This window comes from Exiguobacterium artemiae (genome assembly GCF_033342815.1).
Classification (GTDB): domain Bacteria; phylum Bacillota; class Bacilli; order Exiguobacteriales; family Exiguobacteriaceae; genus Exiguobacterium_A; species Exiguobacterium_A artemiae_A.
This window is the reverse complement of the sequence record NZ_JAWPEN010000021.1, coordinates 1-43145: the sequence shown is the minus strand read 5'-3', so window position 1 is coordinate 43145 and position 43145 is coordinate 1. Positions and strand designations below refer to the sequence as shown.

Genomic DNA, 43145 nt, shown 5'->3' with positions numbered 1-43145 from the left:
ATTTCACTTCGCTTGAATATACGTTTTTGCCCATGCAAAAACACCTCCGATGCTAGTACTTTTTAAAAGTGTACCACTCCGAAGGTGTTTTATATTGTCTCAAAATTTTAGGTTAGCCCACTGCCTTTAAGACAGAACGGACTTTTTGGTTATTTGGCTTGTGCCGATTTTTCCTGTTCTTCCGGTGCCTCATACTCATCCGGCTTAAAGAGCATGATCCGGTCACGGTAGGCAAAGACGACTGCCGTTAAAACCGCCATCAAATCGGCGATCGGGAACGCGAACCAAACTCCTTGTACGCCGAAGAACATCGGTAAGATCAGAACGAGCGGAATCGTATATAAGGTCTGACGGGAAAGTGACAGGAACAAGGCGATCCGTGCCTTAGCGAGCGATTGATACATACCGTTGACGATCATCTGAATGCCGTACACGAATGAAATGGCGAATAAAATCCGCATCGCAGTCGAACCTTCGTTAAGTAACGTCGCGTCCTCGGTAAACATCCCGACCCAAAAACGTGGAAACAGCTGAATCAACAGCCATAGGGTGATGGATAACGTCAAGCCGTAACGAATGGCCAGTTTGATGGCTTGTGACATCCGGTCAAACTGTTTCGATCCGAAATTATACCCGACAATCGGTTGCATGCCTTGGACGATGCCCATGATCGGCATTCCGACGAGTGCCATGAACTTATTGATGACGGCAAAGGTTGCGAGTTCTGTCGTACCACCGTAACGGACGAGCATATGATTCACGGTGATGAACAAAATCGACTGTGATACTTGCATGATAAAAGAAGAAGAGCCGATTTGTCCCATCCGGCCGACCAGTTTAGGATCAAACCGGAACGCTTCCCGGTCAAGGACTAGACTCGTCTTTTTTGATTTCGTAAAAAAGAATCGGAAAATCAGGACGGATCCGACGATTTGCGCAACAACTGTCCCGAGAGCGGCACCTTGAATGCCCCAGTCGAGTCCGAAAATAAACAGCGGAGTCAGGACGATGTTGATCGCGACCGTCGTCAGCATGACCCGCATTTGATAACTGGCCCGTCCTTCTGCCCGAAGCATGGCACTGGAAGCCATCGTCAACATGAAGAACGGGGAACCGAGTAACAGGACCCGGAGGAAATCAATGCTGTACGGCATGATTTCCGGCGTCGCACCGAACACTCGTAACAACGGTTCGACGAAGATGAAGGCCGTGATAATCGCAAGCATACTGACGACGAAGACGGTCATCAGGACATTCGCATAGGCTCTGCTAGCACCGGCCAGATTTTTTTGACCGAGCCGCTGAGAAGCAATGGCTGCACCGCCGATACCAACCGAATTCGAAATCGCCATCAAGACAAGCTGGACGGGAAAAGCGATACCGACAGCAGCGACGGCAACCGTTCCGATTCCCTGGGCGACAAAAATCGTATCGACGATATTGTACAGGGCGGTCACGAGCATCCCGATCATCGCCGGGAGCGACAGGCCGATCAGGAGTTTATTGATGGGTGCTTCTCCCAAACGTGCCGTATTTTTATTCATCATCAGGAGAGCCTCCTTTTTTTCAAAACAGGGACATAGATTTTCATTCAGATTAGTCGCTTCCCCGGACGGATGCAAGTAATCGAATCAAGCAATGTGCAAAACGATTAAAAGACACTCCGGATATGAACGACGGAGTGTCTGTTTAAATGTCGCGACCGCTTAGGATGGCGTCGGAAGATATCCTTTTGAGTATTCAAATGCAATGAAGAGAATCGCACCGAGAGCCAGGTAAGCAAACAGCGTAATCGTCTGTTGTTTCTTTGACATCTGATGGTATTCAACTGATTTTTCAGCCTCGAGTAACGGTTCAATCCGTTGGTCAAGTCGACGGATCAAAGCATCATAATCATTGGCCGAGTCATATTGATAGCGGAGCAACTCATCGGCGGCACTTTTTGCGTCTTCCGGACTGGCGCTCCGTAAATCCTGGAGGTCGTGCCGGAGTGACCAGGCAATCGGATCATAAGTGGAAACCGTTGTGTCGTCCGTTTCATCAATCATTTCGTCCGAACCGGTTTCTGTTGCGGTCGCGTGTTCCTGCTCGACTTTCGCCTGCAGAACACGGCTGCGGGCTGCCCGGTATAACATCAGAACCGATTTGTTGTTCTCGTATTGTTTAGCGAACTGATATCGTTTCCAGACTGCACTTCCGCCAAGGAAAGCAATCAACAACAGAATAATGCTGAAATGGGTGATACCGTAGGCAATCAAGGCCGCGAGACCGGCGATCCAGATGACAATCGGCAGACCGGCTAAAATCCGTCCGCCGTCAAGCGGGCTGACCGGCAGCAGATTAAACAGGTTCAGCAAGGCACCCAAGTGGAAGATGACAAGCCAAAACTCGTTCCCGGTCACTGCATATCCGATTAAAAGCGGAATGAGGGAAAGTAATCCGGCAAACGGTCCCCCGTAAGCCAAAATCGCTTCTTGTTTCGGTGTCCGGAATGTATCTTTGATTCCGATGACAGCTCCCATGAACGGCACAAAGATGGCCGGCCCTGTCTTGAAGCCTAGCCGTTTGGCGGCTGCGAGATGCCCCATTTCGTGAATGAACAACAGATACAATAAGCCGACGCCAAACCAGACGCCGAAAATTTGTGCGTAAAACAATAACGAAATTCCGAACGAGATTAACGTTCCGCCAAATTTAGAGAATTTTAAGAGAGCGAGCAGCACTTTACCTTTTGAGAGCAGAAATGCTCCGGCGACGGCTAAGCCTCCCCAACGTTTTTTAGCCATTGTTCATAACCTTCTTTCCTCATCTGACTCTTGTCTCTAGTGTACGCCAAAAGACGAGGGAAGGTTTCATTCCGAGTGTTCAGCGACAGGTGATGTAAAAACAGCTGCCGCCGTCCGGGCGGGCCTCACTGCCGACCGACAGCTGATGATGTTCCGCCAAAGCGGCCGCAATCGACAGACCCAGACCGCTGCCGGACCGGTCACGTGCTTCATCGAGCCGGTAAAACCGATCAAACAAACGAGCGCGCTGCGCGTCAGATAAGTGGGTGCCGCGGTCCAGGACCTCAAGCCGGTCCGGTCGGAGACGGATTTCCGGATCTTTGGCGTATTTGATCGCATTATCGATGAAAATCGTCAAAATCCGGACGAGTGCCTCGTGATTAGCCGTAACGGTACCGGTCGCATCCACGGGAATCGTGATGGCATAGGCATGGTGCATCCGGTCCGCGACCTCGGCGCCGAGCTGTTTCAAATCGATGGTTTCTGTCGTCGTTTCGCCGTAGCCGAGCCGTGATAATTCGAGCATCGGTTCAATCAGTCCACTCCGCATCGTATGCGTTTCGTTCAGAATATTGCTGATCGATTCTTCAAGGACGTCAGGATTTGTTTTACCCCAGCGTTTCAGGAGCTTTGCATACCCTTCGATGACGGTCAGTGGTGTCTTCATCTCATGTGAAACATCGGCGACGAACTGCCGTTGCTGTTCCATTGTTTGATCGACACGGCCGATCATCCGGTTAAAGACTTTTCCGAGTTGTCCGATTTCATCATTTTGCTGTTCCGGAACAGTTTCAAGTGTGCCGGAGTCGGAAATCCGTTCCATCGTCTGACCGAGTTGACGGAGTGGACGCAACGTTTGATAGGCGATGAAAAAACTGCTGAGAAAGGCAATGATGACGGCGGCGATCAGGACGATCGAAAAGGCGAAAATCAGCGTCGAGACCGTATCATCCACCGTATCGTCTTCAAACAGATACGCCTGATCTTGATGGACGACACCAAACCAGTTGCCGGATTTGAACGGTTCGTCGCGGGTCGTCGAGATACCGGGAAGATCGCGTGCCCGGACATCACCGTTGACAGTAGCGGAATCATCATCCTCTTCATCGTTCGCGATGACCCAGCGTCCGTCACTCCGCGACAGGACGACGGAATCTTCATGAAGTGTCAATAACGCCCGGGTCGTCGAATCATCCTCCATCAGTTCTTCAGCTTGTTCGAGTTGCGTGAAGCGGGATTCGATCAAATGATCACGGACGACATACGTGACGACTAAAAAAGACAACAGCAATAAAAGGGTCGTGAACAATGTGACGGATAAGGCGAGTTTCGTCCGTAACTTCATCCTTTCTCCTCCCTCAAAACATAACCGATTCCCCGAACCGTCTGGATAAGGGAAGGCTGATGGCGGTCCATTTTTTTGCGTAAATACCGGATGTAAACATCGACGATATTCGTTTCCCCGAAGTAATCATAACCCCAGACCCGATTGAGAATTTGCTCACGGGTCAAAACGTGCTCCTTGTTTTCCATCAGATAAGACAACAAATCAAATTCACGTGGCGTCAAATCGAGCGGAACATCACTTCGAAACGCTTCATGCCGGTCCAAATCGAGTAAAAGATCGGCGTAATGCAGCTGATTGGTTTCGACCGCTGTACGGATCGTCAAACGGAGTAACCCGCGGATCCGTGCCAACAGTTCTTCGATTTCAAACGGTTTCGTCACGTAATCATTGGCCCCGAGATCAAGTCCTGCAACCTTATCGTACACTTCTCCCCGTGCCGTCAACAGGATGACCGGAACCGGATTACCGTTTGCTCGGAGCCGGCGAAGCACCTCGAAGCCGCTGAGCTCCGGCATCATCACGTCGAGTAAGACGAGATCGATGTCAGTCTCAGCAGCTGCTAAGCCATCTTTACCGTTGAAGGCGACCTGCGTCGCGTATCCGGCATGGTTTAATTCCAGTTCGAGCAATCGGGCGATTTTCGAATCGTCCTCGACGATTAAGATGGTAGGTGTCATACATTGTCCTCCTTACGACTGTTCGTCGATTTCTGTCACTTGTCGTGAACCGTTCAATTCCAGTTCGACGGGTGAATCAATCTGCACATCATTATCCTGTTCCATGTTTTGTGCCCGTTCAAACGTCACATTTTTACCGTTTTGTTCAATGACGACTTGTGAGTCGGTCACACGAACCAATGAACCGCGGATATCTCGGTCATCCGTCGCATCGTCTTGACGGTCATCGCTTCGAGCGTCCTGGTCATCCGCATCTTCCCGGTCGAGTTCCCGGACGAGACCGTCCGCGTTCAATTCCAGTTTCACGCGGTCCCCGGCTTGCGCCTGTTCAAGTTCTGCCTGCTCGATGAAGCGGTACGTTTGATCGGAACCGTTTTGCGTCAAAACGATTTGTTCATTCGATAATTCTTTGACGACACCGTTCACTTCATTGCGGTCATCGGCGGAATCATCCTCTCGACCATCCCGGTCGTTACGGTCATCTTCCCGTTCGAATTCCTGGACAAGACCGTCCTGATTGAGTTCGATTTTAATCCAGTCGCCGGCTTGTGCCTGTTCGATTTCAGCGGATGAAGCGAACGAATAAGATTGATCCGATCCGTTGCGGGTAATCGTAACAGAATTGTCGGTTACTTCTTTTAACGTTCCTTCCATTTCCTGATCTTCATCCCGGAATGAGCTTGGAAGCGACTGTTTGACGTTACTTGATACTTTTGTTGAAGCGGCTTCGACTTTTTGTTCCACTTGTTCTGACGTCGTAACCGTTGAATTGACGAGCGAATGTCCTGGACCGGTGAACAGCAAGAAGGCGCCGGCCCCTGTCAAAACGGTCCCTGTGATAGCAATCGAAGCGAGTCCTCGTTTTACAATGTTCTTTTTAGGTTTGTCCGTACGTTTTTCGTTTGTCATGATAATTCCTCCTCCGTAGTGGTAGCTGCTTTTCTTATTCTTAGAATAGCGCCCGTACGTGAGAGGAGACTGAGGATTAGATTAAAATTTGATGAGAAATTAAATCGATTTGATGAAGCGGGCCGGATTTCCTCCGACCACCGTATTCGGAGCAACATCTTTGACGACGACACTTCCGGCTGCGATGACAGCATTGTCACCGATCGTTACGCCCGGTGCGATGACGGCACGTCCGCCGATCCAGACGTTGTCCCCGATGACAACCGGTTTCCCGAATTCATAACCGCTGTTGCGTTCGACCGGATCGAGCGGATGCGTCGCCGTATAAATATGGACACCCGGAGCGAGCATACAGTTGTCGCCGATCGTAATCGGACAAATGTCGAGCAGTACACAATCGTAATTGGCATAAAACCGTGCGCCGAATGTAATGTTGTAGCCGTAATCACATTTAAAAGATGGTTCGATGTAAAAATCGGTCTGCTCGATTTGGAACAGTTCCTGCAGGAGCGACTTTCGGGCAGGTAACTCGTTGATGCTGAGTTGATTAAATTGATGACAAAGCATCTGAGCCCGCTTTCGATCAGCGACCAGTTCCGCATCTCCGGCTAAATACAATTGACCTTGAATCATTTTTTCTTTTTCCGTCATGTGAATCATCTCCTGTCATATGTATACCTTCATTAGACTAAACCGGGCAGGGAGAAGCAACTCATAACCAAAAAAGCAGCTTTGATGTCGCCATCAAAGCTGCCTGGTTGAAAAAAATTGAATTAAGCGAGTTCGATTCCGCCTGTGACACCATAAATTTGAGCTGTTACATAACTGGCGTCATCCGAAGCGAGGAAGACATAGACGCTCGAGAGTTCGACCGGTTGACCGCTTCGTTTAAGCGGTGTTTCCTGTCCGAATTCTGGAATGTTTTCGCTTGGTTGTCCACCAGAAATCTGAAGCGGTGTCCAGATTGGACCCGGTGCAACCGAGTTGACGCGGATGCCTTTTGGCGCGACTTGTTTCGCAAGTCCGCGTGTAAAACCATTGATGGCAAATTTTGTTGACGCGTAGTCAAGCAGGTTCGCACTTGGGTTGTATCCCTGCACCGAAGTCGTCGTGATGATGGAAGCTCCTTCTTTTAACAGCGGAAGAGCTGCTTTGACGACCCAGAACAGTGAAAAGACGTTGATTTCATATGTTTTGCGGAGTTGTTCCGTCGACAGGTCCATGATGTCCTCGACAGCTTGTTGTTTACCGGCGACGAGTGCCAAAATATCAATTCCGCCTAGTGAATCATGTGCTTCTTTGACGAGTTGTTGACAGAACGTTTCGTCACTAAGGTCACCGGCAAGTAAGTATGCCTTTTGGCCGGCTGCTTCGACGAGTGCTTTGACTTCTTCCGCGTCTTGCTGTTCTTCCGGAAGATAATTGAGGAAAACATCGGCACCTTCACGTGCATAAGCAATGGCAGCGGCGCGACCGATTCCGGAATCGCCTCCTGTGATCAAGGCTTTTTTCCCTTTTAATTTACCGGATCCTTTGTAGCTTTCTTCACCACAATCGGGAACGGGTTCCATTTTTGCCTGGACAGCCGGCGCCTCCTGATATTGTTTCGGGAAGTCATCATTGAAATATTGTGTAAGTGGATTGTTAGACTGTGACATGAACTGATTCCTCCTGTGATAGTGGTTTCGTTTGCATAAGAAGTATGTTCCCTGTCACTTCACGTCTAAACGTCAATTGATTAACCGAGTGAAGTTTTTAACAGCTATGGAAGGAGACCAGGCAAAGCAACCGCAACAGATTAGCGGGATCAACCGGATGACAAATAAAAAAATCGGAATCCACAAATGTGAACTCCGATTTGAAGAGAGAAGGGGAAGGCGATGCATTAAACGCGTTCCGATGTCAGCTCATTCATGCCTTGTAAAGCTGCTTGGTTCAGCAGGTTCCATGGTTTGTTGTAATGCGGTTGGAAGAAGAAGTCGACAAACGCCAATTCTTCGAGCGTCATGTCGTTTTGAATGGCCACCGATAACGTGTTCATAGCTTGTGTCAAATCAACTTTTGAGATAATTTGAGCTCCGACAAGACGGTGAGTCATTGTTTCATAGACGAGTTTCAATTGGACATTTTCAGCTGTCGGCATAAACTCAGGACGATAGGCATCTTGAACCGTCGTGCTCGCTACTTCCAAACCGAAGAACGGAGCGGCATCTTCCGTCAGACCGGTTGACGCGATATTCAAGTCGTATAACCGCAGACCGGATGTTCCTTGAGTTCCTTGATACCGGATTGTCGGAGCAAGCAGGTTTTTCCCGACGAGTGTTCCCATACGGACGGCGTTCGTCGCGAGTGGAATATACGCGTGTGTCCGGGCCGGATTGTAGTAGACAGCACAGCTGTCGCCGGCGGCAAAGATGTTCGGATTACTTGTCCGCATATAGTCATCGACGATGATGGCACCGTTCGGTAACATGTCGATTTGTCCTTTTAACAGTTCCGTGCTTGGTCGGAAACCGACACAGAGAATGACGAGATCCGTTTCAAACGTTCCTTTATCCGTGACGACTTGTGTGACGTTTCCGTCAACACCGGTAAAGCTTTGAACAGTCTGGTTCAGTTCCAAACGAATGCCGCGATCCGTGAGTTCCTGTTCGATGATGTCGGTGAATGAACGATCCAGGTATTTATTTAAAATCCGGTCAGCGCTGTCGATGAACGTGACTTCTTTACCGTAGGCTTCAAACGCTTCGACCAGTTCAGCACCGATATAGCCGGCACCGACGACTGTAATCCGCTCTGCATCTGTCGCTTTTTTAATGATTGTTTGTGCATGGTGATAGTTTTTACAGAGCTCGATTTGATTGAGTTCAATTCCCGGTAACATCGGGATGATCGGCCATGAACCCGTCGTCATGATCAATTTATCGTACGTATCATAAACGGTTTCACCCGTTACGAGGTTTTTGGCAACAATCGTTTGATTCGTGCTGTCGATTTCGAGAACATCATGTTTTAAGCGCATGTTTGCACCAAGCTCAGCCAGTTCATCCGGTGAAGAATAAAACAGCGACTCCGCATGCTCGACGACGCCACCGACGTGAAGCGCGATGCCGCAAGAGAGGAAAGAGACGTTATCGTTTCGTTCGTAAACGGTGATATCCAATTGCTCGTGCTGTGAAGTTAATTCTTTAACTGCTGCTGTTCCTGCGTGTGTACAACCGATGACTGCTACTTTCATGAGTAAAGTCCCCTTTTTGTTTTGTTTGTGATAAAAATCACATTCATTTGATATCCTTAGTGTATTACTTCACAAAGTTGTTTTCAAGTAGTTTGTTCAATGATGAGCATAAATTTGTCCGAAATGTGAATGATTGAGCAATGAGAGGTTGTCTGTATCGTTTCTGTTAAAAACGTGTAAAACTGTTTCAGTTTCTGAAGTTCGGGTTATAATGAAAGGGACAACAAAACGAAAGGGTGGAAACCGATGGACACCGAGAGGACCGATCATCTATTCAGCTTACCTGATTTTTAGCACCGCCAATCTTCATTGAACAGGAAGGTAATGGCTTGAAAAAAATCAGGGAGAGCGAAAATAGATGAATACCCAAACGGGACAATTACATCCTCTCCCATGGAAGATACGGGAGAGGACAACACATGAAACGAATTATGACCATCTTAGCCGGAACGCTGCTTATGGCGTTTGGCTACTACACCTTAAATGAACAATTTGGTTTGGCAGAAGGCGGATTTATCGGGTTATCATTGCTCGGACGCTACTTTTTTGACATCAATCCATCGATTTCGATGATTGTACTCGACATACCATTTTTTATCGGAGCACTCTATTTTAAGGGCAAACGGTTTGTCGGAGAAGCGCTGATTTCAGCAAGCGCCTTGTCTCTGTTTTACGAAATGTGGTACCGACTGGATCTGTTTCATTTTCCGGAACAGGCCTGGCCGGCAACGCTGATTGCGGCCGTCGCAAGCGGTATCGTGACCGGATACGGTCTCGGACTCGTCTTGAAAAGCGGCGCGGCAACAGGAGGCGACGATTTATTGTCGATGGGCCTCAGTAAGCTGACCGGCTTATCGATCGGGACGATTTTATTTAGTCTTGATGCCGTCGTCCTTGTCATCTCACTCGTCTATCTGCCGTTGAGCTTAACGTTATATACGTTGCTTGCCGTCGCAATTGCGGGGCGCGTTGTTTCAGTGATGACGCGTGAACCGGTTGAGGTAGCAATTCCAGTAGCAGAGTTGAAATGAACCGAATCAAACCCTCCTGACATCAGGAGGGTTTTTGTTTTAGGATAATAAGAGAAGAAGAAAGGAGCAAAATCAAATGATCAGACAAGCGACTGCAGATGACGCGGATCAAATCGCGCCATTGATTGAACAGGCGATTCATGAAATTGCCGAGACGCTGACCGGAACGCAGGAGAAGGCATTAATTTTGGAGAGGCTCGCGCTGTTTGTTACACAAACCGGAAACCGATTGAGTCATGAGAATATCCTTGTCAAAGAACTCGACGGACGTGTCGTCGGCATCGTCATCACGTATGCCGGATTTGATGCAGCACGGTTGGATGAACCGATTAAGCGTCAGCTCCGCGAGTGGACAGCACAGGACGTGCAAATTGATCAGGAGACGGAAGGGGATGTCTTTTATCTCGATACGTTATCCGTTGATGCAGCATACGGTGGAAAGGGAATCGGGTCTGAACTGTTGCAGGCAGCGGCGGACGAAGGCGAACGGCGTGGATTACGGGCCTTTACGTTAAATGCGGATCAGACGAATACGGGGGCGCAACGATTGTATCGACGTCTTGGATTCGTACCGGTCAAGACGATTGAAATCAGTGGCGGACAATTTGACTATATGGAACGACCGTATTCAACTTGAATGACGAGGAAAGTACTTCGAATCCGGTTCAAGATTCGTTTATACGCAGATAAGACTTCACTTTCCGCTTTTCCCGCAGGAGACTTCGTCTTGCTTCTCAACGCTGCGTTTCGAAAGAACAACAAGTACACATCGAGCATCTGTGGAGGAAATCAAGATTCGTTGACCGTGACTCCTACGGGAAAAAGCGTGTGTTAACGCGCTGTCAGAGTCAAGCGAGACCCGGCTCCTTGATCAGTAGGTCAAGAAGCCGCGGCTTGCGACTCGCCCGAGGAAAGCACGGGAAAACGAATCTTTTATCTCAGTGCTTCTTCATTCAATTTTAACCGGTACAACCGCGCTTCCGCATCTTCCGGTTCGAACCGGGGGTCACTCGTAAAGCGGAAAACTTCCGTCACTTCGATTGGTACATCTGCCGCCCGTAAGCGTTTGAGCAATCGTCCTGTCAGATAGACCTCCTGTGATTTTGGTTCCGCCCGCCATTTGCTGACGGATCCAATCGGGACAATCATAGCGTCAGGACGTGCCATCAAAAATTGACGTTCTTCTTCATCCGTAAAGATGGTCGCGGACGCCGGTAAACCGGTAATGGCTTCCGCCAGCTGAATCGTAGCCGGTGTACTAGTCGCTTGTTGATACAAAGCGATACTTCCGATCAGCAATTGAATACATAAAAACGGAACGAGCCAACGGACCGACAGACGGCGGACGAGTAAAATCACAAGCAGTAAGACGAGTGGTAAGACATGCCGCGGCTTGTCGATATTTTGCGCAAACCAGACCCAAAGAAAATAACCGGTTCCGGTAACACTCCACCAGAGAGGGAACGAACGGAAACGTTGGCAAAACAAGAACAATCCCGATCCGAGACCAATCCAAGTGGCAAATCCAAGACCATGCCATATCATTTGTTTGATTGTTAATCCAAGTCGTTCGAGCAGCGAGGCTTGATCCGTTTGTGCCGTCCCTCCCCAGTCCGAAAAATGACCTGTCACGAAACTGAGCGACAACTGAGCAAAGGAGGCTGGTCCGCCGACAGAGAAGGCGACCGGCAACAACCAGGCGAGCTGAGCAAGCAGGAGAACGGCGGTTTCCGATACAAATTGCCATGCATCACGACGTGACTGCCACAGTAAAAACAAGAGGATGATTCCAAAGAGAGCATACGACAGCCGGGTCGCCATCAGCAGACCAAACAAGAGGTACGGTAAAAGACGGAACTGCCCCTGCCGTGCGCGTTCGACACTCCAGACGAACCAACAAAGAACACCAAGGGCGAGACCGTCCGACATCCCGGTTGCGGACAAGACGACAAGGGAAGCCGTCGACACGACCGTAAAAGCAGCCAGCAGACGAACCGTATCGAATCGTCTGCGTTTGAACAGCAGGTACAGCGGAACCAGTCCGCTCGTGAAGCCAAGCATCGAGACGATTCCAAGGGCACGGACAGGTTCAAGCCCGAGTCGTGCGAGACCGGTCGCGAGTAAGATGAAAAACGGGTACCCGGGGAAATGTGGCTGTAAATTCGCCAAGTCATACTGTCCGACTGCTAACGTGAAGTTGGCGATGTCGTAGCTTGCGACAAACGGGCTGACCAGATAAAGGCGTCCGGCGGTGCACACGAAGATCAGAGCGACACACATGAAAAAAAGCGATCGTCCACGTTGTTGTGGATGACCGCTGCGAACCGTCACGAGACCTCCTTCAGTTTCTTGACGGTTTTTGGCGCGCGATTTTGACGCATCAACATGAAGCCGGCGAAAGCGAAATATCCCCACCACGCGATGACCTGCTCGATGGATGGGTTGTGGCTGTAGCCGAACATCGCCCCCATGAATGTTCCGATTTGACCGCTGATCAAAGTCGTATTGCCGGTGTCCCGTAAATACTGGACTTGATCGATATAGTGTTCCGGCATGAAAGCAACGATATTATAAAGCGCAGCCGGTGTTCCATCTGCATTCGTCAACAGACTGCCGAGCAAGCCGAGATCCTGGAACCGCCCAATCGTTTGCACAAGCATGCCCGCTGCAATGAATAAAATCAAGACGCCGGTCACTTGGAAAAAGCGCTTGACGGGAATCTTCATCGTCCCGGAAACGAACAGGTAACCGAAAATCAAGGCGAGCAGGAGACCGGAGACGGCACCGTAGCTCGTCAGGACTTTTTCGATTTCACCGCCGGAAATCGCTGCGAAGAAGAAAACCGTTTCGATCCCTTCCCGGACGATGACGAGGAACGAATGGACGATCATCGTAATCGCACTGCCGGTCGAGACGGCAGCCGCGACTTTCGCCTGTGAGGCCTGCTGGTTCTCTTTCGCCTCCTTGCCCATCCAAAGCACCATGTGCGTCAAGAGGAAAACCGAGATGATCATGATCCCAAGACGTAAATACGTATCGCTGCCGAAGCTTGCGAAACTCGTAAAGACGACCTGGAACAGGAAGGCGACACCTAAACTCGCGAGTAAGGCAAGTCCAACACCGGCGTAGACCCATTTTTTATATTGTGGTGCATTGAGCCGATCGAGATAACCGAGAATCAAGCCGACGATCAAGACGGCTTCGAGACATTCGCGAAGGGTGATTAAAAACGCCTGAAAATCCATGTGTCTTCCTCCTTATTGAGCGCGTCGTTTCTTACGCTGACCGATGATGACGATGACGATTAAGATGATGACAAGACTGATGGCGACCGTTTTCCAAATATCATCCGTTCCGAAAGACTGACCGAAAATCGAGTCCTCTTCATCGAAGACACCCGTCTTCTCTTCACCTGGCAAAACGAACAGCGGGGTGACGGTATCTTCAATCTGTTTAATGTTTTGATCAAATGTTTTTCGATCGCTTGCTTTTTTCCCGACTCCAAACAAACCGGGGTTTCCAAGCGCCGCAAGTGAATCATCAAAAGCAGTATACAATGAATCACTTGTCTTTGCACCCTCACTTTCCTTGACGTAAGGAGCGAGCACATCGTATGTGCCGCGTGCCTTCGCGAGCAACAACTTGGCCTGTCCGAAGTCATCGAATTGTTCCTGCGCGAAGTGCAGACGACGTTCGATGTTTTGACGCAAAGCGACCCGGTAGGCTTGCTTGGCGGCATCAGCATCTTCCTTGGCTAACGACGCATCGATTTTTTCTTTTGCTTCCGGGAAGTAGAGCGTAAATTCCTTATCGTAGGCATCGATGGTTTCTTTGGCTAACGTGTAGTCCTTTTGGTCAAGCTGTTCTTCAAACTGTTTATAAGCTTCCGCAAAAGCTTCTTTTCCTGGATCGCCGTAGCTGTAGGCGAATGCCGGCAACGGTGTAGTGAGCAGGAACAAGAAGGCGATGACGGTGATGAAAAGCGGTTTTCTCATCCAAGATGCTCCTTTCGTTCAAAACGTTCTTCAGACGACAGTGGGACGATCGGGCGACGCCATTCCCGGTAAATCGCAGGGAGGACGCGCTGGATATAGTTAAAGCGAATAAAGGATTTTCCGGCTTCGCGCACACGGTAACGAATCGGGACTTCCTGTAGCCGGAACCCTTTCCGGACAAGGTTCAGTGTCAGCACTTGAGCGTAGTTGTAGTCGTGGATGATTTCCGCGTGTTTACACGCCGCCCGGGAAAAGGCACGCATCCCGCTTTGTCCGTCATAAATCCGCTGTTTCAGCAACAGACACTGTAACCAGGTAAAGACATGATTGCCGATATAGCGGTACAAGCGCATCCCGTCGATGGTTCCGAGAAAACGGGAACCAAACACGTAGTCGGCCTCATCGAGAAGAATCGGTCGGACGACGTCGGGAATCTGATCCGCCGGGTATTCATTATCGGCGTCAATCATGACGGCGACAGTCGCACCATGGGCGTAGGACCGGAGCAGTCCTTCCCGAACGGCAGCTCCGAGCCCGCGATTTTTAGGAAAACGATAAACATGGGCTCCGTGTTGCCGGGCAATCTCGGACGTCTCATCAGTAGATCCATCGTCGATGACGATCGTCTCGACAGGCAGTCCATCGATTTCAGCCGGAATCCGTTTTAAGACAAGCGGCAAGGAAACTTTTTCGTTATGGGCCGGAAGAAAGACAACGATTTTTTTCATGAGGATTCCTCCTTAAAGGCTTCCGTCAGTAAGACACCGCGGCTGTCGTGCGGGATATCAGCACCAAGCAACTTCGTAATCGTTGGTCCAAGTGACAGGATATGCCGGTGTGTATCAACCTTCAGACCGGCATGGACATGTTTACCGTACATCCAAAACGGAACAAACCGTTCGCCTTCATCGAGATGACCATGACCGCCGATCCCATCGGCTTGTCCGTGATCCGCCATGACAATCAGTGTTGCATCGTCGAGCTTACCAAGCCGGTCCAGTTCTTCACAAAATTCAGCTAGTAAGGCATCGGCTTCTTCGATTTTCTGAACGTATTCGGAATACAGGGTGCCACGGCTGTGACCGGTCTGATCGGTTCCAATCAATTGAATCGCCAGTAAATCCGGATCTTCGTCCCGGACGATCTGTTTGGCTCGGTCGATGATGTTGCGGTCCGCGACATCATTATGCATGACGGCTGTCACGGTATGAACGTCTTTAGAACCGAACGCATCGACGAGATGGGCGATACCGAGAATCTTACCGGTCTTGCCGACGTCACGCAGTCGATTGAAGACCGTGTCCGTTTTGACACCGGTCGTGTTCCAGACCATGTTCGAATGGATTCCGTGTTCTTCCGGACGGGCGCCTGTGAACATCGAGCTGAAGCAGACGACGGTCCGGGCCGGATAGACCGTCTCCATGTTCGTATACTCCGTTCCTTCCTGGCGCAATCGCTCAAGGAAAGGAGTGTCTGCTGCCATATAACGATCTTTCCGCATGCCGTCGACAATCAGGACATAGACTTTCGACGAAGCGGGAACCGGTGCATCGACGGTCGACTCCGTCGGTAATTTCGGTTTCCAATCAAACAGATAATGATGCAGGATCCAAGCGAAAACGAAAAGTCCGAGCGGGAACCAGAGATAAGACCAGTCAAGCGTCTGTTCGATTGAAGCCGTTTGCCAATAGGCAAGCAACAATCCGACTTTCGGCAGTTGTTCCTGGGCGTTTCCGCTGGTCGAGTCACTGTTTTTCAGCACGAGTTTCCAAAAACGCGTGAAGTTGAGCCAGTCCGTTCCGATCCGGAGATGGTAGTAAATCGTCCCCCAGAAAAAGACGGTAAAGAAGAAGTAGAGACCGGCGCCGTACGCGAATAACGGGAGCAGACGGGAATCCGTTCCTTCTATAAACAGCCAGACAATCAACGGCAGCCAAAGATAGTTCCGTAAAAATAACGGGAAATCAAACTTCCAATATAAAACGAGCAACGGCAGTGTCACGAGGAAACCGAAGCCGGCACCGCTGAGTGAACCTTGAACTAAAAGCGTGTAGCTCAGGAAAACACCCAGTGTAAAAATCGGTGTGAAGGGTTTCCCTTCATTCAGTAAGTTCCACATCCGTGCGGCAACTTTTTCAAAGCGGGAAGCACTTTTCATGCAGGTCATCCTTTCGTGTTGTGCTTCTTGAACTGGGTAAACAGTAAGTGAACCGTCTTAAAATGACGGATGAGTACATAAACCGGCGCTAAAAACGCAAACGCGTATTTAAAGAGATGGGTCATCAAGGCAAGCTCATACGGATTCGGAACACCCGACAGATGCAGGACGGTTCCCATGGCAAGTTCGTATGTCCCGAGCCCGCCCGGCGTGAATTGGGCGATGCCGGACAGGACCCCGGCGCCCATCGCGACGAGAATGATGGGAAATGGAACGGTCACTTCGGCGCCTTCGAAAAGACAAGCGACGGCAACGGCTTCAAAAATCCAGGAGAGCAGACCGTATCCGATCAATGCCGGCATCGCTTGGATGAATCTGCGAACGAGCAGTAAAAGGACGAGACCTCCTGAGAGTGCCAAGGCAGCGACCCAAACGGTTTGTCCTAATAATACCCCGGCCGCCACGAAAAGACCGAGTACGGATAGGTCGATCCCGCGTTGGGCGACCAAAATGGCGGTCGTCCGTTTGAGAGGACTGCCAATGGCACGGGCTGTCAACAAGCGGACCGCTTCCCCAAGCTTGACCGGCGACAGATGATTAACAGCCAGTCCGATGTAGAGACTCGTCAGATAGACGGCTGTCGGAGCCGTTTTTTCGTCAGCTGTCCGCCAGGCAATCGCCCGGACATAAAAAGCAAGTGCGTAGCTGACCGTTGCGGCCGGTGTCCAGTAAGAAGTCGTCAATGTTTGGATATAGCGCCAGGCAGTCGGCAGTTCCAAGCCGAATCGCAGAAGTAAAAAAAGAGTTGCCAACGTCAAGAAGACGCTCGCAACTCCACGGATCACCGACGTTCGAGATGCCATGTGATCATCCGTTCGATTCCATCAGCGAGCGTAAAGGAAGGAACGTAACCAAACGTCTGCCGGGCCGCCTCGGTATTACTCCAAGTCATCGAGACATCGCCTGTCCGTGCCGGTGCCGAAATGACCGGGACGTTAAACCGTTCACCGAGTAACATGGCGATATCGCGAACCGATTCCGGACGATTGGCACCGAGATTGAAGAGGCCCGTCGCTTTTGCGTCAAGCGCCTGTTCCATGCCCCGGGTGATGTCATCGATATAGGTGAAGTCACGGACCGGATCGCCGAAAACGGTAATCGCTTGACCGTCCAGTGCTTGTTCAATGAAGCGAAACAACGCCATATCCGGCCGGCCGGATGGACCATAGACCGTGAAAAATCGGAAGATCGTCATATTCAGGTCATACAGATTTTGATAGGTCCGGCAAAACGTTTCCGCACTGTACTTAGCTGCTGCGTAAGGACTCATCACATTTCCCGTCGCTTGATGTTCAAGCAAGGCGCCGGTCTGTTCACCGTAAACGGAAGAGGAGGAAGCAAAAAAGACATGCGGAATACCGTGGGTTCGAGCTGTTTCGAGGACAGTCACCGTCATCGCGATGTCATCTTCGATGTAGCGATGGGGTTCAGTTAAAGAACCCGGGACACCCGGCAATGCTGCTAAATGAAACAGGGCGGCAAACGAGTGGTTGGCACACCACGTTGCCAAATCTTCGTGGACGTTGCCGTCAAAGACGTCAATTCCGTTAGCCTGTAACTGTTTTGCCCTTGTCAGCTTCAATTCGACATCATAATAGTCGGTAAACGCATCGATGACATAGACGGTGTGACCGCTTGCTTGAAGCCGTAGTGCAAGCGCCGCCCCGATAAAGCCGGCTCCTCCTGTAATTCCGATTTGCATAGCGCATTCCTCCGATTTTAAACGATTAGTTGAGCGGCTCTAACGCGTCAGTGATCTGATCACCTGTTTTTTCTGCCTTCAGATCACCTTTTTCGACAAGAGCATACCAGGCACTCGCATCTGCCAAAACTGTTTGTGCGGTTTCTTTGCCTAAACGATTTTCGAGTGTCGGTTTCATGGCAATGACGAACATGTTAGCTTCCATCGCTTCGACGCGTGCTGTATCGATATCTTTTTTCTCGAGTGCTTCTTGTGTTTCTTCGTGGTAGCCGTCAATCTTTTCCGTTAGTGCTTTGGCGAACAAGCTCTCGATTTCTTTGAACTTAACGTCTGCCGGTTTTGTTTTTGAGAAATCATAGCGTTCTTTTAATGTAGCGACGGCTTCTTCATCGCCGCCGGCAAGTGATTCTTCGATGGCCAGCAGGAATCCGTATCCTTCAGCTTGTTCCATCTGCAATTCTTTTTCGTCTGTGCCGGCTTTGACACCGTCTTCGATTTTTTGAGCGTAACCGAGAGCAGCGAGATAGAACGACCGGTAAATCGATTTATCCGTCAATTGTTTCGCGACATTAAAATCAGCGATGTTTTTTGCCGTAATCGCTTCTTCCTGCGCTGTCAATCCGGAGTTGATGGCTTGAGCGATCGAGTCTTCGTTTTTGAAGCCGTAACTGGCATCCCGTTTTTCAGCCGTCGGAATGAAGACTGTCTCTGACATATCTTGAATGTCGCTGAGTGCAGCTGTCGCTTCGTCCGTTTTTCCGGCAGCAACGGCTTCTTCCGCTGTCGCTTGTGTTGATTTTTGAAGTTTATAGAAATAAGACTGAATGCCTTTGTCCACGAGTTGGCGGGCAACATTCTCATCGAGATCTTTAGATTCGACACCTGCTAATGCGGAACTGATGACCTCATCGATCTCAGGAGCAGCTGTCGTGACGCCGCCTTTTAATTTCGAGTCATAGCTCGTCTGAACCATTTTCCAGTCAATCGCTTGACCTTCTTTTGCTTTGTCGAGTTCCGCTTTGATGGAGCTGAAGATCGTCAGTTCATCTTTTAAGGTCGTAGCGGCGATACCGGCGTTTGTTTTCGTCTCAGATGTTTGCTCCGTTTTTTCTTTTTTAGGAGCCGTCGTCGTTTCTTCGCTGTTTCCACAGGCCGCAAGCAGTCCTGCAGTCATAAAGAGTGATGCTACTTTTAAGCGTTTTTTCATAATCTATTCCCCCAGAATAAGATGATTGTGTTAAAAATGATGTCGTTTTCACAAATCTAACTATAGCGAGAATAATTCTCATTGTCAATTGAACCTGAAAATGAAAAAAATGGCTCCCGAGTTGTCTCGAGAGCCATTTTTAAGCGATATTTTACTGAACTTGGTCATATAATTTCGTGAGATAAGCGAATACTTCGTCGGAAGCTTGGAACATCATGACAGAGTGTCCGAAGATTGCTGCCGGATTAAAGCCGTGATCGAGATCAATCGTTGAAGCAATCGTGACATCACGGTCGCTGTCGAGGACAACACGGAAGTATTTGAATTCTTGGTTGAAGTCGTTGATTGCATTTAAGATTGGGAGATCTTCGACACCGTCTGGTACGTGTGTGATTGTACGGGCGAATAACTCGACATCTGTCGCCGTTTTACTGAAGACGATCATCATCATCGGTTCTGCGCCTGATGGTGTTTTTTCTTGCGTCATAAAGAAAACGTGTGTCTCGTTTTCACGTGCTTCCATCGGGATGCCTTTTTCGACTAAGAATGCTTGGAACTCTTCCAGATATTGTTGTTGCACAGCCGTTACCCCGTTTTCATTTGTTTCCGGCTGACTGTTTTGGTTGATCGGTGTGACTTTGTTATCGTTCGTGTCTTTCGAGTTACGATCCTGGTCCATTTTAAAATCCCCCTTATAAATACTGTAATCTCAGTTTCAAGCATTTTAGATGGAATTGCAACTAATGTCCGTTATCATCGAAGGAACAATTTTATTATAAAGTTCCGACAAGTTTGTGAATCAACGAACAGATAACTTGAAAAGCCATACCTGAATGGGTATATTGGTACACATAGAACACTAGAGATCATTGGAGGAGGAAGCCGGAATGAAAACGATTATTGTAGGTGGAGTAGCTGGTGGAGCAACTGCGGCGGCGCGATTACGTCGATTGGACGAAACCGCAGAAATCATTCTTTTGGAACGTGGAAAAGAAATTTCTTTTGCAAACTGTGGACTTCCGTACTATATCGGAGACGTCATTAAAGATCGGAATAAGTTGCTGGTTCAAACTCCGGAAGGGATGAACGCACGCTTCAATCTGGACGTCCGGAATTTATCGGAAGCGATCCGGATCAACCGCGAACAAAAAACGGTGACGATTCGTAAAGTGGATACGGGAGAAGAGTATGACGAAACGTACGATCAGTTGATTTTGTCACCCGGCGCAAAACCGATCCGTCCAGGCATTCCGGGTCTAGAGGAAGCAACAAATGTCTTCACGTTACGGAACATTCCGGATACCGATAAGATGCGTCAGTATGTCGACGAAGCGCGTCCGGCACATGCGACGGTCATCGGCGGCGGATTCATCGGTCTTGAAATGGCGGAAAACTTAGTCGAACGCGGCGCACGCGTGACGTTGATCGAAATGTCGGATCAAGTCATGGCACCGGTCGATCCGGAAATGGCAGCCATCGTCCATGAACATTTACGGGCGAAAGGCGTCGAGTTGATTTTAGCGGACGGTGTGTCACGCTTTGAAGAAGCGGGGAACCGTGTGGTCTTGACGAGCGGAAAAACGATTCAGACAGAAATGAACATCTTATCCATCGGGGTCATGCCGGAAAGCAACTTGGCTTCGGAAGCTGGACTGAAGCTCGGCATTAAACAAACGATTCAAGTCGATGAGACATTGCGGACATCCGATCCTTCCATCTTTGCGATTGGTGATGCGATCGAAGTCAAAGACTATATTACCGGGGAACCGGTTCATGTCCCGCTGGCTTGGCCGGCAAACCGTCAAGGACGTCTCGTCGCCGACATCATTGCCGGACGAGATGTCCGTTACACCGGGACACTCGGAACAGCAGTCGCAAAAGTGTTTGATTTGACGGTTGCTGCAACCGGAAACAATGAAAAACGTCTTCGTCAGTCAGGACGCCGTTATGAAGCGATTCACCTGCACCCTGGTTCACATGCCGGCTATTATCCGGGAGCGAGTCCGATTTCGATGAAACTGTTATTTGATCCGGTGGACGGAACGATTTTCGGGGCACAGGCGATTGGGATGACAGGTGTCGAAAAACGAATCGATGTCTTGGCAACGGCGATTAAAGGTGGACTGACAGTGCTTGATCTTCCGGATCTTGAATTGTCGTATGCGCCTCCTTATAGTTCCGCAAAAGATCCGGTCAATATGGCAGGTTATATTGCCTCGAATATCGTACTCGGAGACAGCGAAAATGTTCATTGGCATGAGATTGACCAGATTGTTGCGGACGGCGGATTATTGCTCGATGTTCGCGAACCTTCGGAAAATGAACTCGGTTCGATTCCGGGATCAGTCAACATCTCATTACCGACGTTACGTCAATCGCTTGACGAATTGCCGAAAGATCAGACGATTTACGTGACGTGTCAGGTCGGACTCCGTGGATATGTCGCGAGTCAATTGCTGAAACAGAACGGATTTACCGTCAAAAACTTGAGCGGTGGTTATAAGACGTGGGCGACGGTCAACCGTGACCGCGAAGCGAGAAGTCAAGTACGGGAGGAAACAGCTGTGACGACGATAAAAAGCGAGCCGAAACAAGTGGCGAAAGAACAGATTACGTTACTTGATACATGTGGTTTACAGTGCCCGGGACCGATTCTGGAGCTGAAAACGAAAATCGATCAATTACAGGACGGGGATCAAGTCTTTATTAAAGCGTCCGATCCTGGATTCCTGCCGGATGTTCAGGCATGGGCCAAAAAACTCGGTCATACCGTTCACACAGCGGAAATGAATAAAGGCATCGTTGAGGTCCTCCTTGAAAAAGGAAATGCGACGAACCAAGCGGTATCATCAGTCGCCGCAACTGCCGATGATGCGACGATGGTCGTCTTCAGCGGTGATCTTGATAAAGCACTTGCTTCATTCGTCATTGCGCAAGGGGCACAGGCGATGGGGAAACAAGTGACGATGTTCTTTACGTTCTGGGGACTCAACGTCATTCGTAAACCGGATGCCCCTGCCGTCGACAAGGCACCGATGGAACGGATGATGGGAATGATGATGCCGAAACATGCTGGTGATCTCCCACTTTCGAATATGAATATGGGTGGGGCCGGTCAAAAAATGATGAAAAAAGTCATGAAGGATAAACAGGTCGATGCTCTAGAGACGATGATGGCGAAGGCGCAAGCAGCCGGCGTCCGGATGATTGCCTGCACGATGTCGATGGACATCATGGGCATCAAAAAAGAGGAGTTGCTCGACGATATCGATTATGGTGGTGTCGCAAGTTATCTCGGAGCGACAGACGGTTCGAACCTGAATCTGTTCATCTGATCGTGTTCAATGGTTAAATCAATTCTTAGCAAGGGACTGACCCAAAAGTCAGTCCCTTGTTTTTTATGCCGAACCTGACATCTCATGTGAGGTTTGTGAGGATTTTACAGATTATGATGACTTAAAAGAAGAAAATGAATTTGATTTTCTAAAATTATTTACGTATTATAGAACACATGTGAAAAAAGGTTACATAATCGAACGCTTAACTAAGGGGGAACACCTGTGGAAAAACAACTGATGGATGTTATCGGTAGTATCAACGACTTGTTATGGTCGAGTGTCTTGATTATCTTATTGGTCGGTTTAGGAATTTATTTTACGATTCGCATGGGATTCGTCCAGTTTCGGATGATTCCGGAAATGTTACGGCTGTTGTTCCAAGGAACGGATAAAGGAAAAGACGGTGTTTCGCCTTTCCAAGCTTTTGCCATCAGTACAGCGGCACGTGTCGGGACCGGCAATATCGCCGGCGTCGCGACAGCCATTGCGCTCGGTGGACCGGGTGCAGTCTTCTGGATGTGGTTGATCGCCTTAATCGGTTCAGCCTCGGCATTCGTCGAGAGTACGCTGGCTCAGATTTATAAAGTACGTGATGAAAAAGCATGGCGCGGTGGTCCGGCGTATTATATGGAAAAGGCGCTTGGACAGCGGTGGTTAGGGGTCGTTTTCAGTATTCTGATTACCATCTCGTTCGGATTCGTCTTTAACTCGGTTCAGTCCAATACGATTTCACTGTCGCTTCAAAGCCAGTACGGGGTGGATAAGACGTGGATTACGGTCGGACTCGTTCTGTTGACGGCACTTGTCATCTTCGGTGGTGTCCGGAGTATTGCAACGGTGTCGGCGTTCCTCGTCCCGATCATGGCAGGAGGCTATATTTTGATTGCCCTCTATATCATGGTGACGAATTTAGAAGCATTGCCGAACGTCTTTGGTCTGATTTTCCAAGAAGGTTTACTTGAGTTCAAAACACTGGCCGGCGGAGCAATCGGAGCCGCAGTCTTAAACGGAATCCGTCGTGGTCTTTTCTCGAATGAAGCCGGTATGGGTTCAGCTCCGAATGCCGCTGCGACGGCAGAGGTATCGCATCCCGTCAAGCAAGGATTGATCCAGTCGTTTGCTGTTTTTGTTGACACACTGCTCGTCTGTTCTTCGACAGCGATGATTGTTTTAGTCAGTGGTGTTGCGACGCAGGATGCGAGTGGAGCACCGGTCGCCGGAATCGATTTGGCGCAAGGAGCATTGGCGTCGCAAGTGGGTCCGTTTGCCACAGCATTTATGGCGCTTGCGATTTTCTTGTTTGCCTTCAGTTCGATTGTCGGAAACTACTACTACGGTGAATCGAATATCAGCTTCATAAACGATAATAAGAAAATCATGATGGTCTATCGTGTGATTGTCCTCGGGATGATCGTGTTTGGTTCACTCGTTCAAACGGCTGGACTTGTCTGGGCACTTGCCGATATCTTCATGGGCTTGATGGCAATTGTTAACTTATATGCGATTTTCCGCTTATCCAAAATCGCCAAGCTCGCACTGGATGATTATTTAGTGCAACGGAAAAAGGGACAAGATCCCCGTTTCCATAAAAATTCAATTCCAAATCTTCCAGGTCAAGAACTGCTTGAAGCATGGCAGGACGAAGACCAAAAAGAAAAAGCAATTTAATACAAAAAGGATCAGAGTCATCTGGTCCTTTTTTGTCTGGAGAGATTTTAATAATCGTCATTAAAGCAGTGTGAAAATGGGAATACTAAAAAAAACGACCGGAAAGGAGGGGGGAGGATGGAAAACGTACATTATGTACGTGTCGCGGATGCCGTTTGGGATTCGTTTGGAGATGATCCCCACATCATCATGGACTGGATTTTATTTATCCATGAAACACAACCCGATCATGAACAATTGTTTGCACTCGAAGAAACGACTCCATTGTATCAGTTGATGAGTCAAATCGATATCTTCATTGATCAAGAGACCCATTATAATCTGGGACGGGCAATTGTCGGAGAGGAACTGATCGTCAATGAAGAGCATGCGGCAATCGTCGGTATCCTTCCCTTGCCGTTACTCATTATTTCATCGGAGGTCATGCGAAACTTTGATCGCCAAGCGCTTGAAGTGATTTATCAGGAAGCCGGCCGGCAAGGTGATTTTGATGAGGTCTGGGAACAGTTCGGAAATTTATGCGCTTATTTTCACCAGGCGGAAGAAGCGCAGGATACGATTCTCGTCTATTATGTCTGACGGTCCATCACTCATATAGGAAAAAGGGGAGGTGGATGTGAATATCCGCCTCCCCTTCGTCTATAGAAAAACCATTTTTCTTTAAACCGATTGTGTATGTTTACTTAAAAATCGATTTCGTCCGGATCCGGTCCGAGACGGACGTCTGTTGCCAAACGGTCAATCTTCTCGAGATCATCTGCATCGAGTTGGAAGTCAAAGACATCAAAGTTTTCCGCAATGCGTTCAGGTGTGACCGATTTTGGAAGCGCAACGATGCCGTTGTCTAAATGCCAACGCAAGACGACTTGTGAAGGGGATTTGCCGTGTTTTTCGGCAATTTCCTTGAAGTCATTGATTTCGAGGAATTTCCCTTGCATGAGCGGACTCCATGCTTCCACTTGAATGCTGTGGTCCTGTAAATATTCATGCAGCTCATGTTGCGGAAGTTGCGGATGAAGTTCAACCTGATTGATCATCGGTGTCATTAATCCTTCTTCAGCAAGTGTATCGAGATGATGTTCTTTGAAGTTCGAAACACCGATTGCCTTAATTTTACCGGCTTCGTAAAGTTCGACCATGGCTTTCCATGCTTCGACATACCCTTCAACCGGCCAGTGGATCAGATAAAGATCAAGGTAGTCGGTTTCGAGGCGTTCAAGTGACTCAGCGAAAGCTTCTTTAGTGCGTCCGGCACGAATGTCATCGTTCCATACTTTAGACGTTAAGAAGAGATCTTCACGGTTCACGCCGCTTTCTTTAATTCCTTTGGCGACACCACGTTCGTTTTTGTAAACGGCAGCCGTATCAATATGACGGTAACCGACACGAAGGGCTTCTGCGACGGCAGCCGGTGCTTCCGTCTCTTCGTCGACTTGCCAGACACCAAATCCGATTTGTGGAATCGTGACACCATTTGAAAGTTTTGCGTATTGCATGTGTATACTCCTCCTTCAATGAAACGAGAATATGGAATTGCTCGTTTAGTTTAGCATGAACAAGCAAGAACGTCTGTTTCAACGCTCAAGGGAGGAAAAAGGCGGTTAGAAAGCGAAACGAGGAGGGTAAATCTATAAAGGAAACGAGGTGTATTTTATGAAACGATCTGTTAAAAACGTACCAAAAGGTGTGTGGGCCGGCCTCGCAGCCTTGTTAGGGACACAAGCGGCATGCTTGTTCCTCGGTGCCCGGAAGACAGGGCGGAATCCATGGGTCTGGGGAGGCGCAGGACTGATTCAGTTCCCGCTTCCGGCGATTGCGTACTTCATTCTCAACCGCCAGGACCGGAAAAAATAAGACAAACACAAGACCCGTTGCTGTTGCGACGGGTCTGTTTGTTATGAAACATTTTTTTGTCGTGCGTCCGATGTTTTCCGACGCGGGAAGCCAAAAAGAATCGCAAGAGATCCGCATACGAAAAGCAGGAACGGATAAAACAGATAAGGAATCAGTTCCGGGGAAGCCGTTTTCGTTAATTCCGCTGCAATCAGCAGCTGGGCGCCGTACGGAATGATGCCTTGGATACCGCAAGAGAAGATATCAAGGATACTGGCTGACTTTTTCCGGTCAATGTCATACGTATCCGCGATTTCTGCAGCAAGCGGTCCGGCGACGAGAATTGAAATCGTATTGTTTGCTGTTGCGAGATTCGTCGCACTGACGAGTGCCGCCATACTGAATTCCGCGCCGCGGCGTTGCGAGATTTTTTGCGTCAGCGTTTCTTTCAGATAAGCGATCCCGCCGTTAAAGGTGATCAGACTGACGAGACCACCCATCAGTAATGTCAAAATCGAGATTTCCGCCATTCCCATCAAGCCGTCAGACATCGATAGGACAAAACCGCTTAAGCCGAAACTGCCGTCAAGCATCCCGATGATCCCTGTCAGCAATGTACCACCGACGAGAACGAGGATCACGTTGACGCCAAACAAGGCGAGTACGATGACGGACAGATACGGAATCAGTTTATAAAATTCAAACGCTTTTGCTTCTACAACATTTCCTGTGCTTGAAACAAAAGCCAGGATGATGATAGTCAGAATAGCTGCCGGCAAAACAATCAGGAAGTTGGTTCTGAATTTGTCGCGCATGTTGGTTTTTTGTGTCCGGACGGCTGCAATCGTCGTATCGGAAATGAACGACAAATTGTCGCCGAACATTGCGCCACCAACGACAGCGGCGGCCGCAATCGCAACATTGACACCGGTTGCTTCATGGATTCCAAGGGCAATCGGAGCGAGTGCCGCAATCGTACCGGTGGAAGTCCCCATCGCCATCGAGATGAAGGCCGCGATGATGAACAGTCCGCTCATCAGGAGGGACGGAGGTAAAAATGTTAATGACGCATTGACGGTTGCTTCGATCGCGCCGATTGCATCGGCCGTTCCGGAAAAGGCACCGGCAAGTAAGAAGATAAAGACCATAATCATGATGTCCGGATTTCCGGCACCTGCTGCAACCCGTTCCACGGTCTGGTTGATGCCGCCCTTCGTTGTGACCGCCGCAAAAATCAAGGCAATCAAAGCTGCAATCAGAATCGGGAATTTGTAAAAGTCATCGTAAAAAATACCGGCACCGATAAAAAGAACTAAAAAGACAAGTAACGGTAGAAGTGCCCATTTGTTCGGTGTAATCGTCTCGTTCATCAAACCACTCCTTTTCTAAAAGTACAAAAAAAGACTCCTTCGCAAGAAAGAAGGAGGTCTTTACTGAAAAAGACGCTCTTCTTATCTCTCAAGCCGAAGCTTGCTGGATTTGGCACAGTACGATTTAATCGTCCGCTGCCGAAACATCATCGGGCCAGTCCCTCCGTCTCTCGCGATAAAAAGAAGTCATTTAATTGTCTGAAATACGTTTTCTACCGTAACGTATCTTTTACTGCATGTCAACACTGCTTCACTGCAGTGCTTGCTTGAGTGTCGTGACATTTTCATTCATCAAATCAAAATACGATGCCTTTTGCTGCGCTTTCGTGACGGATTCGAGATTGTGGATCGTAATCGCCTCCGCCCCGATTTCCTGTTGGATGACGCGTGCGACTTTCGGTGAGACCGTCTCTTCGAAAGCGATATACTTCAAGTCGTGGAGCTTAGCTTCCTTGACGATTGCTGCCAGTTGCTTTTGCGAAGGCTCGTCGGATGGAGAGATACCGGCAATCGGTAACTGCGAGAAGCCATACCGTTCGGCTAAATATCCGTAAGCCGCATGTGTGACAAGCAATTCTTTTTTAGATCCCTGCTCAACAGCCTGTTGCAGGTTTTGATCGAGCTTATCTGCTTGTGTATTGAATGTCGTCAGGTTTTTTTCGAAAGCAGCCTTTTTGTCCGGAACTTCTTTTGCGAGGGCCGTCGTAATCGACTGGGCCATCACTTTGGCATTGTTCGGATCGAGCCAGACATGCGGGTCGAATTTGCCATGATCATGTTCTTCTGCTGCATGTTCGTCAGCATGTCCTTCATGCTCATGAAGTGTGGCATTCGCTTCGAGCAGATCGATGCCTTTACTCGTCTCAACGAAACGAACATCGTTACCTTTAAGACTGGCTTTGATTTTTTTTGAGTACGGCTCAAGTGTCGTTCCGGTCAAGAGGAACAGATCACCTTGTGCGATTTCAGTTAGTTGTTTGGACGTCGGTTCGTACGAATGCGGATCGGCCCCCGGAGGTACAATCATCTGGACGTCGATGTCCGTGCCGCCGATTTCCTTGGCGATTGCTGCAGTGGCGAACGTTGATGTATAGACACGGAGCTTTTGGTCGGCCGCATCCTGAGTGGATTCGGAAGAACCGCAGCCAGCAAGAAAAGCAGCTCCTGCAAAGGCGACCGTGAAAGCTGAAAGTAATTTTCTCATATGAATAAACCCTCCAAAAAAATATTAAAACGTAATTATTCCGATTTGAACCTTTTCACTATAACGAATCCGAAACCAAGCGTCAAGTACCAGTCAGGGAAGACGTTCGACTTCTAAATAAATCGGGTAAAAGACTAATAAGATTAGAAATCGAGAGGGAATTTCGGAGGTGATGAGGTGAAACGGGAAACCGCTTGGCTAATGGGAGGCGCGGCCATTTTGACGACGGCTGCGGCCGGAGCAAGCATTTGGAACAACTACGGTGCCTTATTAAGATGGACAGAACCGGCCCTTCCGCTGTCGGAAGTCCAACTCGCGCCGCGGACGGTTGTGTATAAAACCGTCCATACCCAAGAATTGAAGCTGGATTTATACTATCCTCCAGGGGACGGTCCTTTCCCGGTCGCGATTTATGCGCATGGGGGAGCCTTCGTCAGGGGAAACCGGGATGATGTCTTTTGTTTTACACCAATCATGGAACGTTTCCTCGAGCTTGGCATCGCAGTTTGCAGCATCGATTACCGCTTATTCGAAGACGGCAGCTATTTTCCGGATAATCTGGAAGACGTACGGGACGCACTCTGTTTCTTGAATCAAGAGGCGGATGATTTACAAATCATGCGCGGACGGATGGTATTGTGGGGAGATTCAGCCGGAGCCGCCTTGATGCTGACAACGGCACTCGCTCCGACGGAATTCGTCGGCGAACAAAAAATGGAACGCCTGCCGTTGATCAGCGGTGTCATTGCCTTGTATCCTCCGACGAATTTCCTGCTGTTCAAGTTTATTCAAACCTGGATTGCCCATATTAAATTTTACGGTGGCGGCAGGGAAGAATGGCGGGAACTCATGACACGGGTCTCGCCGGTGACGCACTTACGAGCGGACTCGCCGCCGATCATGTTGCTGCACGGGAAAAAAGATCCGATTGTCCCGTTTACGCAAGCATTGCATTTCGTCGAAAAAGGAGCGGATGTCGGAGCGGATGTCCGACTGTTTTCCTTCCCGAACGGCACACATTCACTGGCGAGTTTTGCTCAGACGGAAAACCCGCTCAAAATCGAGCGTTTGCTGGAACGGATTGAAGCGTTCAGCTGTCAAGTCCTGGCGTTACCGCCCCGGGAGACCCTTCACTAAAAAAGAAAACATGATACAATCAGTCATATTTCTTTTGAAGGAGACAGTGAAATGACAGAAATTTGTTTAGTGCGTCATGGTCAGACAGATTGGAATTTAAACGAACGGATTCAAGGACGGGAGGATATTCCACTGAATGAAACCGGGCGGTGGCAGGCTGAAATGAGTGCTGCGTATCTGGCGGAAGAACGATGGGACGTCTTGATTTCAAGCCCTTTATCGCGGGCAGTCGAGACGGCAGAAATCATCGGACGTTCCGTCGGACTGAACGTGGCGGAGACGGATGACCGGCTGGTCGAACGGGAATTTGGTCTGGCATCAGGTCAGCCTGTCGCCGGAATTTATGAGGCGGTCCAAGCGAACGATACCGTTCGGGTACCGGGGCTTGAAACCGAGCAGGAAATTCAACAGCGGGTATTCTCGGCCATTGAAGAACTGACAGAAAAATATCGAGGACAACGCCTGTTGATCGTCTGTCATTCGCATACGATCAAAGCGGCGTTATCCTCGATTGATGAAAGCTTCAGCTACCGGACACCGCTTAAGAATGCGTGTGCCAACTATATTCGTTTCTCTGACCGGTACGAAATCGACCGGATCAATGTCGCGGATCATATCGTGGACAAGACGAAACGTCCTTAAGAAACAGGCGGGTTTTCCTGCAGATACTGTTTAAACGTTTCTTTCGCGATACTCGTAATATGGGCACCGCGTTTCGAACGGCGGTCTTTGTACTCTTGAATCAATGCTTCGCCGGTAAAGTGATCCTCAACGACTTCGCGTAAGATGGACTCCGACAAGTCATTTTTCATCATGACCATCTTTCCTTTGAACAGATAGGAGACACCTTCGTTCAAGGGCGTCGATTCCAGCGGTGTCACAATCATTGCGGCAGGATCGTTATCCGGGCGGGAAATCGTGATTTCAATCAGGGCCCGCAGATTTTTAGTAAATAACTCGTCGATGATCGGTTGATCGTTTTCAAGGACGACAATTTCAGCGACCCACTGTGCCGTCTGATCCGTGCTGACGGTCAGTCCGTCTTTAATCGTGACGGGAATCGTCGTATCCCGACCGGATTCATCCATGAGAATTCGTAAGGTGCACAATTTAAAGGTTTTCAAGAAAACGCCTCCTTGTTGAATGAACAACAGATTTTCTTCAGTATACCGTGACCGGGCAAACGGTGGGAAAGTTTTAGCAAGGATTTTTTAGTGAACTATGTTTAAATGGAAGTAGAAATTAGAAACAGGAGGACCGTTCATTATGCCGCAAGCACTGATAGGAGTATTAGGAATCATTGGCATCATCTTACTTGCCCATAACGTCATCTCGTATTGGCATGCTGAACCAGCCGATCGTCCGACACTTGCTTATCGTATAGCGCTCCTGATTGCCTGTTTGCTTCTCATCAGTGGAAGCGACCACTTAATCAGTATTTTTTATGCGGATTCCTTGGCAGAGTTCGGTCAGCGGATTACGTATATCGTCTTTATCGGAGGTGCGCTTGGTTTCGCTTGGTACTTTCGTCAACAAATGGAACAAGCGGCAATCCAAATGACAGCTGCACCAAATGAAACAGCCCACTTCAGCTGAAGTAGGCTGTTTTTGTCTGTTTATTTAAGACCGCTGGCAGTCCGTGTATCACGAATCATATCAAGCTTCAGTTTCCAGAGACGATCGCTGAATGTGATCGCGTAGACTTCCGGCAGACGGAGACGTTTGTATTCCTCCCAGAGACGACCGATTTGCTGCTCGTGGAAATGACGGCTTTCTTCAATGGTCGGAACGGTATATACCAGCTCACCCTCAACAAAAATCGGTGTCAGCAACCGTTCGACGTTAAAGTTCTCGATGCGGTTTCGGAAGGACGGATCGCGGACGTCGATTAAATCGATTGCCTCAAGGTCAGTCGGATCCTCATCGAGTAACGTCACGTAATCCCCTTTGAACTTATTCGTGACGCGGTCGACAATCCGGTACACTTCTTTGATGTGCGGTGTCGTCGTCTTCGCTTTTGAGGAAGAGACTTTAATGACCGGAATGAGTTCGCCGTCGACTTCACGTGCGACCAGCTTGTAGACCATACCGAGTGCCGGCTGTTCGTACGCTGTGATCCCGCGTGTTCCGACGAGGAAGGTATTCGCCTGTGCCCCTTGAATCCGTAAATCTTGAATGACGTACTCATCAAGATCACCGGATAAGACGATGTCGACATCCGGGAAACCGGCTTCGTCGAGCATTGTCCGCGCCCGTTTTGATAAGTACGATAAATCACCGGAGTCAATCCGGATACCGCGCAATTTATGTCCTTTTGCTTCGAGTTCCTTCGCAACGGTAATGGCATTCGGAAGTCCGCTTTTTAACGTGTCATACGTATCGACGAGCAACGTCGCTTGATCAGGATAATATGCGGCAAATGTCCGGAACGCCGTCAATTCATCATCATGGAATTGAATGTCGGCATGCTCCATCGTTCCGCCGCACGGAATACCGAAGTCACGTCCGGCAGAAGCAAGACTTGTGACATCAAATCCGGCCAAGTACGACGCACGGGTTCCGAAGTAGGCAGCATCAATGCCCTGGGCACGACGTGCGCCGGCTTCGAGGAATTTTGCTCCCGGTGCCGATTGACGGATCCGCGCATATTTCGTAGCAATCAAGGACTCATGATTGGCGATATTCAAAATCGCAGTCTGCAGTAGTTTGGCTTCGAAAATCCGGGCTTCGATTCGCACGAGCGGTTCGTTCGGGAAAACGATTTCACCTTCTTTGACGCTTGAGATGGAACCGGAAAATTTAAAGTTTCGTAATTCATCTTTGAACTCGTCCGGGAAATCAATCATTTTTTGGAGATACGTAATGTCTTCTTCCGTAAAACGAAGGGTCTGGACGTATTCGATGATATTTTCAAGTCCGGCGAATACGACATAGCCGCCTTCGAACGGGTTTGAACGGTAATAGACATCAAAGACAGCCCGTTCATTGTGCCGTCCTTCTTTCCAATAAATATACATCCACCGCGGCAGATAAAGGTCAGTATGAAGTGCAAGATTACGTTGTAACATGAAGACAGATCCCTTCTTATTCGCCGACGACATCTGCGCCGATCGATTGTTTGAAATGTGTAAGTGCCCAGTCGTGACCAGCCGCATTGAAACTTGCGACGGCGTCGGCATGGACGACGATTTTATATCCCAGATTGTAGGCATCGACTGCTGTATGCAGGACACAGATGTCCGTGCAGACTCCGACGAGATGGACTTCCTGAATCGAACGTTCGCGTAACCGTAAATCAAGATCCGTCCCGGCAAAAGCACTGTAACGTGTTTTATCGATGACATGATCTGCGACACGTGCCATTTCGGCTACTTGTCCAAAAAGATCCCGGCCGTGCGTGCCCCGGATGTTGTGGGGTGGGAAGAGGACGGTTTCCGGATGGAACGTGTCTCCTTCTTCATGGATATCGTTTGCGATGACGACGTAATCCTCAGATGAGAACTCATCCATCAGTGAAGCGATGCGTCCTTCAATGGCCTGTCCTGGTTTTCCGCACGTCAACTTTCCTTCATCGGCTACAAAATCAACCGTATAGTCAATCACGATTAGCGCACGCATGAGCGTCTGCCCCTTTCTTTTTTGGGAGATAGTGTTCTCCTTCACATTGTACTCTATCTGTGCCGGAAGACAAAAGGAAGAAATCCATCCGTTGGAGGTATAAGAAACCGGAAAAGTAGGGTATAAGGTATAGGACGAAAATAATGGTGGAGGAGGAAAATGGCATGAAAAGGTTGAATGAGTACGAAGTGGAAGAACGTCTAGAAGGATTGGCAGAATGGCGTGTCGTCGATGACGAAATCGTCCGTGTCTATACACTGGATTCATTCCCGGCAGCACTTGATTTTGTACAGGAGGTTGGTTCGATAGCGGAACATCTCAACCATCATCCGAGAATCATCATTGACTATAAGAACGTTACGCTTGCTGCGACGACCCACGATTCAGGCGGTCTGACTAGCAAAGACTTCGAACTCGCGGAGGCCTGTGATGCCATCTAAACTTTCCATAACATTCGGTAGCGGCAGTTTTGTTGATCAAATTCGATCGCGTGATCCTCAAATCCGGGCGGCAAGCGGAAGCGGGGAAGCTCTTTTGTTTATCGAAACAGAAGGGAAGTCACCGTTCCAAAGCGGCAACACGTATACGTTGCTCGAAACACGGGGTAATTTTGATGAACAAGGCAGTCTATTTTATTGGTCGATTCCGGCAGATCAGAACAGCGGTGATCTATTTGTTCACCATGTCATGTCGGATCCGAAAGTACTGGGAGCCGAATACGACAGTTTTCAAGCCGTCCGGATTGCCCGTGTCGAACGGGGAACGGATTTGGTCCTGTTGATTCAGTTCAACAATGACGGGGATGCTTCGCGTTATGCGAAATCAGTTGAACGACTGACCGTCGACCAGTATGCTGAAGAGGCAGGGAAGTCGTTTTCGCCTTCCCCGGTCATGAAACGGTATCAGCTTTTACAACCGCTGTAATCACAGTTAAATTAGTCTAGGGGGAAAAACAGATGAAGAAGAATTACTTTTTAGCAGCAACGCTTGGTGGAGCACTTGTAGGTGCGACTTTATCAATGCTTCATAAAGATACACGTCAATCGCAACTGGCTGCGTTTAAACGCACATTCGGCGGAGCGGGGACACAACTTTCAGCCGTCAAACAGGATCCGAAAGGCCGTTTTGAAGAACTTCGTGCCTTATATACAGATAACCAGGAAACGATCCACAACTTGATCGATGATATTAAAGATCTTGCGGAATCATTACGTAAATAAGGAAATATAAAAAGGAGCCCGTCTGAATTCTGAAATTCAGACGGGCTCCTTTTTGGATTGTGTTTCAAATGAACCGGGCCAGCAGACCGAACACGGCGAAGGCGACGATGACATAAAAGACGATCCGTCCGAGTTGTCCGGAACCGCTCGTATGAATGATGTGACCGCCTGATGCAGGACGTCTTCCGGTATTGAACGGACGTGTAAACGGCACTGTTCCTTTTCCGAAGATGAATCCGGCGAGGAATCCGAGCACAAACCCGTACAGATGTCCAAAGACGGACACGTTTGATCCGAGCAACGTGAAGATCGCGGTGATGGCACTGAAGATATACACGAGACGCGCGTCATCAGCTGAGATGACAGTCCGTTTGAACCGACCGAGATAGACGTAAAAACCAAGCAGTCCTAAAATCGCGCCCGAAGCCCCCGCTTGACCGTAAAACGGTTCATTGATTTTCGTAAAATACGTCAAGACGTTGGCGAGCGTTCCGACTAAAAGATAGAAGGAAGCAAACTTCGCGTGACCGATCATCCGTTCCAAGGCAGGTGCGAAAATGATTAAGGCGAACGTGTTGAAGGCGATATGCCAAAAATCATAATGCAGGAATGTCGCGGTTACGACACGCCACCATTCCCCGTTCCCGATGAACAGGTTGATGGCTGCCCCGTAATTGAGCGGCGAAAAGCCAAAGTTGAAAAAGGCGTTTAACTGTTCGATGACAAACAGGGCAACTTGGATTAAAATGAACAACGAAACGACCGGATAAGAACGTGTGAACGTTTGTAAGTTTTCCGTTCGACTAAACATGACAACACCTCGCTTCATCTTCATTCTATATGAAGATGGCGAAGAATAGAACTGTGGAGGCGTCAAGAATGATTTTCGGAATAGGACTCGATCTCGTAGAACTGGAACAAATCCGACAGACGCTCGAGCGTCAGCCGCGAATCGTTAAACGGGTGTTAACGGCAGAAGAACAGAATCGTTTTTACACGTTGTCTGATAAGCGGCAACTGGAGTATCTCGCAGGAAGATTCGCGGCAAAGGAAGCGTTTGTCAAAGCATTCGGGACCGGCATCGGTGCCGAAGTATCCTGGCTGGATCTCGAAGTGTTGAACGAAGCATCGGGGCGACCGGTCATGACCGGTCCGTTTGAAGGGACGATTCACCTTTCCATTACCCATTCCGACCATTATGTGGCTGCGCAAGTCTTATTAGAAAAGAGGAGTTCAGATGTATCGACCAACTTGGATAGAAATTGACCGCGAAGCCATCGCGCACAATGTACGGGAAATCAAGACCCGGATCGGTCATCAAACGATGATGGCGGTCGTGAAGGCGGACGGATACGGGCATGGTGCCGTGACGGTCGCGGAAATTGCTTTAGCCAACGGGGCAGATTTATTGGCCGTTGCCTTGCTTGAAGAAGCCATCGAATTACGGGAAGCCGGAATTCAGGCACCGATTTTAATGCTTGAAACGCTTTTGGCGGAACATGCACCAATCGCCTCGAACTACGACGTCGCTGTGCCGGTATTTTCAGCCGACTGGTTGCGGGAAGCAAAACAACATTTAACGGATGTCGATCATTTACGACTTCACATCAAGGTCGACAGCGGAATGGGACGCCTGGGACTGCAGACACCGGAAGAGTTGGACGCCGTCTTACAAGAGCTGGATTCGGATGTAATGGAACTCGAAGGAATCTATACGCATTTCGCGACAGCGGATGAACTGACAAGCCGGTTGTTTGAAGAACAACAGACCGTTTTCCTGCGTTTCGTCGAACGTGTGCCGGATATTCGGTACATCCATGCGGCCAACTCAGCGGGCGCCATCCGTTTAATCGGGCAAGACCCGTTTAATGTCGTCCGGATCGGGATTGCCTTATACGGGGCGATGCCGTCAGACGAAATGATTCCATATTACGAATTCTTACGACCGGCGTTCACGCTGAAAAGTCGTCTGATGCAGGTCAAGCAGGTTGAACCCGGTCAAACGATCAGTTACGGCGCGACGTATACGGCGCCGACAGATGAGTGGATCGGCACGGTTCCGATCGGATACGCCGACGGCTGGTCCCGCAAGTTCCAGGGGTATTCATTACTTGTCGACGGTTATCCGTGTGAAATCGTTGGTCGGGTCTGTATGGACCGGTTGATGATCCGCCTGCCGCGCGATTATCCGGTTGGAACGGAAGTCACGTTGATCGGACAAGGGGTACCGATCGATGAAGCGGCTCACTGGCTGGGGACGATCAATTACGAAGTACTGTGTCAGTTTTCGAAGCGAGTTCCGCGCGTCTAGTTTTTGAAAAGACATCAATATGATGGTAAAAAAATGTTATTTGTTTGAATTTTGATTGTATTTTCTGAATTTGACTGATATATTGAAGTGGAAGTGAGTCGTTCGTTAAGGTTTCAGTGAATCTGGAGGTGCCATTATCTTGGTCCAACAACGGGAAAAGCAATTTGTTGAACGAAATGTAGCGAAGGAGACGATTGGGATGAAGTCGAACCATACGACCGAAGAACGCAAGCGTCAGCTACGTGAGGAATTGAAACGTGGTTACGAAGAAATGGCAGCGATCAATTTATCAATCGTTGGCGAAATGTTCCAGATTGAAACGGAGGCGGAGTTCTCGCTCCTACGTCAAGTAAGCGGGGTGTAAGCTTTGATAGTCAAACGTGGCGACGTGTTTTATGCAAATTTGTCACCTGTGGTCGGATCGGAACAAGGAGGCGTTCGTCCTGTCCTTGTCCTACAAAATGATATTGGTAACCGATTCAGCCCAACTGTAATCGTGGCTGCGATCACGGCACAGATCGACAAAGCCAAACTACCGACCCATGTGGAAGTATATCGAGAGCGACACGGATTAGAACGTGATTCGGTCATCCTACTTGAGCAGGTCCGTACAATTGACAAACGCCGTCTAACGGATAAAGTCACGCACCTAGATCCAGACACGATGATGAAAGTAAATAGTGCCGTCGCGATCAGCCTAGGCTTGATTGATTTTTAGGCACTTACATATAACAGCGAGAAGAGTCGATACATCTGTATACGACTTTTTTTGAACATTTTTTTAAATTTTGGTTTAAAGATATTCAAATGCGGGAATTACTTCAGGGTGACCTTTTATTTAAGATGACAAATGATAGAGATACAGAGAGAAAAAACACATAGCAGATTTTCCTTGAGGAGGAACTTGAAGATGGATTTAACAATCAAAACAGAACAATTAGATGGTCAGACGCATCTCTATATCGCAGGAGAGATTGATACGTATACAGCACCAAAACTTCGTCAGGAACTTGTACCCGCAGTCGAAACAAATGATGTTGTCGTACACCTGGACGAAATTCATTATATGGATTCAACAGGCCTTGGTGTATTTGTCGGGGCACTTAAAGCATCAAAGAAAAACGGCACATCGTTTACACTGGTCGGCGTTTCTGAACGGATCCGCCGTTTGTTCGAAATCACAGGTCTTTCAAGCATCATTACAATCGATAGTGGTGTACGAGGTGGGACACAATGAAGAACGAACAACTTGAAATGACACTTCCGGCAAAACCGGAATACGTTGCGATTGCTCGATTGACAGTTTCAGGTGTCGCGAATCGGATGGGTTACACGTACGACGATATCGAAGACATCAAAATTGCGGTCTCTGAAGCATGTGCGAATGCAGTTCAACATGCATACGAAGGAGAACAGGACGGATCAATGGCTTTAACGTGTAACGTCTATCCGGACGATCGTCTTGAAATCATTGTAAAAGACAATGGTGTGACTTTTGATAAAGACAGCGTGAAGCGTCAAAGTGAACCAATTACGGAATCTCATGATTTAGACTCTCTGCACGAGGGGGGACTAGGGATCTTAATGATCGAAGCACTCATGGATCAAGTCACGATCGAGAAAGCAAACGGCGTCACTGTCCATATGACAAAATATATGAATAGAGATGAGGTGGGTCAAAGTGCCAGCAAAGTCTCAACAACGCCATCACAGTGATGATGAAGTCCTTCGTCTAATTGACCTGTATCAACAAGATGATCAAGATGAAGAAGTTCATGCTGCTTTACTTGCTCGGTATTCCGACCTCGTTGAGGCGCTTGCACGTAAGTTCTCACGCGGCCGTCCGATTCATGATGACCTCGTTCAAGTCGGGATGATTGGTTTGCTTGCCGCCCTCCGTCGTTTTGATAAAGAATTTGGCCGGAGTTTTGAATCCTTTGCCGTTCCGACCATCATCGGTGAAATCAAGCGGTTTATCCGTGATAAGACATGGAGCGTTCACGTCCCGCGTCGAATCAAGGAACTCGGACCGAAAATCAAGAAAGCCGTCGAAGAACTGACAACAGAACTGCAACGTTCACCGCGTATCGATGAAATTGCCGCTCGGTTGGAAGTATCGGAAGAGGAAGTTCTTGAAACACTTGAGATGGGTAAAAGTTATCAGGCCTTATCTGTTGATAGTTCAATTGAAGCAGATCAGGAAGGTAGTACGGTCACGTTACTGGATCTCGTCGGTAACCAGGAAAACGGATATGATTCGGTGGATCAAAAGCTGATTCTTGAAAAAGCATTTGCTGTTTTGACGGACCGCGAACGTTCGATTTTAGAATGTGCGTACTACCGGAACATGAGTCAAAAGGAAACAGGAGAACTTCTTGGTATTTCGCAAATGCATGTGTCGCGTCTTCAGCGGCGTGCGTTGCAGAAATTGCGGGAAGCGATCAAAGTAGAACCGAACGAAGTATTTTCGAAAGACTGATGCAAAAGCATCGGTCTTTTTTTTGTGTCCTGTTGATTCTTCGGTATAATGAAACAGAGGTGAGGAAAATGGAGAAGAGAATCGCAACAGAATTGAACATCAGACCGGCGCAAGTCAAAGCTGTCTTACAATTGACGGAAGACGGGGGAACGATTCCGTTTATCGCGAGATACCGTAAAGAGCAAACGGGTGAACTCGATGAGGTCGAAATCAAAGCGATCCTCGACCGCCATAAAAGCATCACACAACTGGAAACGAAGCGGGAAGATGTTCTGCGGAAAATCGAAGAACAAGGTGTCTTGACGCCTGATTTGAAACAAAGTTTGAATGAAGCAACGACGTTACAGCAAATCGAAGACCTGTACTTACCGTTTCGTCCAAAACGGAGAACAAAAGCCGAGATTGCCCGTGAAGCCGGATTGACACCATTCGCCGACTTTTTGCGGTCACCGAAATCATACGATGAACAACAATTTCATCAGTACGTCGCGGCACATGGTGAAGGAGAAGCGGTTGCGGGAGCACAAGCCATCATTGCTGAAGAGTGGGGCGAACAGGCAAGTGTCCGCGAACATATCCGAAAGACGGCTTACCGGTTTGCGGATATCGTCACGAAACTAAAAAAAGACGCAGTCGATGAAAAACGTGTCTTTGCCCAGTATTACGAGTACAGTGAACGGATCCGGCAAATCGTGCCACACCGGATTTTGGCAATTAATCGTGCCGAGTCATTAAAAATCGTGTCTGTCAAAATCGTTCTGGAAGAACAACACGTTTTACCGTACTTATTACGACCGTTCAGCCGCTTGCCAGAGCAAAAACGCCGCTTGGTCGAGGAAGCTGTTCAAACGGGATATAAAAAATCGGTTTTCCCGGCGATCGAGCGGGAACTTCGGAATGAGTTGACCGACAAGGCGGAAAATCAGGCGATTGAAGTGTTCGGAAAAAACTTACGACAACTCTACATGCAACCGCCGATGAAAGGAAAAGTCATGTTAGGTCTTGATCCTGCCTACCGGACGGGATGCAAGTGGGCCGTGATTGATCCAACGGGGGAAATGAAGGAAGTCGGCGTCGTTTATCTCACGATGTCGGAACAAAAAGCACAAGAGGCACGTCAAGTCTTAACAAAACTGGTAAAACGGTACGGGATTGAATTAATTGCAATTGGAAACGGGACAGCTTCCCGTGAGACGGAATCTTTTGTCGCCGATTGGATCAAAGGACATGATCAAATTGCCTTTACGATTGTGGATGAGGCGGGAGCGAGTATTTATTCAGCATCGGAAATTGCCCGCACCGAGTTTCCTGATTTACAAGTCGAGCAACGGTCCGCCATCTCGATCGCCCGGCGTCTGCAGGATCCGTTGGCGGAACTTGTCAAAGTGGACCCGCAATCCGTTGGTGTCGGACAGTACCAACATGATGTCACACAGGCGAAGTTAAAAGAGACGCTCGATTTCGTCGTCGAGACGGTTGTAAACCAGGTCGGTGTTGACGTCAATACGGCCTCGGAGTCATTACTCGGTTACGTCGCCGGGATTACGAAAGCGACAGCTAAAAAGATTGTCGAACGCCGCTCGGAACTCGGGGCCTTTGAATCCCGGAAAGAATTGTTGAAAGTTCCGCGTTTAGGAGCGAAAGCATATGAACAGGCAGCCGGTTTCTTACGTATCCCGGAAGGCAGTCATCCGCTTGACCGGACACCGATTCACCCGGAACAGTATAAAACCGTGGAATCCTTGTTTAAGCAACTGGATTTGTCGTTGCAAAGCGTTGGAACGGACAGCTTACGGACTCGACTCGGAGAGTTATCCGTACCGGACACAGCTCGATTGCTTGAAGTCGGTGAACCGACACTACGGGATATTATCGAAGCATTGCAACGCCCGGAACGTGATCCGCGGGAAGCACTCGATAAGCCGTTACTGCGGCAGGATGTTTTATCCCTTGATATGATTCAAGTTGGGATGGAATTTCAGGGGACGGTCCGAAATGTACTCGACTTCGGTGCCTTCGTAGATATCGGTGTGAAAGAAAGTGGTCTTGTTCATATTTCGAAACTCAGTAAAAAACGGGTCAAACATCCACTCGATGTCATTGCCGTCGGCGATATCGTGACTGTTTGGGTGACAAGTATCGAACCGGAGCGCGGACGAATCGGTCTGACGATGGTCAGTCCGTCATGACGAACGAAGAGTTGCAGCAATACGTCGAGCAACTCTCGCTCGACGTGTTTGCTTTACCGTTTAGACATACTGCACTTTTTAACGACCGCTTACGGACGACAGGAGGTCGTTATTTTCTGACCGATCATCATTTGGATTTCAATCGGAGTCATTTGGCGGACCTGAATATCTTCCGTGGAATCGTCATTCATGAACTGTGCCACTATCATTTACACCTGCGTGGAATGGGGCATCGGCATCAAGATCAGGATTTTAAAGAGTGGTTGCGACGATACGGTGGGCTGCGCTACAGTCCGCGTCTAGAAGAAATAGAAAAAAAGAATCATCTGTATGAGTGTGAGAAATGCGGGACATTGTATAGAAGGAAAAGAAAGATGAATCCGGAGCGATACCGTTGCGGAAGATGTCGTGGAAAGATTTTTTACAAAAGTAGTTGACGTTCATTTCGGAGCATGATAAATTATAGAAGTCGTCAAAACGACCGCAACTAAACAACTTCTCGTCACTAAAAACTTTTTTAAAAAAGCATTGACGAAGAGAAAGAAAGTTGCTAATATAGAAAAGTGTTCTGAAACGAACGTCACGTTCCGCAATAGCTCAGTGGTAGAGCAACCGGCTGTTAACCGGTAGGTCGTAGGTTCAAATCCTACTTGCGGAGCCATTATCTTTGGAGATGTACCCAAGTGGCTATAAGGGGCGCCCCTGCTAAGGGTGTAGGCCGGGAAACTGGTGCGAGGGTTCGAATCCCTCCATCTCCGCCAGACCTCTTATGTGAATTTGTTACTTGAGAATAATTATTGTTTTAAAATGGCCCGTTGGTCAAGCGGTTAAGACACCGCCCTTTCACGGCGGTATCACGGGTTCGATTCCCGTACGGGTCACCATTTTGGAGGATTAGCTCAGCTGGGAGAGCATCTGCCTTACAAGCAGAGGGTCGGCGGTTCGATCCCGTCATCCTCCACCATTTTTAATTTCATACTTAAGTTTCACAAAAATGTGGTCCTGTGGTGTAGCGGTTAACATGCCTGCCTGTCACGCAGGAGATCGCGGGTTCGAATCCCGTCAGGACCGCCATTTTTGGGCTGTGGCCAAGTGGTAAGGCACTGGATTTTGATTCCAGCATGCGAAGGTTCGATCCCTTCCAGCCCAGTTTTTCGTGTCATTAGCTCAGTTGGTAGAGCATCTGACTTTTAATCAGAGGGTCGCAGGTTCGAATCCTGCATGACACACCATTTTATTTTTAATTCCTAATTTTATATTTGCGGTCGTGGCGGAATGGTAGACGCGCTAGGTTGAGGGCCTAGTGGTGGCAACACTGTGGAGGTTCAAGTCCTCTCGACCGCACCATATCGCACCCTTAGCTCAGCTGGATAGAGTACTTGACTACGAATCAAGGGGTCGGGAGTTCGAATCTCTCAGGGTGCACCATATTTTGTTTGCTTTTGACGGGCCTATAGCTCAGCTGGTTAGAGCGCACGCCTGATAAGCGTGAGGTCGGTGGTTCGAGTCCACTTAGGCCCACCATTTTCAAAACAAACGATGACGAACTTTGAAAACTGAACGATGAGGCAAAAAACGTATCTTCGGATACAAACAATGAATGAAGCGCAAGCTTCGTCAACGTGACATCTAGTCACAAAAACGAGCAAGTCAAACACTTTATGGAG

At 48.8% G+C, this 43145-nt stretch carries 45 protein-coding genes, 10 tRNA genes and 1 riboswitch; of the genes, 31 read left to right on the top strand and 24 right to left on the bottom strand.

Annotation, left to right across the window (positions count from 1 at the left end; genetic code table 11):
* Positions 1-149: 149 nt before the first annotated feature.
* The 8 genes from R7V76_RS15265 to R7V76_RS15230 form a co-directional block, all read right to left on the bottom strand.
* A complete protein-coding gene (locus R7V76_RS15265; protein ID WP_318094071.1) occupies positions 150-1547 on the bottom strand; it encodes an MATE family efflux transporter in 1398 nt (465 codons plus the stop codon).
* Positions 1548-1706: 159 nt separating this feature from the next.
* Entirely contained in the window at positions 1707-2786 is a 1080-nt protein-coding gene (locus R7V76_RS15260; protein ID WP_318094069.1) for a site-2 protease family protein, read from the bottom strand.
* A gap of 79 nt (positions 2787-2865) precedes the next feature.
* Complete coding sequence (locus tag R7V76_RS15255) at positions 2866-4131, bottom strand: sensor histidine kinase (protein WP_318094067.1); 1266 nt, start codon at positions 4129-4131, stop codon at positions 2866-2868.
* Entirely contained in the window at positions 4128-4811 is a 684-nt protein-coding gene (locus R7V76_RS15250) for a response regulator transcription factor (RefSeq protein ID WP_318094064.1), read from the bottom strand. The genes R7V76_RS15255 and R7V76_RS15250 overlap by 4 nt, the downstream gene beginning before the upstream one ends.
* Before the next feature lie 12 nt (positions 4812-4823).
* Positions 4824-5720, bottom strand: coding sequence for a hypothetical protein (locus R7V76_RS15245; protein ID WP_318094062.1), 897 nt, complete (start codon positions 5718-5720; stop codon positions 4824-4826).
* Between the two features lie 99 nt (positions 5721-5819).
* Complete coding sequence (locus tag R7V76_RS15240) at positions 5820-6371, bottom strand: maltose acetyltransferase domain-containing protein (RefSeq protein ID WP_131503468.1); 552 nt, start codon at positions 6369-6371, stop codon at positions 5820-5822.
* A gap of 122 nt (positions 6372-6493) precedes the next feature.
* Positions 6494-7378: an SDR family oxidoreductase gene (locus tag R7V76_RS15235; protein WP_290828182.1), complete on the bottom strand. Its 885-nt coding sequence runs from the start codon at positions 7376-7378 to the stop codon at positions 6494-6496.
* Between the two features lie 227 nt (positions 7379-7605).
* Positions 7606-8958: an FAD-dependent oxidoreductase gene (locus R7V76_RS15230; protein ID WP_290828184.1), complete on the bottom strand. Its 1353-nt coding sequence runs from the start codon at positions 8956-8958 to the stop codon at positions 7606-7608.
* A gap of 419 nt (positions 8959-9377) precedes the next feature.
* Here R7V76_RS15230 and R7V76_RS15225 point away from each other — a divergent pair, with 419 nt between their 5' ends.
* A complete protein-coding gene (locus R7V76_RS15225; RefSeq protein ID WP_114596610.1) occupies positions 9378-9989 on the top strand; it encodes a YitT family protein in 612 nt (203 codons plus the stop codon).
* Between the two features lie 76 nt (positions 9990-10065).
* Positions 10066-10626, top strand: coding sequence for a GNAT family N-acetyltransferase (locus tag R7V76_RS15220; RefSeq protein WP_114596609.1), 561 nt, complete (start codon positions 10066-10068; stop codon positions 10624-10626).
* A 296-nt stretch (positions 10627-10922) separates the two neighbouring features.
* On the opposite strand, the gene R7V76_RS15215 is transcribed toward R7V76_RS15220, so the two are convergent.
* The 9 genes from R7V76_RS15215 to R7V76_RS15175 form a co-directional block, all read right to left on the bottom strand.
* The gene (locus R7V76_RS15215; RefSeq protein WP_318094055.1) at positions 10923-12407 is read right to left on the bottom strand and encodes a hypothetical protein; all 1485 of its coding nucleotides are present in this window, start codon (positions 12405-12407) and stop codon (positions 10923-10925) included.
* On the bottom strand, positions 12317-13234 hold the full coding sequence (locus tag R7V76_RS15210) for an FTR1 family iron permease (RefSeq protein WP_114596607.1): 918 nt from the start codon (positions 13232-13234) through the stop codon (positions 12317-12319). The genes R7V76_RS15215 and R7V76_RS15210 overlap by 91 nt, the downstream gene beginning before the upstream one ends.
* Positions 13235-13246: 12 nt before the next feature.
* A complete protein-coding gene (locus R7V76_RS15205; protein WP_026827221.1) occupies positions 13247-13984 on the bottom strand; it encodes a hypothetical protein in 738 nt (245 codons plus the stop codon).
* Positions 13981-14712, bottom strand: a complete 732-nt coding sequence (locus R7V76_RS15200; protein WP_114596606.1) for a glycosyltransferase family 2 protein — start codon at positions 14710-14712, stop codon at positions 13981-13983. Before R7V76_RS15200 ends, R7V76_RS15205 begins: the two co-directional genes overlap by 4 nt.
* Positions 14709-16142: an alkaline phosphatase family protein gene (locus R7V76_RS15195; protein ID WP_318094051.1), complete on the bottom strand. Its 1434-nt coding sequence runs from the start codon at positions 16140-16142 to the stop codon at positions 14709-14711. Before R7V76_RS15195 ends, R7V76_RS15200 begins: the two co-directional genes overlap by 4 nt.
* Positions 16143-16147: 5 nt before the next feature.
* On the bottom strand, positions 16148-16987 hold the full coding sequence (locus R7V76_RS15190) for a lysylphosphatidylglycerol synthase transmembrane domain-containing protein (protein ID WP_318094049.1): 840 nt from the start codon (positions 16985-16987) through the stop codon (positions 16148-16150).
* Complete coding sequence (locus tag R7V76_RS15185; RefSeq protein WP_318094048.1) at positions 16984-17904, bottom strand: NAD-dependent epimerase/dehydratase family protein; 921 nt, start codon at positions 17902-17904, stop codon at positions 16984-16986. Before R7V76_RS15185 ends, R7V76_RS15190 begins: the two co-directional genes overlap by 4 nt.
* Before the next feature lie 25 nt (positions 17905-17929).
* Entirely contained in the window at positions 17930-19111 is a 1182-nt protein-coding gene (locus R7V76_RS15180) for a hypothetical protein (RefSeq protein WP_318094047.1), read from the bottom strand.
* 151 nt (positions 19112-19262) lie between these two features.
* Complete coding sequence (locus R7V76_RS15175) at positions 19263-19790, bottom strand: YbjN domain-containing protein (RefSeq protein ID WP_012371690.1); 528 nt, start codon at positions 19788-19790, stop codon at positions 19263-19265.
* Between the two features lie 208 nt (positions 19791-19998).
* Between R7V76_RS15175 and R7V76_RS15170 the strand changes: the two genes are divergently transcribed.
* From R7V76_RS15170 to R7V76_RS15160, 3 genes are all read left to right on the top strand, one after another.
* Positions 19999-22446, top strand: coding sequence for a CoA-disulfide reductase (locus R7V76_RS15170; RefSeq protein ID WP_318094045.1), 2448 nt, complete (start codon positions 19999-20001; stop codon positions 22444-22446).
* A 225-nt stretch (positions 22447-22671) separates the two neighbouring features.
* Complete coding sequence (locus tag R7V76_RS15165; protein ID WP_318094043.1) at positions 22672-24117, top strand: alanine/glycine:cation symporter family protein; 1446 nt, start codon at positions 22672-22674, stop codon at positions 24115-24117.
* 117 nt (positions 24118-24234) lie between these two features.
* Positions 24235-24696: a hypothetical protein gene (locus R7V76_RS15160; RefSeq protein ID WP_012371687.1), complete on the top strand. Its 462-nt coding sequence runs from the start codon at positions 24235-24237 to the stop codon at positions 24694-24696.
* A 104-nt stretch (positions 24697-24800) separates the two neighbouring features.
* On the opposite strand, the gene R7V76_RS15155 is transcribed toward R7V76_RS15160, so the two are convergent.
* On the bottom strand, positions 24801-25613 hold the full coding sequence (locus R7V76_RS15155; protein WP_318094041.1) for an aldo/keto reductase: 813 nt from the start codon (positions 25611-25613) through the stop codon (positions 24801-24803).
* Between the two features lie 157 nt (positions 25614-25770).
* Between R7V76_RS15155 and R7V76_RS15150 the strand changes: the two genes are divergently transcribed.
* Positions 25771-25971, top strand: a complete 201-nt coding sequence (locus tag R7V76_RS15150; protein ID WP_012371685.1) for a hypothetical protein — start codon at positions 25771-25773, stop codon at positions 25969-25971.
* 41 nt (positions 25972-26012) lie between these two features.
* On the opposite strand, the gene R7V76_RS15145 is transcribed toward R7V76_RS15150, so the two are convergent.
* Positions 26013-27320 carry a Na+/H+ antiporter NhaC family protein gene (locus R7V76_RS15145; RefSeq protein WP_318094038.1) on the bottom strand — a complete coding sequence of 436 codons (1308 nt, stop codon included), beginning with the start codon at positions 27318-27320 and terminating at the stop codon, positions 26013-26015.
* Between the two features lie 78 nt (positions 27321-27398).
* A riboswitch (SAM riboswitch) is annotated at positions 27399-27502 on the bottom strand.
* Between the two features lie 68 nt (positions 27503-27570).
* Positions 27571-28524, bottom strand: a complete 954-nt coding sequence (locus R7V76_RS15140) for a metal ABC transporter solute-binding protein, Zn/Mn family (protein ID WP_318094036.1) — start codon at positions 28522-28524, stop codon at positions 27571-27573.
* A 177-nt stretch (positions 28525-28701) separates the two neighbouring features.
* Here R7V76_RS15140 and R7V76_RS15135 point away from each other — a divergent pair, with 177 nt between their 5' ends.
* Together R7V76_RS15135 and R7V76_RS15130 are read left to right on the top strand one after the other, a co-directional pair.
* The gene (locus tag R7V76_RS15135; protein WP_012371682.1) at positions 28702-29661 is read left to right on the top strand and encodes an alpha/beta hydrolase; all 960 of its coding nucleotides are present in this window, start codon (positions 28702-28704) and stop codon (positions 29659-29661) included.
* Positions 29662-29712: 51 nt separating this feature from the next.
* Complete coding sequence (locus R7V76_RS15130; RefSeq protein ID WP_318094033.1) at positions 29713-30303, top strand: histidine phosphatase family protein; 591 nt, start codon at positions 29713-29715, stop codon at positions 30301-30303.
* Here R7V76_RS15130 and R7V76_RS15125 read toward each other — a convergent pair.
* On the bottom strand, positions 30300-30785 hold the full coding sequence (locus R7V76_RS15125) for a YwpF family protein (RefSeq protein WP_318094031.1): 486 nt from the start codon (positions 30783-30785) through the stop codon (positions 30300-30302). The two genes, R7V76_RS15130 and R7V76_RS15125, sit on opposite strands and share 4 nt — an antisense overlap.
* A 142-nt stretch (positions 30786-30927) precedes the next feature.
* Here R7V76_RS15125 and R7V76_RS15120 point away from each other — a divergent pair, with 142 nt between their 5' ends.
* Complete coding sequence (locus R7V76_RS15120; RefSeq protein WP_318094029.1) at positions 30928-31257, top strand: hypothetical protein; 330 nt, start codon at positions 30928-30930, stop codon at positions 31255-31257.
* Between the two features lie 20 nt (positions 31258-31277).
* Here the strand turns inward: R7V76_RS15120 and R7V76_RS15115 are convergent, their stop codons facing one another.
* The gene (locus R7V76_RS15115) at positions 31278-32729 is read right to left on the bottom strand and encodes a nicotinate phosphoribosyltransferase (RefSeq protein WP_012371678.1); all 1452 of its coding nucleotides are present in this window, start codon (positions 32727-32729) and stop codon (positions 31278-31280) included.
* 16 nt (positions 32730-32745) lie between these two features.
* Complete coding sequence (locus tag R7V76_RS15110; protein WP_114596590.1) at positions 32746-33279, bottom strand: cysteine hydrolase family protein; 534 nt, start codon at positions 33277-33279, stop codon at positions 32746-32748.
* 164 nt (positions 33280-33443) lie between these two features.
* Here R7V76_RS15110 and R7V76_RS15105 point away from each other — a divergent pair, with 164 nt between their 5' ends.
* Genes R7V76_RS15105 through R7V76_RS15095 form a run of 3 tightly spaced genes read left to right on the top strand, consistent with a single transcriptional unit; the run spans position 33444 to position 34499 of the window.
* On the top strand, positions 33444-33719 hold the full coding sequence (locus R7V76_RS15105; RefSeq protein WP_026827240.1) for a 4a-hydroxytetrahydrobiopterin dehydratase: 276 nt from the start codon (positions 33444-33446) through the stop codon (positions 33717-33719).
* On the top strand, positions 33709-34203 hold the full coding sequence (locus R7V76_RS15100) for a hypothetical protein (protein WP_012371675.1): 495 nt from the start codon (positions 33709-33711) through the stop codon (positions 34201-34203). Before R7V76_RS15105 ends, R7V76_RS15100 begins: the two co-directional genes overlap by 11 nt.
* 32 nt (positions 34204-34235) lie before the next feature.
* Positions 34236-34499, top strand: a complete 264-nt coding sequence (locus R7V76_RS15095; RefSeq protein WP_290828228.1) for a hypothetical protein — start codon at positions 34236-34238, stop codon at positions 34497-34499.
* A 64-nt stretch (positions 34500-34563) separates the two neighbouring features.
* On the opposite strand, the gene R7V76_RS15090 is transcribed toward R7V76_RS15095, so the two are convergent.
* On the bottom strand, positions 34564-35310 hold the full coding sequence (locus tag R7V76_RS15090; RefSeq protein WP_318094024.1) for a rhomboid family intramembrane serine protease: 747 nt from the start codon (positions 35308-35310) through the stop codon (positions 34564-34566).
* A 68-nt stretch (positions 35311-35378) separates the two neighbouring features.
* Here R7V76_RS15090 and acpS point away from each other — a divergent pair, with 68 nt between their 5' ends.
* From acpS to R7V76_RS14995, 19 genes are all read left to right on the top strand, one after another.
* A complete protein-coding gene (gene acpS / locus R7V76_RS15085) occupies positions 35379-35765 on the top strand; it encodes a holo-ACP synthase (RefSeq protein ID WP_290828232.1) in 387 nt (128 codons plus the stop codon).
* Entirely contained in the window at positions 35737-36810 is a 1074-nt protein-coding gene (gene alr / locus R7V76_RS15080; protein ID WP_318094020.1) for an alanine racemase, read from the top strand. Before acpS ends, alr begins: the two co-directional genes overlap by 29 nt.
* Before the next feature lie 139 nt (positions 36811-36949).
* Positions 36950-37174: a hypothetical protein gene (locus tag R7V76_RS15075; RefSeq protein WP_012371670.1), complete on the top strand. Its 225-nt coding sequence runs from the start codon at positions 36950-36952 to the stop codon at positions 37172-37174.
* A 3-nt stretch (positions 37175-37177) separates the two neighbouring features.
* Positions 37178-37528: a type II toxin-antitoxin system PemK/MazF family toxin gene (locus R7V76_RS15070; protein ID WP_014971520.1), complete on the top strand. Its 351-nt coding sequence runs from the start codon at positions 37178-37180 to the stop codon at positions 37526-37528.
* A 192-nt stretch (positions 37529-37720) separates the two neighbouring features.
* Positions 37721-38047 carry an STAS domain-containing protein gene (locus tag R7V76_RS15065; RefSeq protein ID WP_012371668.1) on the top strand — a complete coding sequence of 109 codons (327 nt, stop codon included), beginning with the start codon at positions 37721-37723 and terminating at the stop codon, positions 38045-38047.
* The gene (gene rsbW, locus R7V76_RS15060) at positions 38044-38526 is read left to right on the top strand and encodes an anti-sigma B factor RsbW (RefSeq protein ID WP_012371667.1); all 483 of its coding nucleotides are present in this window, start codon (positions 38044-38046) and stop codon (positions 38524-38526) included. Before R7V76_RS15065 ends, rsbW begins: the two co-directional genes overlap by 4 nt.
* Positions 38492-39289, top strand: a complete 798-nt coding sequence (sigB, locus tag R7V76_RS15055) for an RNA polymerase sigma factor SigB (protein WP_012371666.1) — start codon at positions 38492-38494, stop codon at positions 39287-39289. Before rsbW ends, sigB begins: the two co-directional genes overlap by 35 nt.
* A gap of 68 nt (positions 39290-39357) precedes the next feature.
* Positions 39358-41478: a Tex family protein gene (locus tag R7V76_RS15050; protein WP_318094014.1), complete on the top strand. Its 2121-nt coding sequence runs from the start codon at positions 39358-39360 to the stop codon at positions 41476-41478.
* Complete coding sequence (locus R7V76_RS15045) at positions 41475-41915, top strand: SprT family protein (RefSeq protein ID WP_318094012.1); 441 nt, start codon at positions 41475-41477, stop codon at positions 41913-41915. Before R7V76_RS15050 ends, R7V76_RS15045 begins: the two co-directional genes overlap by 4 nt.
* 149 nt (positions 41916-42064) lie before the next feature.
* A tRNA-Asn gene (locus R7V76_RS15040) sits at positions 42065-42139 on the top strand.
* Between the two features lie 8 nt (positions 42140-42147).
* Positions 42148-42239: transfer RNA gene (locus tag R7V76_RS15035), tRNA-Ser, on the top strand.
* Between the two features lie 48 nt (positions 42240-42287).
* A tRNA-Glu gene (locus R7V76_RS15030) sits at positions 42288-42362 on the top strand.
* A gap of 4 nt (positions 42363-42366) precedes the next feature.
* A tRNA-Val gene (locus R7V76_RS15025) sits at positions 42367-42442 on the top strand.
* Between the two features lie 34 nt (positions 42443-42476).
* A tRNA-Asp gene (locus tag R7V76_RS15020) sits at positions 42477-42552 on the top strand.
* A gap of 4 nt (positions 42553-42556) precedes the next feature.
* A tRNA-Gln gene (locus R7V76_RS15015) sits at positions 42557-42628 on the top strand.
* Between the two features lie 6 nt (positions 42629-42634).
* A tRNA-Lys gene (locus R7V76_RS15010) sits at positions 42635-42710 on the top strand.
* Positions 42711-42739: 29 nt separating this feature from the next.
* Positions 42740-42825: transfer RNA gene (locus R7V76_RS15005), tRNA-Leu, on the top strand.
* Positions 42826-42829: 4 nt separating this feature from the next.
* Positions 42830-42906, top strand: a tRNA-Arg gene (locus R7V76_RS15000).
* Between the two features lie 19 nt (positions 42907-42925).
* Positions 42926-43002: transfer RNA gene (locus tag R7V76_RS14995), tRNA-Ile, on the top strand.
* Positions 43003-43145 lie beyond the last annotated feature (143 nt).

Bases quoted from the DNA above. Each gene is read 5' to 3' on its own strand.
- R7V76_RS15150 (WP_012371685.1), top strand. From the start codon at position 25,771: ATGAAACGATCTGTTAAAAACGTACCAAAAGGTGTGTGGGCCGGCCTC.
- R7V76_RS15045 (WP_318094012.1), top strand. From the start codon at position 41,475: ATGACGAACGAAGAGTTGCAGCAATACGTCGAGCAACTCTCGCTCGAC.
- R7V76_RS15210 (WP_114596607.1), bottom strand. From the start codon at position 13,234: ATGGATTTTCAGGCGTTTTTAATCACCCTTCGCGAATGTCTCGAAGCC.
- R7V76_RS15145 (WP_318094038.1), bottom strand. From the start codon at position 27,320: ATGAACGAGACGATTACACCGAACAAATGGGCACTTCTACCGTTACTT.
- R7V76_RS15260 (WP_318094069.1), bottom strand. From the start codon at position 2,786: ATGGCTAAAAAACGTTGGGGAGGCTTAGCCGTCGCCGGAGCATTTCTG.
- R7V76_RS15185 (WP_318094048.1), bottom strand. From the start codon at position 17,904: ATGCAAATCGGAATTACAGGAGGAGCCGGCTTTATCGGGGCGGCGCTT.
- R7V76_RS15195 (WP_318094051.1), bottom strand. From the start codon at position 16,142: ATGAAAAGTGCTTCCCGCTTTGAAAAAGTTGCCGCACGGATGTGGAAC.
- R7V76_RS15155 (WP_318094041.1), bottom strand. From the start codon at position 25,613: ATGCAATACGCAAAACTTTCAAATGGTGTCACGATTCCACAAATCGGA.
- R7V76_RS15220 (WP_114596609.1), top strand. From the start codon at position 10,066: ATGATCAGACAAGCGACTGCAGATGACGCGGATCAAATCGCGCCATTG.
- R7V76_RS15100 (WP_012371675.1), top strand. From the start codon at position 33,709: ATGCCATCTAAACTTTCCATAACATTCGGTAGCGGCAGTTTTGTTGAT.
- R7V76_RS15115 (WP_012371678.1), bottom strand. From the start codon at position 32,729: ATGTTACAACGTAATCTTGCACTTCATACTGACCTTTATCTGCCGCGG.
- R7V76_RS15225 (WP_114596610.1), top strand. From the start codon at position 9,378: ATGAAACGAATTATGACCATCTTAGCCGGAACGCTGCTTATGGCGTTT.
- R7V76_RS15245 (WP_318094062.1), bottom strand. From the start codon at position 5,720: ATGACAAACGAAAAACGTACGGACAAACCTAAAAAGAACATTGTAAAA.
- R7V76_RS15050 (WP_318094014.1), top strand. From the start codon at position 39,358: ATGGAGAAGAGAATCGCAACAGAATTGAACATCAGACCGGCGCAAGTC.
- R7V76_RS15175 (WP_012371690.1), bottom strand. From the start codon at position 19,790: ATGGACCAGGATCGTAACTCGAAAGACACGAACGATAACAAAGTCACA.
- R7V76_RS15240 (WP_131503468.1), bottom strand. From the start codon at position 6,371: ATGACGGAAAAAGAAAAAATGATTCAAGGTCAATTGTATTTAGCCGGA.
- R7V76_RS15205 (WP_026827221.1), bottom strand. From the start codon at position 13,984: ATGAGAAAACCGCTTTTCATCACCGTCATCGCCTTCTTGTTCCTGCTC.
- R7V76_RS15120 (WP_318094029.1), top strand. From the start codon at position 30,928: ATGCCGCAAGCACTGATAGGAGTATTAGGAATCATTGGCATCATCTTA.
- R7V76_RS15140 (WP_318094036.1), bottom strand. From the start codon at position 28,524: ATGAGAAAATTACTTTCAGCTTTCACGGTCGCCTTTGCAGGAGCTGCT.
- R7V76_RS15250 (WP_318094064.1), bottom strand. From the start codon at position 4,811: ATGACACCTACCATCTTAATCGTCGAGGACGATTCGAAAATCGCCCGA.
- R7V76_RS15110 (WP_114596590.1), bottom strand. From the start codon at position 33,279: ATGCGTGCGCTAATCGTGATTGACTATACGGTTGATTTTGTAGCCGAT.
- alr (WP_318094020.1), top strand. From the start codon at position 35,737: ATGTATCGACCAACTTGGATAGAAATTGACCGCGAAGCCATCGCGCAC.
- R7V76_RS15065 (WP_012371668.1), top strand. From the start codon at position 37,721: ATGGATTTAACAATCAAAACAGAACAATTAGATGGTCAGACGCATCTC.
- R7V76_RS15095 (WP_290828228.1), top strand. From the start codon at position 34,236: ATGAAGAAGAATTACTTTTTAGCAGCAACGCTTGGTGGAGCACTTGTA.
- acpS (WP_290828232.1), top strand. From the start codon at position 35,379: ATGATTTTCGGAATAGGACTCGATCTCGTAGAACTGGAACAAATCCGA.
- R7V76_RS15160 (WP_012371687.1), top strand. From the start codon at position 24,235: ATGGAAAACGTACATTATGTACGTGTCGCGGATGCCGTTTGGGATTCG.
- R7V76_RS15090 (WP_318094024.1), bottom strand. From the start codon at position 35,310: ATGTTTAGTCGAACGGAAAACTTACAAACGTTCACACGTTCTTATCCG.
- rsbW (WP_012371667.1), top strand. From the start codon at position 38,044: ATGAAGAACGAACAACTTGAAATGACACTTCCGGCAAAACCGGAATAC.
- R7V76_RS15200 (WP_114596606.1), bottom strand. From the start codon at position 14,712: ATGAAAAAAATCGTTGTCTTTCTTCCGGCCCATAACGAAAAAGTTTCC.
- R7V76_RS15105 (WP_026827240.1), top strand. From the start codon at position 33,444: ATGAAAAGGTTGAATGAGTACGAAGTGGAAGAACGTCTAGAAGGATTG.
- R7V76_RS15235 (WP_290828182.1), bottom strand. From the start codon at position 7,378: ATGTCACAGTCTAACAATCCACTTACACAATATTTCAATGATGACTTC.
- R7V76_RS15265 (WP_318094071.1), bottom strand. From the start codon at position 1,547: ATGATGAATAAAAATACGGCACGTTTGGGAGAAGCACCCATCAATAAA.
- R7V76_RS15130 (WP_318094033.1), top strand. From the start codon at position 29,713: ATGACAGAAATTTGTTTAGTGCGTCATGGTCAGACAGATTGGAATTTA.
- R7V76_RS15170 (WP_318094045.1), top strand. From the start codon at position 19,999: ATGAAAACGATTATTGTAGGTGGAGTAGCTGGTGGAGCAACTGCGGCG.
- R7V76_RS15255 (WP_318094067.1), bottom strand. From the start codon at position 4,131: ATGAAGTTACGGACGAAACTCGCCTTATCCGTCACATTGTTCACGACC.
- R7V76_RS15230 (WP_290828184.1), bottom strand. From the start codon at position 8,958: ATGAAAGTAGCAGTCATCGGTTGTACACACGCAGGAACAGCAGCAGTT.
- R7V76_RS15180 (WP_318094047.1), bottom strand. From the start codon at position 19,111: ATGAAAAAACGCTTAAAAGTAGCATCACTCTTTATGACTGCAGGACTG.